This is a genomic window from Vibrio sp. 1557 (assembly GCF_033340175.1).
In the GTDB taxonomy this organism is placed as follows: Bacteria; Pseudomonadota; Gammaproteobacteria; order Enterobacterales; family Vibrionaceae; genus Vibrio; species Vibrio alginolyticus.
Genome location: NZ_JAWOVZ010000009.1, coordinates 115,343 through 167,064 on the forward strand (window position 1 = coordinate 115,343; position 51,722 = coordinate 167,064).

Sequence of the window (51,722 nt, forward strand, 5' to 3'; positions counted from 1 at the left end):
AAATGTTGCGCAGTTTGAGTGTTAAGTCTTCTATTTATGTTATTTTTTGGTGACTTTATAGTGAAAAATAACAACATTATTCTTGTTGTTGCATATTGATTTTTGCGCTCCTAGGTTGCATTATCCGCCCGTCAAAAAATACGCTGGTACGTAAAATGGATGCATGAAGCGACGTTTACGATTCTAGATTGCCCATAAACATTACTTAAAAAGCTAAGCACACTTTGACACTTAGCAGGCAATTTGGTGGATGGCTAGGACGCATAGACTGGCGCAACTCACTTTGAGGTACACATGACAGACTTAATCAATTTGATGAACGATCTCCTCTGGGGCTCGATTCTGGTTTATCTTCTTGTTGGTGTTGGTATTTACTTCACCGTTCGATTAGGGTTCATTCAGTTCCGCCATTTCGGCCACATGTTCTCTGTTCTTAAGAACAGCCGTAAAGCAGACAAAGCTGGTATTTCCTCTTTCCAAGCGCTTTGTACTAGTCTTGCTGCACGTGTTGGTACAGGTAACATGGCGGGCGTTGCAGTTGCATTGACTGCGGGTGGTCCTGGTGCGATCTTCTGGATGTGGCTGATTGCAATGCTTGGTATGGCAACATCGTTTGCTGAGAGCACACTGGCGCAGCTATACAAAACCAAAGATGATGATGGCAACTACCGTGGTGGTCCTGCCTACTACATGGAAAAAGGCCTGGGCATGCGTTGGATGGGCGTGTTGTTCTCAGTTTTCCTAATCATCGCTTTTGGTTTGGTATTCAACGCCGTACAAGCTAACTCAATTGCCAATGCAATGAGCAACGCATTTGGTTGGAATAACCTGTATGTCGGTATTGCCGTTGTTTTACTGTCTGCAATTGTTATTTTCGGTGGCATCAAGCGTATCGCAAGAGTTGCTGAGATGATCGTTCCGATCATGGCACTACTTTATCTAGCCCTAGCGCTGTTCATCATGTTCTCTAACCTAGAGAAATTACCTGATGTATTGATGCTTATCTTTAAGAGTGCATTTGGTCTGCAAGAAGCAGCAGCAGGTGGTCTTGGCTACGCAATTGCACAGGCAATGATTAACGGTATCAAGCGCGGTCTATTCTCGAATGAAGCAGGTATGGGTTCTGCACCTAACGCGGCAGCTTCAGCAACACCTTACCCACCACACCCAGCGTCTCAAGGTTACGTACAGATGCTAGGCGTGTTCATGGATACGATCGTTATCTGTTCTGCGACAGTGGCTATCATCCTGATGTCTGGTGAGTATGTCGGTCAAGCAACAGAAGTGACGGGTATCGAGCTAACTCAGCGTGCATTGAGCTCACAAGTTGGCGATTGGGGCGGCATCTTTGTTGCTGTGGCAATCTTCTTCTTTGCGTTTACTTCAATCATTGCAAACTACTCGTATGCTGAAACGAACTTAATCTTCCTAGAGCACAATCATAAAGCGGGCTTAAGCATTTTCCGCGTTATTGTTCTTGGTATGGTGATGTTTGGTGCACTAGCTTCGTTACCAGTCGTATGGTCGCTTGCTGACGTCTCTATGGGTCTGATGGCGATAGTCAACTTGGTGGCGATCATCTTGCTATCTGGCATCGTGATTAAACTGGCCAAAGATTACAACCGCCAGCTTGGTGAAGGAAAAGTGCCAACATTTGATGCGAATGACTTCCCGGAGCTGAAATCTCAGCTTGAAGAAGGCATTTGGTACAACGATAAAAAAGACTAAGTGAGCTATCACTCATAGTTGAAAGCTATTAGTACGATGTAAAAAGCCATGCAGACAATGCATGGCTTTTTTTGTACCCTATTAAAAACAAAATTAGAGAAGGGAAAGTCATGCTTATCGTAGTTTCTCCAGCGAAGACTCTTGATTACGAGTCTCCGTTAGCGACAGAAAAATTTACTCAACCTGAGTTGGTCGAATACTCAAAAGAGCTTATCGATGTTTGCCGCAAACTGACTCCTGCTGATGTTGCCTCTTTAATGAAAGTGAGCGACAAGATTGCCGATTTAAATGTGGGCCGATTCCAAGAGTGGAGTGAAACGTTTACCACGGAAAACTCACGACAAGCCATTCTTGCATTTAAAGGTGACGTTTACACAGGGCTAGACGCCGAAAGTTTATCTGAAGCGGACTTCGAATATGCTCAAGATCATCTGCGTATGCTATCGGGTCTTTATGGTTTACTAAAACCACTTGATTTGATGCAGCCATACCGCCTTGAAATGGGTACCAAGCTTGCAAACGACAAGGGTACGAACTTGTACCAGTTTTGGGGCAATGTTATTACGGACAAGCTTAACGAAGCGATTTCTGCTCAAGGCGATAATGTCCTTATCAACCTTGCATCAAATGAATACTTTAAAGCGGTTAAGCCAAAGAATTTAGATGCGCAAGTGATCACGCCAGTATTCAAAGATTGTAAGAATGGTCAATACAAGGTCATCAGTTTTTACGCGAAGAAAGCGCGCGGTATGATGGCGCGTTACATCATTGAAAACCGTGTTGAGAGCGTGGCAGACCTGACTAAGTTTGATACGGCGGGTTACTACTTTGTGGAAGATGAATCCACGCCAACAGAGTTAGTATTTAAACGCGAAGAGCAAAAATAAAGCTAATTGAGACGTAGTCTACGTTAATCTCTATCAGCACAAACGAAAAAGGGTTGGCATTGCCAACCCTTTGTTATTTTCTAGCTTGAGCTACTTGGCCCCAACAAGATTACTTCTTCTTAGCGGTTTTCTTTTTCGCTACTTTTTTCTTGTCGTCTTTTTTCTTTTTCTTCTTAAACACAGGCTTTTTGTGTTTAGGACGCATCTCTTTCACGAAACGCTCTTTGATGTCTTCTTTCACATAACGTGCAACGCGATCCATCATTGGTTGGTCGTGTGCTTCTACGATTGAGATAGCGTTACCTTTCTTACCTGCGCGAGCCGTACGGCCGATACGGTGAAGGTAAACATCAGCCGTGCGCGGCATGTCGTAGTTGATAACGTGTGATACATCCGGAAGATCGATACCACGCGCAGCAACGTCCGTCGCGAGCAGAACGTTCACAGTTCCATCGCGGAAGCGAGAAATCGCATTGTTACGACGATCTTGCGGCATTTCACCTTGAATCCAAGAACATGGAATCTGTGCGCTTTCAAGCTGCGCTCGTAGCTCAGCCAAACGCTCACGAGTCTTTAAAAAGACGATAGTGCGCTCAGCTTGCTGAGTAATAATGTGTTTTAGTAATTCCAGTTTGTGTTCAGCATCATCAGCTCGGTGGTACCACTGAGCAATTTTCTTACGCTCACGCAGCGGCGATTTTGCGTCGATCTCTGCTGGGTCATTCAACAGATCAGCGGTAAAGCCTTCTACGCCTTTCCCTTCTAACGTTGCTGAAAACAGAAGGGTTTGCTTACGCCAGCGACATTCGTTAGATAGGCGATCGACAGTAGGAGCAAAACCCATATCTAGCATACGGTCTGCTTCATCAAGGATTAACCATTCGATTGCACGACAATCAAAACGTTCTGCATCAATGTATTCTTTTAAACGGCCAGGTGTCGCAACCACAATGTCTTGCGTTGTTGCAAGGATGTCGGCGTGCTCTTGGTACTGAACACCACCAGTGATGGTGAAAATGTTGAGTTTGGTATTTTTTGCCAAAGCACGTGCTTGATCGGCAATTTGCATCGCCAGTTCGCGAGTAGGCGTTAGGATCAAAATACGCGCAGGCCCAGGCTTACGACGAGGGAAGTCTTGCAAGTATTGCAATGCTGGCAGGACGAAGGCGGCCGTTTTACCAGTTCCTGTTGGCGCTGACGCTAGAATGTCACGACCGTCCAACGCTTGTGGAATCGCTTCTGCCTGAATTTTTGTTGGGCGTTCGTAACCCATCTCTTCAATGGCTTCAAGTAGGTTTTGGTCTAGATCAAGTTCAGCAAAGGTTCTGATCACAATGAGTTCTCCACAAGCAAAGCTTGGTTAATGGTTCGCCACAACAGCATAGAATACAAAAAGGTCGCACATTATAAAGTGATTGGTGATAAGGATCACATGTTATTTCACATCTTAAGATAAAACTCGCGAGTTAACTGGATGAAATCATCACTATAGCCGTCATTTGAACGGATAATTAAATGTGACGTTTGAGAATCGCAAGGTCGTTTTGATAGTTCAAATAACAGTCGGTGTACTGGTTTCTTTTCTGATGGTTGCACACGACAGATCCGCGATAGATACCAACCTTGGTTTAATGCTAGCTCAATGAACTGCTCGCCTTCGGTGATTGGCAACACAAAACTAGCCCTCCCTTCGTCATCAAGCAAATGATAGCAACGCTGTAGCAATGTGTTATGGCCTAGCGTATCAGTGTGCCTCGCGGTTGCACGTTGACTGTGTTTCGATTGTTCGCCGCTGTTGAAGTAGGGCGGATTACAAATGATGCGTTGAAATGGATGTGTCGGCGTAAAGTGCAGTATGTCGGTGTGATGCACACTTACACGATCTGACCAAGGAGACTGGGCCATATTTTTTTGCGCGGCAGCAACGGCTGTTAATTCGATATCGACCGCGGTTATTTGAGCTTCTGTAAAGCGTTGAGCACACATCAGGGCAAGCAGGCCAGTGCCAGTGCCAATATCGAGAATTTTAGCGTCGTTAGGGCTTTGAATCCAAGCACCAAGCATTACCCCATCTGTGCTGACTGGCATACCACTCTCGCCGCCCTCAATACAAAATTGCTTAAAATTGAAGCCTTTAGTTTTCAGTTTTTTGTTCTTCATGATTGTTTTATATTTGCTCAATAATTAAGTGGATTGCTCTATTGTTTATTAATTGTATAGATTGTTGTTTTGTTGGTTATTAAATTGTATTGTTAATTGATCGAGATAAAGAACTGGTCTGTTATTTGGATCTGGTTATATCCACTGCTTTTAAGTTTGAAAACTAAATTAATATGGTGTTTTTTTCTTAAAGGTTGCCAAATGATGAGTCTTTCGTCATTATGCGGCGAAAATTTTATAGATTGAACCACGTGTACTTATTGACTTTAGGTATACAAAAAGTGGTCTAAGCATACACAACATTCATTAATTAAAAGACAAGGGTTATCTGTGAAGCAGACGTTAAAACTAACAGATATTATCGCAGTAGGCTTTATGCTATTTGCGTTCTTTTTAGGTGCGGGCAATATTATCTTTCCACCTCTAGCGGGTCAGTTAGCGGGTGAAAACTTAATGCCAGCTATGTTTGGTTTCTTGCTAACAGCGGTAGGTCTACCTCTTATTACTATCGTTGCTATTGCTGTTGCTGGGGGTTCTTGGGATCACTTGACGCAAGATCTTCCGAAAAAAGCGGCAGTTCTTATGGCTGCACTGATTTTCATCATCATTGGTCCTGCGTTTGCAGCGCCTCGTACTGGCCTAGTGGCTTACGAGATGGCGGTGAAACCTTTCTTCCTTGAGGCGTCACAAACGCATCTGACAGCGTTCTCAGTGATCTTCTTTATCGCAGCGATGATGTTCTCATGGTTCCAAGGCCGTTTGATCGATCTTATCGGTAAAGTACTGACACCAGCATTGTTTGTTGGTTTGATCATTCTTGCTGTCGCTGTCTTCCTTGATCCTCAGGGCGATATGATTGGCGCGCACGGTGAATACCTAACGCAGCCTCTGACCAAAGGCTTCTTAGAAGGCTACAACACAATGGATACGTTCGCGTCATTGATGTTTGGTATGCTGATGGTTGATGCACTGCGCGGCAAAGGCATTACTGAGCGCTCTGCAACTACTAAATATCTGATCTATGCAGGTTGTATTGCTGCTGCTGGTCTTGCGTTTGTTTACATCTCACTATTTTACTTAGGTGCGACGAGTGCAACTGTTGCTGCTGGTGCTGATAATGGTGGCCTAGTGCTTAGCCAATACGTTCAAGCGTTGTTTGGTCCATACGGTCAAATCGTTCTGTCTGTCATCGTATTGCTAGCGTGTCTGACAACCGCGATTGGCTTGATTTCTGCGTGTTCAGATTTCTTCAGCTCGAAAACACCACTGTCATACAAGCAATGGGTACTGATTAATGGTTCTGTTTGTGCATTGGTTGCAAACGTTGGTCTTGCGCAGCTGATTTCTCTGTCAGTGCCAGTATTGTTTGCGCTGTACCCTGTGGCGATTGCGTTGGTTGCACTAACATTTGTGCGCAGCAAACTGCCGAATCCACGCTTTGCTTACCGTGCAGTACTGCTTGTATCTCTGCTGTTTGCGTTGGTTGATGCGGCAAAAGTATCGGGTATTGATGTTTCTGCGTTTAACATGTTGCCACTATTCGAAGTCGGCATGGGTTGGGTGCTTCCAACATTTGCGGCTATCGTGTGCATGTTCTTCATCGCGAAACCTCGCCCAGAGCTAGCACAAGAAACCGCGTAATCACTTCGCGTTATCAAGATAATAAAAAGCCCGATGAATTACTTCATCGGGCTTTTTACTTTTTAATGATGACGTGTTTGCGCTATTAAAGCGTGTCGTGGAATTCCACAAGAACTTGTTCACACCATTTTTCGATGCGTTCATCACTCAGTTCGTACTGTGAGTCTTCATCTAACGCAAGTCCAACAAACTTGCTGCCATCTTCGATCAATGCTTTCGATGCTTCAAATTCGTAGCCTTCATTTGGCCAGTAACCGATAAAGGTTGCGCCTGTGGCTTGTAATTCATCGTGAAGTAAGCCCATCGCATCTAAATACCACTCTCCGTAACCTTCTTGGTCACCCAGACCAAACAGCGCTACAACTTTGCCTTTCAGTGGTGTGGTCGCGATGTCTTGCCAAATCGCGTTCCAATCTTCTTGAATTTCACCAAAATCCCAAGTTGAGATGCCAAGGAGTAATAAGTCGTAGTCCGCCATTAGTGATAACGGTGTCTCTTTCACATTGTGAATGTCGACAAGGTCTTCACCAATAAGGGTACGAATTTTCTCTGCTGCCATTTCTGTGTAGCAGGTCGTTGAGCCGTAAAAGAGTCCGATTTTCATTATATTCGTCGTTATTTGTGTTGCTGTTGTGGAAGATTCTAACCATAAATTGAGGAAGATTGCAGCGAATATCCTATGTGGGATGATTTTTTATGGTATTGGATTGGCAGGTGCTTTAATCTAAATACTGTAAATATAAACAGATAAGGAAGCATTCATGACGGCACAACAGCCTGTCAATCAACAAGATTTTTCGCTTGTTGAGCAATTCTTAGATGCGATGTGGATGGAGCGTGGTCTATCAGAGAACACGTTGGCTTCCTACCGAAACGATTTAATGAAGCTGCTCGTGTGGATGGAAAAACATCGATACCGTCTTGATTTTATCAGTTTGTCTGGCTTGCAAGAATATCAAAGCCACCTTGTAGATTTAGATTACAAACAGACGTCTCGTGCGCGTATGTTGTCGGCGATTCGCCGTTTATTCCAATACCTGCATCGTGAGAAGGTGCGCGCTGATGACCCGAGTGCGCTCTTGGTTAGTCCTAAACTGCCACAACGTTTACCCAAAGATATTAGTGAAGAGCAAGTGGACGCGTTGCTCGAGGCGCCAGACCCGAACGACCCTATAGAATTGCGCGATAAAGCGATGCTAGAGCTACTCTACGCGACAGGGTTGCGTGTGACAGAGCTCGTCAGTTTGACCATGGAAAATGTTAGCTTGCGCCAAGGGGTGGTGCGCGTGACTGGTAAAGGTGGTAAAGAACGCCTGGTTCCTATGGGGGAAAACGCGGTCGATTGGATCGAGACGTTCATTCAACAAGGGCGTCCTGCGTTACTTGGTGATACATCATCTGATATTGTTTTTCCTAGTAAACGCGCAAGACAGATGACTCGTCAGACGTTTTGGCACCGTATTAAGTACTATGCTTTGATAGCAGGGATTGATACTGATCAGCTGTCGCCGCACGTACTGCGTCATGCCTTTGCCACGCATTTATTGAACTATGGCGCAGATCTCAGGGTCGTACAGATGCTTTTAGGACATAGTGACTTATCGACCACGCAAATTTATACTCACGTGGCGACTGAACGATTGAAGCAGATCCACAGTCAACACCACCCAAGAGCATAACAATGGTTAGATTCATCCATGTCTTCTTGGAAAAACGATTTTACATTAAGGTGAATTTCATGAGCGTATTACGCCGACTAACTCTGCTGACTTTGCCATTTTTTGTTACCGCTTGTGGTGCAGAAGAAAGTCAGGCTCAAACGGAGACTCCTGCGCAACAAGTGGCGCCAGCTGCACAAAGCGGCTTTGATGAAGCAGCATTAAAAACTAAGTTCTCAAAGCTTGGTTTATCTATCGTTGATATTCAACCATCAGACGTCGCTGGCTTATTGGAAATTCAAACCAATGGCGGGATCCTGTTTGCTTCAAATGATGGTAGCCATTTTATCGCCGGTACGCTTTATGCCATTAATGATGATGGCAGTTACAAAGATGTCATAGCAGAGCGTCAAGCGCCGCTTAACGCCGAGAAAATTGTTCAGTTCTCCGATAGCATGATCGAATACAAAGCCGACGATGAAAAGTATGTTGTGACCGTATTCACTGATATCACCTGTGGTTACTGTGTGCGTCTGCATAGCCAAATGCAAGGCTATAATGATCTAGGTATTACAGTGCGTTACATGGCTTACCCTCGCCAAGGTGCAACTGGCCCTGTGGCAGAGCAAATGGCAACGATTTGGTGTGCTGAAGATCCGGCGTCGGCAATGCACAACGCGAAAGTGAATCGTACATTTGATAACCCTGCGAAAGACTTGAAACAGTGTAAAGAAACCATCCAGGCGCATTACAATCTAGGTCGCCAATTGGGTATTTCTGGTACGCCAGCAATCTTCTTACCGAATGGCGAAATGGTTGGTGGCTACCTACCACCTGCAGAGCTATTGAAACGTTTAAAGCAACTATAATCCATTAGGAGCAGAGCCGGCAAAGTTGTCGGCTCTTTTAAGCATGATAGAAATTCAACGACGTCCTGAACCTGATCTTTCCCTTCTTCCTGATTCCATTCCTCCGATTCTTAAACGTATCTACATCAACCGTGGGATAACGGATCTTTCACAATTAGAAACGTCGGCCCGTGGGTTGCATTCATATCAAAAACTCGGGGGGATTGAGCAAGCTGTCGATCTTTTGTTTCAGGCGATAAAAGAACAAAAACGCATCATCGTTGTCGGTGATTTTGACGCTGATGGCGCGACAAGCTCAGCATTATCAGTGCTCGCGCTACGTATGCTTGGTAGTCACAATGTGGATTACCTAGTGCCAAATCGTTTTGAAGACGGTTATGGGTTAAGCCCAGAAGTCGTTGACCAAGCCTTAGAGCTTGGCGCTGAGATGATCATGACGGTGGATAACGGCGTCTCATCAATCGAAGGCGTGCGTTACGCAAAAGAAAATGGCATTACTGTGCTTGTTACCGATCACCACTTGCCAGGACAAGTGTTGCCTGATGTGGATGCAATGGTGAACCCAAACCTTGAGAGCTGTAGCTTTCCATCTAAAGCGCTTGCGGGTGTAGGGGTCGCGTTTTATCTCATGATGGCACTATGCGTTCATATGCGAAAACACAATTGGTTTGCAGAACAGGGGATGCAAGAGCCCAAATTGATGGAACTGATTGACCTTGTTGCACTGGGTACCGTCGCCGACGTCGTTCCATTGGATGAAAACAACCGCATTCTTGTACACCAAGGCTTGCAACGTATTCGTGCTGGCAAAGCGCGTCCCGGCATCCAAGCATTAATTGAGGTCGCGAAGCGCGATGCGCGTCGTTTAGTTGCGTCTGACTTTGGCTTTGCTTTAGGTCCACGTATTAACGCTGCAGGTCGTCTTGATGACATGTCTTTCGGTGTTGAACTATTGATGTGTAACAACATCCACGCTGCTCGTCGCATGGCAAGTGAATTGGATGGCTTGAACCAAACTCGTAAAGAGATTGAAGAAGGCATGAAGCAAGAAGCGATGGCTTTCTGTGAGCGCCTTCAGTTTGGTGAAGGCAATGAGCTTCCTTATGGCTTAGCCTTATTCCAGCGTGATTGGCACCAAGGTGTGATTGGTATTTTGGCTTCGCGCATTAAAGAGAAGTTTCACCGTCCAGTCATTGCATTTGCTGATGGCGGAGAAGGGACGATTAAAGGCTCGTGTCGTTCTATTCCGGGGCTACACATGCGCGATGCGTTGGATTTCATCGACACACAAAACCCGGGTTTGATCATCAAGTTTGGTGGACACGCCATGGCAGCAGGCTTAACGATTAAAGAGCAGGATTTTGAGCGTTTCAGTCGTTTGTTTGATGAAGTGGTAAAAAAGGAACTCGATGAAGCGGCGCTAAAAGGCGTGATCATGTCAGATGGTGAACTTAAGCCGGAAGAGTTCTCTATGCATGTTGCTGAACAGCTGCGATCGGGTGGCCCTTTTGGACAAGCCTTCCCTGAACCAATCTTTGATGGTGAGTTTAAAGTACTGCATCAAAAGCTGGTGGGTGAGAAGCATCTTAAATTGATGTTAGAGCCGCTTTATAAAGGTCACCCTACCAATGTGATGATCGACGGCATTGCATTCAATGTTGATCTACGCCGATGGCCAGATGCATCGGTTAAAACAGTACGTCTCGCGTATAAGCTGGATGTGAATGAATTTCGTGGTAATCAATCATTGCAATTGATGATCGACCATATCGAAGCTAAGTAATACCTAGATTAACCTTTCTTATAGAGTACGGTTGCCCCTAAGTGGGCGTAAAATTTTATGACCGTGCTCTCTCTCACCGCAATCTGATTTCTCATCCGAAATTTTCCTGTATCTCGGTCACATTTTTCAGTAGAATTTCTCGGTTAAATTCTATTCTAAAATGTTGAGTAAACATGTTTGAAATCAATCCAATTAAAAACCGTCTGCAGGACGTGTCTCAGCGCACAAATGTCCTGAGGGGGTATCTTTGACTATGACGCGAAGAAAGAGCGTCTAGAAGAAGTCAACGCAGAACTTGAACAACCAGATGTATGGAACGAACCTGAGCGTGCGCAAGCACTGGGTAAAGAGCGTGCATCACTAGAAGCGGTTGTTGAAACCATTGATCAACTAGAGCAAGGTGTGGAAGATGTAGAAGGTCTTCTTGAGCTGGCTGTAGAAGAAGAAGATCAAGAAACATTTGACGAAATTGAACCAGAACTTGCTGAGTTGGAAGAGAAGTTAGAAAAGCTTGAATTCCGTCGTATGTTCTCTGGCGACCACGATAGCTCTGATTGTTACATCGATTTGCAAGCTGGCTCTGGTGGTACAGAAGCACAAGACTGGACTAACATGCTGCTGCGTATGTACCTACGTTGGGCAGAAGCGAAGGGCTTCAAAGCTGAAGTGATTGAAGTCTCTGAAGGTGAAGTCGCGGGTCTTAAGTCGGCAACAGTTCGCATCTCTGGTGAGTATGCGTACGGTTGGTTACGCACTGAAACGGGCGTTCATCGTCTTGTTCGTAAATCTCCGTTCGATTCAGGCGGTCGTCGCCATACGTCATTTGCTTCTGCGTTCATCTATCCAGAGATTGATGAAAACATCGACATCGACATTAATCCTTCCGACCTACGTATTGACGTTTACCGTGCGTCAGGCGCAGGTGGTCAGCACGTAAACACCACAGAATCTGCGGTACGTATTACGCACGTACCTACGAACACAGTGGTTCAGTGTCAGAATGACCGTTCTCAACATAAGAACAAAGATCAGGCAATGAAACAGCTTCGAGCGAAGCTATTTGAGCTTGAATTGCAAAAGCAAAATGCGGAAAAACAAGCTAATGAAGACGCTAAGTCTGACATTGGCTGGGGTAGCCAGATCCGTTCTTACGTATTGGATGACTCACGTATTAAGGACCTCCGTACGGGCATTGAGAACCGTAATACTCAAGCGGTTCTTGATGGCGATCTGGACAAATTTATTGAAGCTAGCCTGAAATCAGGTCTATAAAGCTTTTCACCGACAAAAACAGGATACATCGAAAATGACTGATGCTGTTCAAAACGAAACTGTACTAGAAGAAAATAAGCTGATTGCTGAACGCCGCGCTAAACTGGATGCAATCCGAAAGAGCTGCAAAGCGAACGGCCATCCAAACGACTTCCGTCGTGACGCACTAGCGGGCGACCTTCAGAAAGAGTTCGGTGAAAAGACGAAGGAAGAGCTAGAAGAGCTTAACCACGTAGTAGCAATCGCTGGCCGTATCATGGCTAAACGTGGTCCATTCTTGGTAATTCAAGAAACTTCTGGCCGTATCCAAGCTTATGCTGACAAAGCGGTTCAAAAAGTACTTAAAGAAAAATACCAAGGTCTAGATATCGGTGACATCATCGGTGTTAAAGGTGCACTTCATAAGTCTGGTAAGGGTGACCTATACGTGAACATGGAAGAGTACGAGTTGCTAACCAAAGCACTACGTCCACTTCCAGAAAAGTTCCACGGTCTAACTGACCAAGAGATGCGTTACCGCCAACGTTACGTTGACCTGATCGTTAACGAAGACTCTCGTCAAGCGTTCGTAGTACGTTCTAAAGTAATGTCTGCAATCCGCAACTTCATGATCTCTAAGCAGTTCATGGAAGTTGAAACGCCAATGATGCACGTTATCCCTGGCGGTGCGAGTGCGCGTCCATTCATCACGCACCACAACGCACTAGACATGCCAATGTACCTACGTATCGCGCCAGAGCTATACCTGAAGCGTCTAGTTGTTGGTGGTTTTGATCGCGTATTCGAAATCAACCGTAACTTCCGTAACGAAGGCCTTTCTCCACGCCACAACCCAGAATTCACAATGATGGAATTCTACATGGCGTACGCAGACTACAAAGATCTGATGGACCTAACTGAAGAACTACTAAGCTCAGTGGCGCAAGAAGTTCTAGGTTCAACGTCAATGCCTTACGGTGATGAAACGGTTGAGTTTGGTGGTACTTACACTCGTATGAGCATGTTCGAAGCAATCAAGCACTACAACCCAGACCACGCGCAAATCCAAGCGCTAACAGAAGAAGACCTACAAAACCGTGATCTAATGGTTTCTATCGCGAAATCTGTTCACGTTGAAGTAGAACCTTTCTGGACATGCGGTCAGCTTCTTGAAGAGATCTTTGGTGAAACAGCAGAACCTAAGCTAATGCAGCCTACGTTCATCACTGGTTACCCAGCAGATATTTCTCCGTTGGCTCGTCGTAGCGATGATAACCCGTTCTTTACAGACCGCTTTGAGTTCTTTATCGGTGGCCGTGAAGTAGCGAACGGTTTCTCAGAGCTTAACGATGCTGAAGACCAAGATGCACGCTTTAAAGCACAGGTTGAAGCGAAAGAGTCTGGTGACGACGAAGCAATGTTCTACGATGCAGACTACATCACTGCTCTAGAGCACGGCCTACCGCCAACAGCAGGCCAAGGTATCGGTATCGACCGTTTGGTTATGCTACTGACTAACACGCACACTATCCGTGACGTGATCTTATTCCCTGCAATGCGCCCGCAAGCGTAATTCGATAGGATGAGTAAAAAAACCACCTTCGGGTGGTTTTTTTTTGCCTTTTAGTTAAGGTAATTCAAGTTGTTGCACTTGCCTTTTAATGGGATATGCAAATAAACATTCGCCAAATCTCAATCTATTGCATAGTCTTAATACTGAGACAGACGTGAGGGGGCGGAGTCTCGATAATGTTACCCGCTCGCAAAGATAAGTTTGTGGCACAAAATTTCTATTAACAATGAAAAAGGGTTAGAGAATGGCTGGGCAGTTTAAGATGGATTCCATCCCGGGATCGCTTGTGGTAGTTGGCGGTACTTATGAGCCTTGGTTATCGGTACTGGAGCAAGTGGGCTGGAAGTGTCATCAAGTAGGTGACTTACGCAAAGCTAATACGCTGTTAGAAGATATTGGTCCATGTATCGGTATTGTTGATCTCAGCCATGACGAGTTCAGCTTGAATGGTTTGGCGAACTTAGTCAGCTCTCACAAACACGTACGTTGGTTAGCGTTTATTCGTGAATCTCAGCTTGGCACTGACACCATATGCCAGTTCATTGTTAACTTTTGTATCGATTTTTTCACAGCGCCGATCCCAGATGCACAGTTATTAAGCACAATAGGTCACCAGCTTGGCATGCTTAAATTGGAGAAAAAAGTTTGGCCTAGTTTTGGTAGCAGTTTAGATATGGGTTTGATCGGTGAATCTATCCCGATGAAACGTTTACGCGATCAAGTGAAGCGCATTGGTCCAACGGACGTCAGCATTCTGATTTCTGGGGAAAGTGGGACTGGTAAAGAGGCGGTTGCTAGGGCCATCCATAAAGTCTCTTCACGCTCTCATAAACCGTTTATGGCAATTAACTGTCGCGCACTCAATGAACAACGTTTCCAAGCTGAAGTATTTGGTATTAACGCCGATGAAGATATGGAAGCATGCCTGCTTGAACAAGCAGATGGTGGCACCGTGTTGTTTAATGACATTCTTACCATTTCAAAAGAGCAGCAAATGAATCTGCTGAGATTCTTGCAAGAAGGCACCATTGATACCAAAGATGGCGTAAAAGCGGTTAACGTGCGTATTCTTGCTGCTAACTCGTCGGATGTTGAAAAAGCTTTGATTGACGGTGACTTCAATGAAGAGCTTTACCATTACATCAACGTTCTGCGCATCAATGTCCCTAGCTTGAAAGAACGTGCGAGTGACATCGCATTGCTGGCTCGTTTCTACTTACAAGAGTTCTCAAAAGAGTACAACTCGCAAGCAAAAAGCTTTTCTGAGGATGCATTCAAGGCACTGACACGTTATTTCTGGCCTGGAAATGTGCGTGAGCTGATGAACCAAGTGAAGCGAGCGGTATTAATGTCCGACAGCGTAATGATTGAAGATCATCACTTAGATTTACCTCAACGTAATGACTCAAAGCGCAGCTTGAAATCAATCCGAGAGAAGAGTGAACGTGATGCGTTGCTGGTTGTTTTGGAATCTCATTCTGGTCAAGTTTCAAATGCGGCGAAAGAGCTCGGAGTTTCGCGTGCAACCATGTATCGACTACTTAATAAACATAACTTGATTTCCGAACAAGCCATGTAGTTGGCCTTTCCCTGTGTTAAATAGGCGAATAAATACAATAAAAGAGAGTGGCCACAGAGCCGCTCTTTTTATTTTTGTTTGGTTTGATTTATAAAATCCGCAAATTTATATATTCCTCAGGTGAATATGTTATACATAAAAGTATATGAAACTAAATTGCGGTGTATTGATTTGTTTTTAATCAAAAAGGCAAAAAATGTTTGATATATATTCATCAAAGCTTACAATTTAACCGTAACTCAATGAGTTATACCTTTCATAAACGGATTAATTTTTAGCTAGGAGGCGCAAGATGAAACATTACGTTGTTAACACCACTGCTTGCGCTGATCGTATGCCTATCGCTCCGATAACCCTTAAATCGGATGATACCAATACCACTGGCTCACAAGATAAAAATTAATCCGTAACCTATCATATTTATTACTAGGCTGCGGAAAAGTAGCGGCTTAGTATCAACAGAATATTTCTGTTCATTTTACGCATTATTTTTCCCAGTCGAATACATCGATAATCGGAGAAAATATTATGCGTCACTCTATTTACCTACAATTGGCCACTTTGCTATTGAAAGCAGACCTTAAACGCGAAGAAAAGCAATGGCAGCGCACCATACGCCGAACTGCTCATGATATTCCATGGACGAATGTTCATCTATTGAGAGATATTGGTTTAGATCGCGATGGTCGTTCTACACGTGCCAATGTTCCGGATGCAGTAAAAGTTGAACGTCGAGTTCGTCACCTTCGTCGAGTCTTAACGTCGCGAATAATGACGTAATCGTTAGCGTGTTGGGCTGACTGAGTTGCTAACGAGTCATTCAACACGCTTAACTTTTTATATGAAGTATGACTTCATTGGATAAACAGCTGATCTTCAAGATCAGCTGTTTTCGTTTGAAGGTGGTACTGTTAAGGGCAAGGATTCGAGTAAGTTGTACCTATTGCTTGAATTTCAGTAAGTAGTTCGTCGCTAAGTTGCAAATCAATACTGTCGATATTGGCTTTTAATTGGTCTAGGTTTGTTGCTCCGATAATGTTAGAAGCAACAAATGGACGCTGATTGACAAACGCGAGCGCCATTTGTGCAGGGTTTAGACCATGCTCTTGAGCTAAATTGACGTAAGCTTCGGTCGCTTTAACACCTTGCGGAGTGAAGTAGCGCGCAAAACGCTCCCACTTAGTGCATCGAGCGCCTTCAGGTTTTGCCCCGTTTAGGTATTTACCACTCAGGCAGCCAAATGCCAAAGGAGAGTAGGCAAGTAACTGAACGCCTTCGTAATGGCTGATTTCAGACAAGCCAACTTCGAAGCTGCGGTTCAATAAGTTATATGGGTTTTGAATGGAGACAATTCTTGGCAAATCGTGTTTTTCTGCCAAACGCAATAGCGACATCACACCCCACGGCGTCTCGTTAGATACGCCGATATAGCGCACTTTACCTGCATTCACTAATTCAGTAAGCGCTTCCAACGTTTCAATTAACGTGACTTCTTCTTGTTTGTCAGGGTATGGGTAGTTGAGTTGACCAAAGCAGTTGGTTTGACGCTGCGGCCAATGTAGTTGGTACAAATCGACATAATCGGTTTGTAGACGATTAAGGCTGTCATCAATTGCTGTATGGATGTGGCGACGATTAAGGCTCATGTTGTCTCTAATGTGAGGAACATTGCGAGGGCCAGCCACTTTTGTTGCCAGTACTACTTTCTCTCTTTTGCCGCTTTTTGCTAACCAATTACCGATGTATTGCTCGGTGAGCCCTTGTGTTTCCGAGTTTGGCGGTACAGGGTACATCTCTGCGGTATCGATGAAGTTCACCCCATGATCGAGGGCAAAGTCGAGCTGTTCAAAGGCGTCCTTTTCTGTGTTTTGCTCGCCAAACGTCATAGTGCCGAGGCAGATTTTACTAATCTCAAGTGATGAGTGCGGTAGTTTTGTGTATTGCATATCACGTCCTTGAAGAGTTACCGACTAAATAAGTGACTCCAATATAGGGGATTTTTAGCCGCAATCGCAAATGATTTACGTATAAAGGAAGAGCAAACTCGAAAGCTACAGTTGGCCTAACTACACTTAAATGATCGTGTGAAGGAGGTATGTTATGCAGAAGCATCAATTGGACATGTGGCTACATGGTCCACATAAAGATACTTATAAAACTCCCAAAGTATTTGTGATTGGGTGTTCTGATGTCTCTGACTATCTTTTAGCTGTGGAGTACAAGCATCAACTTGAGCCGATTAAAGACGGTGAAGACCCGATACATTTTGGCTCTCTAGACTTAGTAAAAGAAGAACTATTGAGGCTAGGGGTCGATAAAGCGTATTTAAGGCTGCGCAATGCGTATGACGAATGTGGCACTGACGAGGCAGCCTCGTACTGCGATATTGAGTTATCGCTCGTGACGCACTAAATAGCTGATATGGTTTTATTTTGGTTGAGTGTTAATGTAGTGCTTGAGTAAGATCTGTTCAGTAAACTGTGTTCTAAGGTAAAAGCCTCGGGGCAGAGTTTTCATCGGCTTACCATTTGAGTTGTATGCTTCGGTGAGCGCTTTTGCATTTGCGGCTTTAGGGCGAAGATGCAGCGCTTCTCCGTGTCTGGCGGAAATTTGATCAAATCTTCCCAAGACGATCATTTCCATTAACTCTTCCCAGTCATTTCGCAAAATCCGTTCTTCTTCTTCATCTGGTGACCAAATGAGTGGACTGCCCACACGTCTTTCAGCGAGTGGGATTTCTCGTTCTCCTTCTACGGGTACCCAAAGCACACGAGATAGCTTGTTTCGAACATGACTTGTTTCCCATGTAAGACCATGAACACCAGTGAGGGGAGCCACAGAAACAAAGGTTGTTTCTAAAGGTTTGCCAGAATAACTGATTGGAATACTTTTCAACTCGATCCCTAGTTTTGCGAAATCTTGTTGAGGTTTACTGCCAGCTGGAGCGCCCAAGTGCCATTCGAGTAATTGACCCACCCAACCTTTATCACGTTTTAAGTTTTCAGGAACAATCATATTCGCCTCGGCGGCCAACTCAGCAAAACTGAGTCCTGCCATATCATGCGCTCGTTCCAATAGCTCTGCTTCTGTTTGTGGTTCTGGTTTCATAGTTACAAGGTGGTATTACAAAAAATATAGTTTATCAAACTCCGACCAAATCTACTGTTTAAGATTTCACCGAGGCGGTGTAAGAACGATCAATTCATAACTTATCCACAGGTGGAGGAGGTATTGATAAGATCCTGACGGGGTCTGTATGAATAAACAGGGGTTAAAATGCATTTTTGGGGTTGATTTTGTTGTAATCATCTAAACGAATAGCAGGTAAGTGTGGATAAATAGCCTGTTGGTGGATCTTTGACCGATCTGAGTTTGGTGAAAAGATCATCAAGAAACTGAAGATCGAATTATCGTTATTTTTAAAAAGAAATACTTTTTTATCAATGTTTTATGTTTATTTTTTTGTTTCTTTATTTGTTTTGCTTTTGATGGGATTGAACTGAATTACTCATTTGAATTGAATTCTTCACAAAGTTATTCACAGAAAAGGTGAATAAATGTGGGCAATGTCTCACTCTTGTGTTGATAAGGTATGGTTTGATTAAAAGATATCCAAAAATGCTGAAAAGGTAATAAATCTTGCTCATATCACATCAGTAAGTTTGCTAGTAATGGGGATATGTGGAAAAATCACGGTAATAAAAAATTTATTCATAGAGGTTAGCCAGTGATAGATGGCGATGGTTACCGACTTAATGTTGGTATTGTGATATGTAATAACCATGGTCAGGTCTTCTGGGCTAAACGATACGGGCAACACTCATGGCAATTTCCACAAGGTGGGATTGACGAAGGTGAAACCCCTGAACAAGCCATGTTCAGGGAGTTATACGAAGAAGTCGGTTTAACGAAAAAAGACGTTAAGATCATTGCAACAAGTCGTCATTGGTTAAGATATAAGCTACCAAAGCGATTGGTGCGTTGGGACTCCAAGCCTGTTTGTATCGGCCAAAAACAGAAATGGTTTCTGCTGAGATTAGAATGCGATGAGTCTCGCATTAATATGCAACGCGGAAAATCCCCTGAATTTGATGGTTGGCGCTGGGTAAGTTACTGGTATCCAGTTAGGCAAGTTGTTTCTTTCAAGCGAGATGTTTATCGACGAGCGATGAAAGAATTTGCATCCTTAGCCATGCCTTTTCGAGAGAGAAAAGCGAAAGGGAAAAGAAAAAAGCAACGTAGAGGATAATCATGCTCAGTCAGCTAAGGGAAATAGTTGAGAAAGTCTCCAGGGTCGATGATGTGCATCTGGCACTCGATATATTGGTGAAAGAGACTTGTGCTGCCCTTAGTACTGAGTGCTGTACTATCTATCTTGCTAATGAAGAAATGCAGCGCCTTGAGTTAATGGCAACTCAAGGCCTTATTTTTGAAGGTGATAGTATTCATATCAACTTCAATGAAGGCTTGGTTGGGTTGGTAAAACGAAGCGCTGAACCCCTTAACCTTGCCGAAGCCTCAAAACACCCCGAGTTCAAATTCTTTCCTCAACTCGGCGAACAGATTTACCACTCTTTTTTAGCTACTCCAATCATTCATCGTAAACAAGTTTTAGGTGTGTTGGTGATCCAACAAAAAACACCGCGCTTGTTTAGTGAAATGGAAGAATCGTTTCTTGTTACCTTATCCGCTCAGTTAGCGGTGCTCATTGCACATGCGCAGAATCTTGGGCACTGGCAGTTAGCATCTAAACCCACGGTATTAAAAGGTTTGCCTGCGTCTACTGGTGTAGCGATTGGAGAGTTTTGGTTCGACAATACCCAGCCGAGTTTATCGGATGTTTTCCCTTCGTCCACGTTAGATAAGGAACGCGAGCACGAGACATTACTGGTGGCCATAGAGCGAGCGTTAAATGACTTTCGCCGTATGCGGAAAAAGCTGGACAGTGAAATCAACAAAGATGCGCTGGCGATCTTCGATCTGTTTACTCACTTACTGAATGATCCGATGCTTCGCGGTGATTTGAAGAAGCAGATTGAAAAAGGAGATAGGGCAGACTGGGCGTTACGCCAAGTTGTAGAGTCATACTCGAATCGATTTGCAAGAATGTCGGATGTATACATGCGTGAAAGAGCGCAAGATATCCGAGAGTTAGGGCAAAGGCTGCTCTATTTTCTGCACAACAGTGAGCAAGAAAATTCTGCAATTGATCGTCCCATTATTTTGGTGGCGAACGAACTCACTGCCACCTTGCTCGCTTCTGTACCTAAAGAGTTTTTGTTAGCCGTCGTATCATTAGAGGGAGGCGCAAACTCTCACGCTGCCATTTTATCTCGAGCTCTTGGGGTCCCTGCAGTCATGGGCGCCAACATTAATCCGGATGTGGTGAATGGCAAACTCGGGATAGTCGACGGCTATACGGGTGAGATCTTCTTAGAGCCAAACCGCCAGTTGTTGCGAGAGTATCGCAGCTTAGTAAGCGAAGAGTCTGAACTGTTTGCCATGGTAAACAAGGACCTCGCACTCCCTGCGGTTACGCAAGATAATCACCATATCGAAATTATGCTGAATGCGGGACTCAGTGCAGACAGTAATATTGCCATCAACACAGGTGTTGATGGTGTTGGGTTGTACCGAACTGAGATTGCATTTTTACTTCAGCATCACTTTCCTTCGGAAGATGAGCAGTATCATCAATACCAAGCAATACTTAACAGCTATCCGAATCAACGAGTAGTGATGCGTACTTTGGATATTGGTGGTGACAAACCTTTGCCGTATTTGCCCATCGAAGAAGATAATCCGTTTCTAGGCTGGCGTGGCATTCGTTTTACATTGGATCATCCAGACATTTTCTTGATCCAGCTGCGTGCAATGTTAAGAGCGAGTGCAGAAAGCGGAAACTTAAGTATCTTATTGCCAATGGTGTCAGGGGTAAAAGAGCTAGACGATGCCATTAGCTTGATTAATCAAGCTCACAGCGAAGCCGTTTTGCTTGATGATAGAATTCAATTCCCACAAATTGGGGTCATGATTGAAGTACCATCGATGGTGTATCTGTTGCCAACGATTGCTCACCGTGTTGATTTTGTTTCTGTCGGGACAAACGATTTAACTCAGTATTTATTAGCGGTAGATAGGAACAATTCGCGCGTAGCGGATGTCTATGAATCTATGCATCCTGCGGTACTGTTAGCGCTTAAGCAAATCCATGAGGTGTGTGATAAATATCAGGTGCCCGTGTGTATTTGTGGTGAGCTAGCGGGTGATCCATTTGGCGCTCTTCTCTTACTTGGGTTAGGGTATACCAGTTTGAGTATGAACACCTCCAATGTGGCTAAGGTGAAATATTTGATTCGTCATAGCCAACAAGAAGAATTAGAAAAATTAGCGGAGCAAGCAATGACAAAGTCCTATGGGGAGGACATTCATCAAATGATGCATGACTTCTTCATTCAACAGGGCTTTGCGGGCTTTATCCGTGCAGGTAAAAAGTAGGAAATCGTGACCGTCTCTTTATTTTTGTTATTGTTGGCGCTAGGCGCCTTTGTGGGTGTGATGGCGGGGTTACTCGGTATCGGTGGTGGTTTGATTGTTGTTCCTGCCTTGTTGTATTTGCTTCCTCTTGCTGGGATCTCTCCAGAAATGAGTATGCACATGGCCTTAGCCACTTCGTTAGCGAGTATTATTGTCACGTCTGGCTCATCGGCGATGAATCACCTTAAGCTCGGCAATGTCGATATGTTTGTCGTAAAATGGTTGATGCCTGGTGTGGTCATTGGTGGCTTTGTTGGTGCCAATATTGCTGAGTGGATCCCTACACACTATTTGCCGAAAGTGTTTGGTGTCATTGTTCTTTGCCTGTCAGTACAAATGTTTCGTTCCATTAAAGTTACGAGCAGTAAACCTATGCCGAGCAGCCCTGTGACTGTAGTTTACGGCACGGGAATTGGTGTCGTATCAAGCCTTGCTGGTATTGGTGGTGGCTCACTGTCGGTACCATTTTTAAATAAACATGGGATAGAGATGCGTAAAGCGGTGGGCTCATCCTCCGTTTGTGGTTGCGTGATTGCTATTTCTGGTATGATCGGCTTCATCTTACATGGCTATAAAGTGGAAGGCTTACCTTCATACAGTATTGGCTATGTTTATCTTCCCGCTTTATTAGCGATTGCTATGGCCTCGATGCTCACAACAAAAGTGGGTGCGAAGCTGGCAACTAACCTTCCAACTGCGGTATTAAAAAAGATATTCGCGGTGTTCTTAATGTTTGTTGCAGCGACCATGCTGCTCTAAGTTTGTACCCAAGTCATTCTCGCTGAACCAAGCATCTAGAGGTTACTTGGGTATATTTATTTTGTTGTGATAAGAAGAGAATGATTTATGTCTCAGGGATATATTGAATTTCCCAATATTGATCCGGTTTTAATCTCTATTGGTCCTGTTTCGGTTCGTTGGTACGGTTTGATGTACCTTGTGGGCTTTATGTTTGCTCTATGGTTAGCGAACCGACGCGCGGATAAGCCTGGAAGTGGTTGGACACGAGAGCAGGTTTCTGATTTGTTGTTCGCAGGCTTCCTTGGCGTGGTGATTGGTGGCCGTGTAGGCTACGTGCTTTTCTACAATTTTGAGCTCTTCCTGGCTGACCCTTTGTATCTATTTAAAGTGTGGACCGGTGGTATGTCTTTCCACGGGGGCTTACTGGGTGTGATTACTGCGATGTTCTGGTATGCACACAAAAACGGGCGAACTTTCTTCGGTGTTGCTGACTTTATCGCGCCGCTTGTGCCATTTGGTTTGGGTATGGGGCGTTTAGGTAACTTCATGAACAGCGAGTTGTGGGGCCGAGTAACGGATGTGCCTTGGGCGATCGTTTTCCCAAATGGCGGTCCACTGCCACGTCATCCATCACAGCTTTATGAAATGGCGCTTGAAGGTATCGTCCTTTTCTTCATTTTGAATTGGTTCATCAAGAAACCTCGTCCTTTAGGTTCTGTTTCAGGACTCTTTCTTGCGGGTTACGGAACCTTCCGTTTCCTAGTAGAATACGTGCGCGAACCAGACGCTCATTTGGGGTTATTCGGTGGCTTTATTTCCATGGGACAGATTTTATCCCTGCCAATGGTGGTTATCGGTGTCCTCATGATGGTTTGGGCATACAAACGTGGTCATTACAAAGACGAATTACCACAAAAGACGAAGTAAGGTATTGGTGTGAAACAGTATTTAGATTTGTGTCAACGCATCGTTGACCAAGGTGTTTGGGTTGAAAATGAGCGTACAGGCAAGCGCTGCCTGACCGTAATCAACGCGGATTTAACCTACGATGTTGCGAACAATCAATTTCCGTTGGTCACCACACGTAAAAGTTTTTGGAAAGCGGCCGTTGCAGAGCTATTAGGGTATATTCGTGGTTACGATAATGCGGAAGATTTTCGTAAGCTGGGCACGAAAACCTGGGATGCCAATGCCAACCTAAATGATGCCTGGTTGAATAACCCATACCGTAAAGGTGAAGACGACATGGGCCGTGTCTATGGGGTTCAAGGGCGCGCCTGGGCGAAACCTGATGGTGGTCATGTTGACCAGCTACGTAAGATAGTGGATGACTTAACGCGTGGCGTTGATGACCGCGGTGAAATCTTGAACTTCTACAACCCGGGTGAGTTCCACATGGGGTGCTTGCGTCCTTGTATGTACAGTCACCATTTTTCATTGCTGGATGATACGCTTTACCTGAATAGTACTCAGCGTTCGTGTGATGTACCGCTTGGCTTAAACTTCAATATGGTTCAAGTTTACGTGTTCTTGGTGATTATGGCGCAAATTACGGGCAAGAAACCTGGTCAGGCATTTCATAAGATTGTGAATGCTCACATTTATGAAGATCAGCTTGAACTGATGCGCGATGTTCAGTTGAAACGTGAGCCATTAAAAGCGCCGACGTTCCATATCAACCCAGAGATTAAATCTCTAGAAGATTTGGAAACATGGGTCACACTGGATGACTTTTGGGTTGAAGGGTACGAGCATCACGATCCTATTCGTTACCCATTCTCAGTGTAACGAGTATCGTTCTTCAAGATATAGAAAAAGCTCCGAATGGAGCTTTTTTCTTTTTTGTACTTAGAAGGTATTATTTTAGTGCACTGACAATATAACGGTGAATTGGGTTGGTCTGCATCGGTGTGGACAGTGCCGGGCTAATAAACTTAGGTTGAGTGAATATTTCTTTACTCACTAATGAACGGATAAGCTCAAAGTACTTCAGCTCTGTTTTCCCGCACAACAATAGTGAAAAGTCATCGCCCAATCTATCATAGGCATTGAGCACCTCTCGGAATCCTCTAAGATACAAGTAATCCTTCGTTAAACCTCCACCTCGATAGACTCGGGCAGTCGTTGTAAATGCTTGAAGATCAGAAGCTTTATACTGTTCTTTTAATAGCATGAACGTATGGCGGAAATCGCGATCCTTGATCATCGACTCTACTGCCAGAACTCGTAAGGCTAAGGTTCTTAGGCGCTTGATACTGAAATGTCCTGACAGATACTCACATAATATAGCCAGCCCTTCTTGAGTGTTGGTATTGGCAGGACAACCTAAGCTCAGGACTTTTAGCGGTTGTTGACGACCGTTAAGCGTAGTTAGGAGATGTACTCCCATTTCATGATGTGCAAGAGCCTCCAGCTCATCAGTGGTGATGTACGCCGCGTGGTTAATTTTGACTCTAGATCCTGAAACTAGTGCGTTTGCTAACATCCCGTCCAACACCTGTATTTCACATTCATACCCATTGCGTTGAGCAAAATTTTGCATGAAACGTGCTATTGCACGGCTATCGTGCTGAGGTTCTTTTTCTTCTTCTGTAGGAAGGTGCAATATGAAATGGGCGTTGGCAATATCTTTGGCGCTCGGTTCCCCATAATAGCGTAAGGAGTTATAAAGAAACTCTTGCGTACCTATGGTATTCACTTGATCCAGTTTATCTGCATAAGACTGAATTACATCCGCGTACAGCCTCTGCAGTTGGGTGTCTTGAATGTTTTCTAGAGGTAGCTCATATAGACGTCGCTTTGCGCTGTGGGTATCTACGTTAGTAATTGAATATTGAAAATTAGGCTCTTGAGAATATTTGTTTTTAATGAAACGTTCTCTTTCTTGAGCATAATTAAGAGGATTCACGCTACTGAGGATATCAATATCAGCAACCAGTTGGGTTAGGTTTTCGTCTATTGCGAGTAGCTGATCAGAAATAGCGTCATTAAGCTGCGTCATGTTGTCGACTCCAAATGAGATAGCTCAGCATAAGCATGCTGATGTGGCTCAAATTATCACCGGACAATCGATTTGAACAGTTTAATTATCATAAAAAAGGCTCCACGATGTGGAGCCTAAACAATAAGCGATGGTATGTCGTTGTTGTTACGTTGTTAGGGCTAGAATTGCACCTGGTAGAATAACGAATACTGACATTAGGTAACCACCAACAACTGCTTTATTCTTAATAGCCATTTCAGAAATCATCTCAGCGCCTTTAACCGGAATCTCACGTAGGAATGGAATTCCAAAGATAAACAGCGTCGCCATGATGTTAAATACTAAGTGGACTAGAGCGATTTGTAGTGCGAATACTGCGAACTCTCCAGATACCGCTGTCGCTGCTAGTAGTGCCGTAATACAAGTACCAATGTTAGCACCCAGAGTGAAAGGGTAGATATCTCGTACTTTCAACACGCCAGTACCAACCAACGGAACCATTAAACTTGTCGTGGTTGAGGAAGATTGTACTAGAACGGTCACGATTGAGCCTGATACGATGCCGTGAATAGGACCACGACCGATGGCGTTTTTCAAAATTTCACGTGCGCGACCAACCATTAGGCTCTTCATCAATTTACCCATCACTGTGATTGCAATGAAGATAGTCGCAATACCCAAAGCAATAAGCATGACGCCGCCAACAGTATCACCGAAGGTAGAAAGTGGCTCTTTAATTGCGCCTACGACTGGCTTTGTAATTGGTTTAATAAAGTTGAAGCCTTTAATGCTCATATCACCAGTAGCAAGCAGTGGAGAAACAAGCCAGTGAGAAACTTTCTCTAAAATGCCGAACATCATTTCCAACGGAAGGAAAATAGCGACAGCAAGCAAGTTGAAGAAGTCATGAATGGTTGCACTTGCAAATGCACGTTTGAACTCTTCTTTACAGCGCACGTGGCCAAGAGACACAAGCGTATTGGTCACTGTGGTACCAATGTTAGCACCCATCACCATAGGGATAGCGGTTTCTACAGGTAAGCCACCTGCAACCAAGCCTACAATAATAGACGTTACAGTACTTGAAGACTGAATTAAGGCTGTTGCCACCAAGCCGATCATTAGACCTGCAACTGGGTGTGCGGCAAATTCAAATAGCACCTTAGCTTGATCGCCAGTTGCCCATTTAAAGCCACTACCAACCATAGATACTGCTAGAAGAAGCAGATATAACATGAATGCCAAGTTAGCCCAGCGTAACCAACGAGCTGTGCTCGAAATTGGTGCCACTGTTGAAGTAGCTTGGTTCATCATAATTTTCTCCGTTGACCTTTCAGTTCATTTTTCGGTCTGTAGTTGAATCTGCGGGCGATGTTAGAGAACAAATATTTCAGTAATATTACAGATTTCTTGCTGTGAGAGATTTTTATTGTTCTTTTTGATAATGGCGTAAAAGAGGAAGAAAATTAATTTTTAACTTGTTGATTTTAATGGTTAAATTTTGATTTAGTTTTGTTTGGTTTTTGCGTTTTTTTTGTAGAGAAAATGCGCCTCAGTTCAACTTTTATGACAGTGTTGACTTTATACTTTCGGTAAAACTTATGCTTTTGTAAGGTATTGTATGGTTTTGTCGAGTTTATTGTTTGTCTCTGTCACATTTGGTATAAAAAGTATCACTTTCTTTTCGGGACTCGATCATGTCACATCTAAACTACAACCATCTCTATTATTTCTGGATGGTGTGCAAACAGGGCTCTGTAACTAAGGCGGCTGACGCGCTCTTCCTGACACCGCAAACCGTGACAGGACAGATTAAAGCGCTTGAAGAGCGCATGAAAGGAAAGTTAACCAAGCGCAATGGTCGTACAGTTGAGCCCACTGAGTTAGGTCAGCTTGTGTTTAAGTACGCCGACCGGATGTTCGGTTTGAGCTATGAGATGTTAGATATCGTCAATTACAGCCAGCACTCGAACATTCTATTTGAAGTTGGTGTAGCCGATGCATTATCTAAACGCTTGGTCAGTAAAGTACTGATGACGACCGTCCCGGAAGATAACAGTATTCATTTACGCTGTTATGAATCGACCCACGAACTGCTACTTGAACGCCTTTCTCAGCACAAGCTAGATATGATCCTTTCGGATTGTCCCGTTGATTCTACTCAAAGTCCTGGCCTTTATAGCAAAAAGTTAGGTGAAAGTAGCATGAGCTTTTTTGCTTCTTCTGAAATTGAAAATGTGCGATTCCCTGAGATCTTGGAACAAAAAAAACTTCTGATTCCCGCGAGCCGAACGGCTATGGGGCGTAAAGTTATTCAATGGTTTGATCGTCAAGGTCTTCAACCCAATGTGCTGGGGGAGTTTGATGATGTTGCGTTGATGAAAGCTTTTGCTCGGTACCACGATGATGTGATTTTCTTGGCACCGACCGTATACATGTCGGAGATTGAAGACGACCGAAATTTACAGCTAATTGGCCATGTCGATGGGCTAAAAGAAGAGTACTACGTGATTTTTGCGGAACGAATGATCCAACACCCCGCGGTAAAAAATGTTTGTGATGCTGATTTCAGTCAAATGTTTGAGTAAACCCGTATCGTTGCGTAAATAAATAGATTACTATCAATAAAAATATAATTCTAAATAATATCTAAGTAAGCAAGATACTTGTTTTAGTGAGCAAAACTATTAATTATTGATGGCGCACCAATTAAAATCCTTGGTGGATAATATTGGTGTATCACTAACAACTAAATTAGAGGTTCTAATAATGAAGACTCTGGAAGTGTATCTTGATTTTCTTAGATATATAAATCAGTGCAACACAACAAGCTGGCCAGGGTTGGAATAAGTAAGTTGTAGCTAGAGGTCCAACACATGAATCTACAAGAAATGGAGCAGAACTCCGCAAAAGCCGTCGTGTTGCTCAAAGCGATGGCAAACGAGAGACGCCTACAAATCCTTTGTATGCTGCATAACCAAGAGCTGTCCGTGGGAGAGCTGTGTGCAAAGTTAGAGCTAAGCCAGTCGGCATTATCTCAGCATCTTGCTTGGCTTCGCCGTGATGAGTTAGTCACGACAAGGAAAGAAGCACAAACGGTGTACTACACATTAAATAGTGATGAAGTGAAAGCGTTAATAAAAACACTGCATAGTCTTTATTGTGCTGAGAGTGCTCAACATTAATTAAATAGTCCTAATATACTGCTCATCTTAGAGTGTGAATCTAACTTGTTGGAATATTTGAGAGTGGCGTTAAACTTTTGATGATAGGGTACTACTCATCGACCAATTTGCTTTGTTCTCAAGTGTTTTATTAGTGCTTTCTAGTTTGAGCGTTATATGGGTAATGAATAAGCTGATGTCTTTAAATGGGACATTCAGAAAAAGAAAAGCTGGCATTGCCAGCTTTTTTTATTAAGAAAATTTTGTAGATATAAAAAAACCGACACAAGGTCGGTTTTTTCTTCACTGTAAAATCAGGACTCTATTAAAGAGCTTTGATTTGTGCAGCGAAACGAGACTTATGGCGAGCTGCTTTATTCTTGTGAATAAGGCCTTTAGTTGCCATGCGGTCTAGGATAGGTGTAACTACAGCGAATGCAGCAGTTGCAGCTTCTTTGTCGCCTGCTTCGATAGCAGCAACAGTTTTCTTCATGTAAGTACGCATCATTGAGCGACGGCTAGCATTGTGCTGACGACGTTTCTCAGCTTGGATAGCGCGCTTCTTAGCAGATTTACTATTTGCCAAGGGTCTAACTCCCAAAAACTTAGTTCTGTGACAATTTAAGGGCGAGGAATATCCCTCATTTGCGCTTAAATGTCAAATGATTTGTGCAAAAACCGATCTAAGCCAAAACAAATTTTGGTAAGAGAGGTTATCGCGGTTAAGATGGCGGGGATTCTAACAGCATTTTTATACCAATGCTAATAATTATCCGCGAAAGGCACACTTATTCCTTACAACCCGCGGATAGATTTTTGACGTCTATTTGCAGCACCTGTCAGAGAAACAGTATAGGGTTAGCTGTCTTATGGTGATATTCCGAGGTTACAGTGAGTAAACGACTACTCAAGTCTGGCATGATCGTCAGTGCTATGACATTTATTTCCCGCGTTCTTGGCCTAGTTCGTGATGTTGTAGTGGCAAATTTAATGGGGGCAGGAGCAAGCGCAGACGTTTTTTTCTTCGCCAATAAAATTCCTAATTTTTTACGACGTTTGTTTGCTGAAGGTGCTTTTTCCCAAGCGTTTGTACCTGTTTTAACGGAAAGCCATGCTCAAGGCGACATGGATAAAACTCGGGAGCTCATTGCTCGTGCAGCGGGCACATTGGGGGTGATAGTCTCAATTGTTACCATCTTAGGTGTTCTAGGTTCCGGTGTGGTGACTGCACTGTTTGGTTTTGGTTGGTTCCTAGACTGGATGCATGGTGGTCCCGCGGCTGAGAAGTTCGAACTTGCTAGCGTGATGCTCAAGATTACCTTTCCTTATTTATGGTTCATCACTTTTGTTGCCCTATCGGGAGCCATTCTCAATACACTAGGTAAGTTTGCGGTTTCTTCGTTTACTCCCGTCTTCCTCAACGTAATGATCATTTTGGCAGCATGGTTTATCTCGCCGCAGATGTCACAGCCAGAGATTGGTCTTGCCATCGGTGTTTTCCTTGGTGGTTTGGTTCAGTTCTTATTTCAAATCCCTTTCCTTATTAAAGCGGGGGTTATGGTTAAGCCGAAATGGGGCTGGCGCGATCCGGGCGTGGTGAAGATCCGAACCTTAATGATTCCTGCTTTGTTCGGTGTGTCGGTAAGCCAAATCAACTTGTTGTTTGATACTTTTATTGCCAGCTTTCTGCAAACCGGTTCGATCAGTTGGTTGTACTATTCAGATCGCTTGTTGGAATTCCCGTTAGGTCTGTTTGGTATTGCTATTGCAACGGTGATTTTACCAGCATTATCACGCAAACATGTTGACGCACAAAATGAAGGATTCGCACAAACCATGGACTGGGGGGTGCGCATGGTGATCTTACTTGGCCTTCCTGCAATGCTTGGTTTGATGGTACTGGCAAAACCTATGTTGATGGTGTTATTCATGCGAGGTGAGTTTTCGCCACAAGACGTACATCAAGCATCATTGTCACTCTTTGCTTACGCTTCAGGCTTGTTGAACTTTATGCTGATTAAAGTGCTCGCTCCGGGTTATTACTCGCGTCAAGACACTAAAACGCCAGTGAAATACGGCATCATTGCGATGGTGACCAACATGGTATTTAATGCAATTTTTGCGTACTTCTATGGCTACGTTGGCTTGGCTATCGCGACGGCACTATCGGCATTTGTGAATATGGCACTGCTGTATCGTGGCCTGCACATCGCAGAGGTATACCAAATCACTAAGCGAACCGTCTTCTTTATTATACGTTTAGCTATTGCTGGCGCGGCGATGGTGGCGGCAATCTTATGGCAACTGGAAGATATGTCAGTATGGCTGGGCTGGAGCTTTGCTCACCGAAGCGCGGTGCTAGGGATGTTGATCGGTTTAGGAGCCGTGGTTTACCTAATGGTTCTATTTTTAACTGGTGCGCGTTTAAAAGACCTAAAAGCTGGGACAGACTGAGGGTGATTAGTATATAATCCGTCAGTTTCACACAGTGTAAAGTAAAACAGAGGCAGAAAGCAGTATCCAATGGAACTGATTAGAGGCATTCACAATATCAACCCGCGACATCATGGTTGTGTGCTGACTATTGGCAATTTCGATGGTGTCCATAAAGGCCATCAACAAGTATTGCAGCAAGTGTCTGAGCAAGCGGACAGGCTATCCTTGCCTTCTGTTGTGATGACCTTTGAACCTCAGCCGATGGAGCTGTTTGCCAAAGACAAGGCACCTGCAAGGTTGACGCGATTACGCGATAAGTTCGTGCAATTGAGTAAGCTCGATATTGACCGCTTACTGTGTGTCAATTTCAATCGCCATTTTGCAAGTTTAACCGCGGAAGAGTTTATCCGTGACTTGTTGGTCGAGCGTTTGGGTGTTAAGTTTCTTGTCGTTGGTGATGATTTCTGCTTTGGCAAAGGCCGTACAGGTAACTTTGCAATGCTGCAGGAAGCAGGGGAAAAATACGGCTTTGATGTCGTAAGTACCCAGAGCTTTTGTTTACAACAATTACGTGTCAGCAGTACGGCTATCCGGCAAGCGCTGGCGCGTGACGATTTGCATTCCGCGCAACAGATGCTGGGAAGAAACTACAGCATCAGCGGTCGTGTTTCTCACGGAAGAAAGCTAGGTCGAACCATTGGGTTCCCTACTGCAAATATTCCTTTGAAACGCTGTGTTTCTCCGGTTTCCGGAGTCTATGTTGTTCAAGCGCTTGGCTTAGGAAATAAGCCAGTTGGTGGTGTTGCTAATATTGGTCAAAGACCAACCGTCAATGGTGTTCGCCAACAGTTAGAAGTGCACTTATTCGACTTTCATGCCAATTTATATGGCAAGCAACTAGAAGTGGAACTTTTGCATAAACTTCGAGATGAGCAAAAGTTTGAGTCGTTTGAAGCACTTAAACAACAAATCGAATTGGATGCTGAAGCAGCAAGGGTGTGGCTGCGTCAGCTTAAGCGTTGAGCGGTTTATTCCACCGTCCAACATAATGTCTAATTTTCGCCCAATATAACGGAATTAAGAATCGATGAGTGAGTATAAAGATACCCTGAACTTACCTGAAACAGGGTTTCCAATGCGCGGCAACCTGGCCAATCGTGAGCCAGAAATGCTTAAGCGTTGGTACAAAGAAGATCTTTACGGTGAAATCCGTAAAGCTAAGAAAGGCAAAAAGTCATTCGTATTGCACGATGGCCCTCCTTACGCAAATGGTGACATTCATATTGGTCACGCACTAAACAAGATTCTTAAAGACATTATTATTAAATCCAAAACACTTTCAGGTTTTGACGCACCTTACATCCCAGGCTGGGACTGCCACGGTCTACCAATCGAATTAATGGTAGAGAAGAAAGTAGGTAAGCCAGGCCAAAAAGTGACAGCAGCGGAATTCCGCGAGAAATGTCGTGAATACGCAGCAGGTCAGGTTGAAGGTCAGAAAGAGAGCTTCAAACGCCTTGGTATCATGGGTGAGTGGGACAAGCCATACCGCACTATGGATTTCGCAACTGAAGCGAACATTATTCGTGCTCTTGGTAAGATCGCAAGCAATGGTCACCTGCTAAAAGGTTTCAAACCTGTTCACTGGTGTACAGACTGTGGTTCTGCTCTTGCTGAAGCGGAAGTAGAATACAAAGATAAAGTATCGCCATCTATCGACGTTCGTTTTAAAGCGGCTGACGAAGCGGCACTGCTATCTAAATTTGAACTGACAGAAGGTCATGAAGGTCACGGTGACGTATCTATCGTTATCTGGACAACAACACCTTGGACACTGCCTGCAAACCGCGCAGTATGTCTACGTGATGATCTAGAGTACGTGCTTATCCAAACAGAAGGCGACAACGCTGAGCGTATCATCGTTGCTGCTGAGCTAGCGAAAGACGTAATGGACCGTGCGGGTATCGAGCACTTCCACAACCTTGGCTTTGCTAAAGGTGCGGACCTAGAGCTTTCTCAATTCCAACACCCATTCTACGATTTCACTGTACCGGCGATCCTTGGTGATCACGTTACGACTGATTCAGGTACTGGTGTTGTTCACACTGCTCCTGGTCACGGTCAAGAAGACTTCGCGGTTGGTAACAAGTACAACCTAGAAGTAGCAAACCCAGTTGGCTCAAACGGTGTTTACCTACCAGATACAGAGCTATTTGCTGGTCAGCACGTATTTAAAGCGAACGATGCAGTAGTAGAAGTACTAAAAGAAAAAGGTGCACTACTACACCACCACGCTTACGAGCACAGCTACCCACACTGTTGGCGTCATAAGACCCCAATCATCTTCCGTGCTACACCTCAATGGTTCGTTTCTATGGACCAAGCTGGCCTACGTGCTAAAGCATTAGAGTCAATCAAGAATGTAGAGTGGATGCCTGAGTGGGGTCAAAGCCGCATCGAAGGTATGATCGAAGGTCGCCCTGAGTGGTGTATCTCTCGTCAACGTACTTGGGGTGTGCCAATTGCTCTGTTTGTTCATAAAGAAACAGCAGAACTTCATCCAAACACGCTAGAGCTGATCGAGAAAGTCGCTAAGCTGGTTGAAGAGAAAGGCATCCAAGCATGGTGGGATGTAGATGCCGCTGAACTACTAGGTGCTGACGCTGACCAATACGAAAAAGTGCTAGATACGCTAGACGTATGGTTCGATTCAGGTGTCACTCACTTCTCTGTTGTTGATGCTCGTGAAGAGTACAACGGCAACAGTGCAGACCTATACCTAGAAGGTTCTGACCAACACCGCGGTTGGTTCCAATCTTCTTTAATTTCATCTATTGCGATGAAAGACGAAGCACCTTACAAACAAGTACTGACACACGGTTTCGTGGTTGACGGTCAGGGTCGTAAGATGTCTAAATCTATCGGTAACGTGGTTGCGCCAAAAGACGTAACCAACAAGCTAGGTGCTGACATTCTTCGTCTATGGGTTGCTTCTACAGACTACACTGGTGAAGTTGCGGTTTCTGATGAAATCCTAAAACGCAGCGCAGATGCGTACCGTCGTATCCGTAACACAGCGCGTTTCTTCCTAGCTAACTTGAGCGGCTTCAACCCTGAAACAGACATCGTTCCTGTTGAAGAGATGGTTGCGCTAGATCGCTGGGCGGTTGGTCGTGCACTAGCAGCACAAGAAGAGATTGTTAAAGCATACGAAGAGTACAACACACACGGTGTGACTCAGCGTCTAATGCAATTCTGTTCAATCGAAATGGGCTCTTTCTACTTAGACGTAATTAAAGACCGTCAGTACACAGCAAAACGTGGCGGCAACGCTCAACGTAGCTGTCAGACTGCACTTTACTACATCGTAGAAGCGCTAGTTCGTTGGATGGCGCCAATCATGTCGTTCACTGCAGATGAAATCTGGAACGAAATGCCAGGTCAACGCGACAAGTTCGTATTCACTGGTGAGTGGTTCGACGGTCTATTCGGTCTTGCTGAAGGTGAAGAGCTGAACAACGAATTCTGGTCTGAGATCCAAGCGGTTCGTGGTGCGGTAAACAAACTTCTAGAAGATGCGCGTAAAGAGAAAACCATTGGTGGTGCACTACAAGCTGAAGTGACTCTATTTGCTGATGACGCACTAGCGGCGAAGATCAACAAACTTGAAGATGAACTGCGCTTTGTTCTACTAACCTCTGCGGCGAAAGTTAAGCCTCTAGGTGAGAAGACGGATGCAGCACAAGCCACAGATATCGAAGGCTTATTTGTTGAAGTAGCAGCAGCTGAAGGCGAGAAGTGTGATCGTTGTTGGCACCACACGCCAGACGTAGGCACAATTGAAGGTCACGAGAAAATCTGTGGTCGTTGTGTGTCTAACGTAGACGGCGAAGGTGAAGTACGTAAATTCGCGTAATTGCCTAGAACGACTGAACTTTTTTTTAAATTAACAGCCCCAGTATTTACTGGGGCTGTTTGTAGGTAAAGTAATGAGTGAAAAAGCACTGACGTTAAAGCAATCTGGAGTTCGCTGGCTGTGGTTAGCAATTCTGGTATTTATTGCAGATATTGGCATCAAATTGGTGGTGATGGACAACATGGGCTACGGATGGGCAAACCGAATTGAGGTGTTGCCATTCTTCAACCTACTTTACGTTCATAACTACGGTGCCGCTTTCAGCTTCTTGAGCGATCAAGCTGGTTGGCAGCGCTGGTTATTTACAGGTATCGCGTTTGTTGTTACGGGTCTTTTGACCTACTGGATGAGTAAGCTTCCAGCAAAAGAAAAATGGAACAACATTGCTTATGCACTGATTATTGGTGGTGCAGTGGGCAACGTGTTTGACCGCGTCGTTCATGGCTTTGTTGTTGATTACCTAGACTTCTTCTGGGGTAACTACCACTGGCCAGCATTCAACCTTGCTGACATGGCGATCTGTATTGGTGCGGCAATGATTATTCTGGATGGCTTCCGTAAAAAAGACGCTGACAAGTAATCTTTTGCGGTATATCGAATAACCCTAAGCGTCGTCCGTTGATTCGAGCGACGCTTTTTATTATGTTGGAGCGCCAATCAGCATATCAATGTATAAAAAGACCAAGCTGACAGCGTAATAACCCAAGAACAAGGAAGCATTAACGTGACAACAATAACCAATGAATCGGTAGTAACCCTTCACTTTACGATTAAAATGAAAGACGGATCGGTTGCAGATAGTACTCATAACATGGGTAAACCAGCGAAATTTGTTATGGGTGATGGCAGCTTGAGTGAAAACTTTGAGCAGTGCTTGATAGGCCTCGAAACAGGCGCACAAAAAGCGATTGAGCTAAAGGCAGAAGACGCGTTTGGTATGCCAAACCCTGATCATATTCACTATATGGATCGCACTAAATTTGTAGGTGATGCAGAAGTGGAAGTTGGTACAATCATGGCCTTCAGTGGCCCTGATGGCATGGAAATCCCGGGCATTATTACAGAGATTGCAGGCGATTCAGTCACTGTGGACTTCAACCATCCTCTAGCGGGACAAGACGTGACTTTCGAAGTTGAAATTTTGTCAGTAGAATAGCGAACCCAATAAAGATAATTTCCATGAGCAATGAAATGAAAATCCTATTAGCTAACCCACGCGGCTTTTGTGCTGGTGTAGACCGTGCGATTAGCATCGTAGAGCGTGCGCTAGAGATGTATCAGCCACCGATTTATGTGCGTCATGAAGTGGTGCATAACCGTTTTGTGGTTGAAGGGCTAAAACAACGTGGTGCTATCTTCGTTGAAGAGCTGCATGAAGTGCCAGACAACAACATTGTGATTTTTTCTGCTCATGGTGTATCGCAGGCGGTTCGTCAGGAAGCCAAGCTGCGTGATTTGACCGTATTTGACGCAACGTGTCCTTTAGTAACTAAGGTGCATATGGAAGTGGCGCGTGCGAGCCGTCGTAATATGGAAGTGGTTCTGATTGGTCACGCAGGTCACCCTGAAGTCGAAGGTACGATGGGGCAATACGCCAGTGAAACCGGTGGTATGTACTTGGTTGAAACTCCAGCCGATGTTGAGAAACTGAAGGCGATTGTGAAAGATCCATCCGATCTTCATTACGTAAGCCAAACGACGCTTTCTGTCGATGAAACTGCCGATGTTATCGAAGAGCTACGCCGCGTGTTCCCAGATATCCAAGGTCCACGTAAAGACGATATCTGTTATGCGACACAAAACCGCCAAGATGCCGTACGTGAATTAGCTGGTGACGTAGATGTGATGGTTGTGGTGGGTTCTAAAAACTCATCAAACTCTACACGTCTTAAAGAGCTAGCTGAAAAGCTAGGGACACCTGGCTACTTAACCGACTGTCCGGAAGATATCAAACCTGAGTGGTTCGAAGGCAAAACAAAGGTCGGCGTGACTGCGGGAGCATCTGCTCCGGAAGAGCTCGTTAATCAGATTCTAGAGCGAATCAAAGAACTCGTTGGTGCCGAAGCGGTTGATGAAGTACTTGGCCGTGAAGAGAATATGTTCTTTGAAGTACCTAAAGAATTGCAAATCAAGCAAGTGGATTAGTCTCCATTTATCGAATATTCAAAAGGCGACCTTTGGGTCGCCTTTTTTACATCTCTCTTAACTCATTTAGGTAATCACGAATTTGGTCTTTTCCTAAACCATCGATAATCATATCAGACATCTTCGTGATTCTTCGCTCAAGCGATTGAGCAACCTTTTCGCAATGTGCGTACATGTCTTCATCAGAACCATAGGTCGGAAAAGCATCAACTTGCCAGTTTACTCGAACGCCCCCCGCAAGCCACTGAGGAGCGGTTTCTTGATGTAAAGAATCACAGAGAATAATAACGATGTCGGGAAGAAACTGAGTTCGCTCCTCCCATGAATGTGTGTGGATATGCGGAATGGGGAGTTGGTGGTCATCTAAATATTTTTGCACCACTGGGTGCACCTTGCCTGTGGGATGTGAGCCTCCACTGGTGACACTAAAATCCGCTGACAGGATATTGGTTGCGATTGACTCCGCGAGGACGCTTCGTCCAGCGTTGTGCTTACATATGAATAAAACTTTATACATCATCGCCTCGTCTTTTCAGAGCGTCCTATTTATACGCTAGCGGAAACTCAGCGATGATGTGTGAAGTTTTTGTGTTAGTGGCTAATGCCGAGCATCTCTTTGAGCACCTTTAAGTAGCGGCGGCTTACTGGTATCTCAAAGCCTGTTTTGGTGATGATTTCCGCTAACCCATTTTCCAGTAACTTGATTTCGCTAATCGCTTTAATACTGACTAAGTATTGACGATGGCAGCGGACTAGAGGGGTTTTCTCTTCCAACGTTTTTAATGTCAGTTGGGTGCTCGCGGTTTGGCTGGTGGAGCGTACATGCACGCCGCTGATATCACTGTAAGCACATTCCACCGTGTCGGTGGCCATGATAACGATGCGGTTGTGTCCGATGCACGGTATCTGATCCAACGTGTCAGGTGTAATAGCAGACAGTTGTTGCGTTAGGGCGGATTGGCTAATGACTTTGTTTAGTCGTTTTACCGTTTTAGTTAGCCGGCATGGGTCGACAGGTTTGAGCAAGTAATCAAAGGCATTGTCTTCAAATGCTTGAATCGCATACTGATCATAAGCCGTGACAAAAACCACATAAGGCATGGTTTCTGGATCAAGCATCCCAAGTAGTTCAATCCCCGTGACTTGAGGCATTTGGATATCGAGAAACACCACATCAGGCTTAAGTTCATTGATTTTTTTTAGGCCGAGGATTGCGTTTGAGGCATCGCCCACGACCTCAACTTGGCCTGTTTCATCCAGTAACTCTGCTAGCTCTTCACGAGCAAACTGTTCATCATCAATGACGAGTGCGGTTAACATCCAACATTACCTTTATTGCTTCAGCGTGCTTTTATGATTTTGGGGGAATGATAAAGCTCATTTTAGTAAATTGATGTGGCTCGCACGTAATTTTTAGCGCTGCATCACGTCCAAATTGATTAGTGAGACGCTTGTCCACAATTTCTAAACCTAGCCCTGAGTGGTTTTCTTTTGGCGCCTCAAAACTGCCTGCGTTGTCTTCGACGGTAATCAAGTGACCTTGTGGGTGTGCTTCGCTGTATATATGAACTTTACCACCTTCAAGCATGTTTGAAATGCCATGCTTAATGGCATTCTCAACCAAAGGCTGGAGTGTAAAGCTTGGTAATTTGATGTCCAGCAATTCAGGTTGAATATCGATTTCAACCTCTAAGCGGTCCGTAAAACGCGCTTTTTCGATGCTCAAGTACGAGTTCACATGTGCAAGCTCTTCCTTTAACGTCACGGTATTAATGTTCTGCTTTAAATTGCTGCGGAAGAAGTGCGATAGATTTTGGATTAGCTCGCGCGCTTTGTCAGGGTCACGACGAGTAATCGCACTAATAGTATTGAGGGCATTAAACAAAAAGTGTGGATTCACCTGAGCGTGAAGCAATTTTATTTCTGCTTGGGCGAGTAAGGCTTGTTGTTGTTGGTAATCGCCATAAAGGATTTGGCTAGATAGAAGCTGGGCTATTCCTTCCGCCATCGACATGTTGGCCGTCGAGAACAATTTACGCTTCGGTTCATACAGCTTTATGGTACCAATGACCTCTTTCCCTGCACGCAGTGGGATGATCAGCGCAGATCCGAGCTTGCAATCTTTTGCAATGGAGCATTGGTATGGACGCTCCGCACCATCAAGATAAATGATGTCGTTTTTCTCCATGGAGTCTAATGTGCTTTGCGATGAAATCGGCGTGTTCGGTTTATGGTGATCATCGCCAATGCCCACAAACGCCAAGATCTTTTCTTGGTCAGTAATCGCGACAGCGCCCACTTTGGTTTCTTCGTAAATAATACGTGCGATTTTCTCTGCGTTTTCGGTGTTGAAGCCGTTGCTTAGAATTCCCACTGAGCGATCAGCAATGGTGAGCGCTCGACGCGAAAACGTCGCAGAAAACTTTTCAAAGATTGCTTTTCTGTCTTGCAGGATACTCATGAACAACGCCGCACCAAATGAGTTCGCGATGATCATAGGCGCTGCAATAGCGGACACCAGTTCATAGGCTTGATCAAAAGGTTTCGCGACGGCGAGCAGCAAAATCATTTGCACCACTTCTGCAACAAACGTGACGCTGAATACGACGCTTGGATTAAACAGCAATGCGCCTTTATTTCGCTTGATAAGGTAAACGTGGAGCAAGCCACCAATTACGCCCTCGGCGGTGGTTGAAATTGCGCAGGCTAGGTCAGTAAAGCCACCAAGAGAGTATCGATGGATGCCACCAGTAAATCCGACGGCGAAACCTACAACAGGTCCACCAAACAGCCCGCCCATAACTGCGCCGATCGCACGAGTATTGGCAATAGCATCGTTGATGTGCAGACCGAAATAGGTGCCGAGAATACAAAAGCCAGAGAAGAGTACGTAACAAATTAGGCGGTGGCTTAAGCGCGAAGAAATACTCAGCAAAGGTAAGATGATTGGCGTTTTACTTAGCATGTAAGCCAAAACTAAGTACACACACATCTGTTGTAAAAGGGAGATGACCAGTTCCATAGTGAACCTAACCTAGAATCAATGTTGTTATTGTATACCTAAGTAACCTCAAGATGCTTGGCTCAGATAGATAAGAACAGCTAAGTAAATGATGCTGCGCTGTGCTTTCTGAACCTTAAAGTGACTTGGGTATAAAACAAAAAGAGCCTGCAATTGGCAGGCTCCTATCTTAGTCACTCAGATGTGACGAGTATTACGCTGTTTCTGATACGGCTTGTGGTTTCTCTTCGTCAGCCAGTTCAGTTTCACCTTTACCCTTAGAGGTTTTGATAACGTAACCTGTCACAGCTAGGGCAAACACAATACCTACGATAGTTGAAAGTTGCATTGGCAGACCAAAACCTAGCGAGCTGTTGTTTAAGATGAACGTGACACATACCGTGGTCATGAAGATAGCTGGGATAGTGGTAATCCAGTGCAGCTTGTTGTGACGCAGTAGGTAAGCGGACGCAGTCCAAAGCATCATTACCGCTGTTGTTTGGTTTGCAAAACCGAAGTAGCGCCAGATAATGCCGAAGTCTACTTGAGTTAAGATACCGCCGATAACGAACAGTGGAAGTGCCATCAGTAGACGGTTACGTAGCGTTTTTTGTTCCATGTTGAAGTATTCAGCAAGGATCAAGCGGCTTGAACGGAACGCTGTATCGCCAGACGTAATTGGTAGGATAACCACACCCAGGAACGCAAGGATACCACCGAACACACCTAGCAGACCAAATGATGCGCTGTATACCACGTTACCAGGGCCACCGTTTTTCACAGCTTCTGATAGAGCGTCTAGAGAGCCGAAGAAAGACAGAGCGATAGCACACCAAATTAGCGCGATAACACCTTCACCAATCATTGCACCGTAGAATACGAAGCGACCGTTTTTCTCATTTTCCATACAACGCGCCATCAGTGGAGACTGAGTTGCGTGGAAGCCAGAGATAGCGCCACATGCGATAGTGATGAACAATGCAGGCCATAACGGCATGTCATTTGGGTTGAGGTTAGAGAACATGTCCGAAACTTGGAAGTCACCCATTACTGTGTGTTCGCTAGAGAAAGCAACGGCTGTCATTAGACCAACAGACATAAAGATAAGTAGGGCGCCAAACAGTGGGTAGAAACGACCAATGATTTTATCGACAGGAACAATCGTCGCAATGATGTAGTAAGCAAAAATAGCAATAACCATTGTAGTCATGCTTACGCTCAAGCTTGTTTGATCATTGATGAGGTTAGTAATCATGCCAGCAGGGGCTGAAACGAACACTACGCCAACTAGAAGCAATAGGACAATGGCAAAAATATTCATAAAGTGTTTTGCGCCATTACCTAGGTAGCGACCTGTAATGGTAGGTACAGATGCACCGCCGTTACGCACTGAAAGCATGCCTGAGAAGTAATCGTGTACTGCACCAGCAAAAATACAACCGACTACAATCCAAAGCATCGCCGCAGGACCGTATAGTGCCCCCATGATCGGGCCAAAAATTGGACCAACACCTGCGATGTTAAGTAGTTGAACTAGGTAAACTTTCTTTGTTGACATTGGAACGAAGTCAACACCGTCCGATTTGGTGTGAGCTGGCGTTTGGCGTTTTTCATTGATGCCGAAAATCTTCTCGACGAAAGCGCCGTAGATGAAGTATCCGCCGATTAGGGCTGCGACACAGGTTAGAAACCACATCATAGCAATTGTCCTTGGTCTTAGTTGGGTAGGGTAATTTTTTAATCTCAGGATGCATGTTATGCGTCACTTGTGTTAAATGCATTCGGTTAGTAGATGAGTGGTCGAATAGAGCACTGAGTGGTCGATATGCTGCTTGAGCGGTTTTTAAAAATGGCGAAAGGTTGATGACAGTCTTGAGCGGCTGATTTGAGTCATCAGTGGTTAAATCTGCAAGCTCAGCGGCAAGCGCCAATAATTAGTGGTAAGCTTATTTTTGAAAACAATTACTTAAGGAAGAACCATGAAAAAGGTAACGGTAGGTCTGGCACTGGCTTTACTTGCAGGATGCACAGCAACGACAGCAGATCTTGCCAAGTCGGGAGATTGGCATCAGATCGGATATCAAGATGGCATAACCGGACACACATCGCGCACGATGAGCGAGCTTCGTGAGTTGGGTAGTGTTAAGCAAAGTGACTACGACCAAGGTTATTTAGAAGGTTTACGTGAGTACTGTAATCCTGCTTTTGCGTATCAAATGGGGTTATCTGGTCAGTATTACGAAGGGGTTTGTGAAGGTACTGAGCAAGCGCAAAAATTCCGCATGGAATGGCAACGTGGTTGGAATGAATACTCAAATTAATAGTCAATAAAGCCGTTGTTACACTGTCTGCATCACATAAATGTGGCAAAATCCTCCTTATTAAACTATGTTCATATTGCTTGATAGTGAGCACAGAAAAAAAGGAATCACATTATGTCAACGCAAATGGCTGGTGGCTGGAGTCCATTTCATGAACTCACAGCAGAGAATAAAGAAGTATTTGCTAAAGGTATCGAGGGGTTTGTCGGTGTCAAATACTCCCCTTTGGTTGTGGCTACTCAAGTCGTAGCCGGACAAAACTATGCGTTTTTCTGTAATGCAGAAGTTGTCTACCCTGGAGCACAACCATACCCAGCAATGGTTCATATGTTCAGTGACCTTGAAGGTAAAGTCGGTATTACTCACATTGAACGATTGAACTACTAAATTAAGCCATAAAAGGCGCCTGACTTTTAAATAAGTGAGGCGCTTTATTGATTAAGATTGATTAGTTTGCGCGATCACGACTTTTCTTAAATATCCTTGCTTGGCGTTCAGTTGCTCAGTCGCGCTTTCTCTATCCAGCCCGGTTAAAATCATCAAAATCGCTAACTTGGCGTCGTAGTCCGTTTCTTTGAGCGCCGTTTTAGCCTCTTGGTTAGTACAATCTGTTGCTTGCATAACAATACGAGCCGCTCTTGCAACTAGCTTTGCATTCGTCGCTTTCACATCTACCATTAAGTTCTGATAACTTTTGCCTAGGCGAATCATGCTTGCGGTAGTGAGCATGTTCAGTACGAGTTTTTGTGCTGTCCCTGATTTTAAGCGAGTGGATCCCGTTAACGCTTCAGGTCCAACAACGGGGCTAATCGCAATATCAGCAATATCTGCAATCGGAGAGTCAGGGTTACAAGATAGTGCTACAGTGGTGGCACCAAGCTCGTTCGCATACTCTAAGCCACCAATCACGTAAGGTGTTCGTCCACTTGCCGCAATACCAACGACGACATCGCGTTGTGTTAGCGTATTCTCTTTAAGATCTTGCTCGCCTAATGTAGGGTCGTCCTCCGCCCCTTCTTTTGCACGGAACATTGCCTCTTTTCCACCGGCAATAATACCAACGACCATCTCTGGATCTGTGCCAAAAGTTGGTGGGCATTCTGAAGCGTCCAAAACGCCAAGTCGACCACTGGTACCCGCACCGATGTAAAACAACCGACCTCCGACCTTAAATGCTTCCGTGATCTTATCAACGGCTTCAGCGATCTCAGGCAACACTTTTTCAACGGCAAGAGGAACGAGTTTGTCCTGTTGGTTGATGCGTTGAACAATATCGAGAGAAGGCAGCAAGTCGATGTCCATGGTGTCTGGGTTTCGCCCTTCAGATACCAGATGGGATAAAGCTGCGATAAGTGCATCGTTCGTCATAATGAATTAAGCCTTTTTGTTTAGGATATATTGCCCTTAATTTTTTGAATAGAGTACACCCAGTGAAGCGAGACGACTTGCCCCCGTAACTTCCGGTAAGTTGCTAGGGAGGCCGTGAATATGGCGCTGCGCAAGCCAAGCAAACGCCATTGCTTCCATGTAATCGCCATCAACACCTTTTTCTGCCGTTGTCGCAACGCTCCATTGTGGCAATAACTTAGCTAGTCGCTGCATCAAAAGCGGGTTTCTTGCTCCACCGCCACAGACTAATAGTTGAGGTGTGATGCCATGAGAAAACTTGTCGACTTCGTTGGCAATGGTAATTGCAGAATACTCGCAAAGTGTACGTTGTACGTCTTCGATTGGTAAATTGTGATGGGCCAGTTGTTGATGCAGCCAGTCAATATTGAACAGTTCTCGCCCGGTACTTTTAGGGGCAGGCATGGCGAGGTAAGCTTCTTTGAGTAATTGAGTCAACAAAGTAGCGTTTACCGTTCCTTTAAGTGCAAATTGTGCATCTTCGTCGAAGCTTTGCCCAGTATGCAGCGCACACCATGCGTCCATCAACATATTGCCCGGGCCTGTGTCATAGCCAATGACTGGTTGTTCTGGATGCAGTACCGAGATATTGGCAATGCCTCCAATGTTAAGCACCACAATTGTGGAATCCTGCATCGCAAAAATGCTTTTATGGAAAGCAGGGACGAGTGGGGCACCTTGTCCACCTAGCGCCATGTCTTTACGACGAAAATCCGCTACCGTATCAATGCCTGTCTTGACTGCGATAATGTTTGCATCGCCCAATTGAGTGGTAAACGGCAAGTTTCCGGTAGGCTGATGGAACACTGTTTGACCGTGATTACCAATCGCACGAATTTGCTCTGCGACGTAGCCAGACTTATTGAGTAGCTGTAACACAGCATCTGCAAATAGGTGGCCGAGCTGGTGGTCAAGTTCACCTATGGTTTTTAAATTTGTTGCTTGACCGGTACAAACAGATAACAGCATGTCTTTTAGCGCTGCGGGCATTGGGTAGTCGTCGTGCGCAATCAGACGAACATGCTCATCGCTTATTTCAACTAGAGCGGTATCAACGCCATCCATACTCGTTCCAGACATCACACCAATGTACAGTTCGTTAAATTTCATAGCCGATCTCGTCAATTCTTCATTCACTTATTGTAAAGCAAATCTGAAGCGAATAACCTCATCGAATACGAGATATTCAGCCGATTTTGAGGAGAAAACATGGGACCGTTATGGGTTGACGTTGCGGGGTATGAACTGACCGCTGAAGACAAAGAAATCTTGGAGCATCCTACGGTTGGTGGCTTAATTCTATTTGCTCGCAACTATCATGATAGCGAACAGCTTCAAGTACTTACTCAATCCATCCGAAAGGCGGCTAAGCGCCCGTTTTTGATCGGTGTGGATCAAGAAGGCGGCCGAGTGCAGCGCTTTCGTGAAGGTTTCTCATTAATTCCTGCTGCTGATGAGTACGCTAAACATCAAAATGGTGAAGAGCTTGCTCGTATGGGCGGTTGGTTAATGGCAGCAGAGCTGATTGCCCATGATATTGATTTAAGCTTTGCCCCGGTACTTGACCAAGGCCATCAATGTAAAGCGATCGGTAACCGCGCATTCGGTGAAGATGCCGACACCATTCTTCGCTATAGCACTGCATATATGCAGGGAATGAAGAGTGTTGGCATGGCAACGACAGGCAAGCACTTCCCTGGACATGGTGGCGTGATTGCAGACTCACATCTAGAAACACCATACGACGAGCGCAGTGATATTTTTGAACAAGATATGGCGATCTTCAAAGCGCAAATTGATGCCGGTATTTTAGATGCCATGATGCCTGCTCACGTGATTTTCCCACATTATGATGCTCAACCAGCCAGCGGTTCTGAATACTGGTTAAAACAGGTCCTGCGTCAGCAATTGGGTTTTAAAGGTTTGGTTTTTTCGGATGATTTGACCATGGAAGGCGCTGCGATTATGGGCAGCCCAGCCGAGCGAGGTGCTCAAGCATTGAGAGCTGGTTGCGATATGTTGTTAATGTGTAATAAACGAGAAGCGCACGTTGAGGTATTAGACAACTTACCGGTTTCAACCGTGCCACTCGCGGATGGATTACTGAAAAAACAGTCATTTTCTCCAAGCGAACTTAAGCTATCTCAAGAGTGGAAAGCGGCGAGTGAAGCGATGAAACGCTTGACTAGCTAAACCTCTTGTAAAAGATTCAAAACAGCGATGAGAAGCCAAAGTTAATTATGCTTTGGCTTTTTATTTGACTGTAAATTTTAATTTACACTAAATGTTTTTTATTATGTACGCTTGTTTTTCTTTTTTAGCCTGTTATCTTGTCGTTAAAGCTTAGTTGTCTCACCAACGGTTTGGTTGGGTGTAAAAATAAATATACAGGTTAGAGTTATGCAGAAAAGTGAGTTGAGCAATATTAATATTATCGAAGAACAGGTTCTTATTACTCCGGAGGAACTAAAAACCAAGCTTCCTTTGAGTGAAAAAGCACGTCGCTTTATTCAAGAGTCTCGTCAAACTATCGCTAATATTATTCACAAGAAGGATCACCGCCTGCTTGTTGTATGCGGTCCATGTTCTATCCACGACGTGGAAGCGGCGAAGGATTACGCAAAGCGACTTAAAGCACTCTCTGAACAACTAAGTGACCAACTGTATATTGTTATGCGTGTTTACTTTGAGAAGCCGCGCACCACGGTCGGCTGGAAAGGCCTGATCAATGACCCACACCTAGACGGCAGTTTCGATATTGAACACGGTCTGCATGTTGGACGCGAACTTCTGGTGGAGTTGGCAGAAATGGAAATCCCGCTCGCGACTGAGGCTCTAGACCCAATTAGCCCACAATACCTGGCGGATACTTTTAGCTGGGCTGCAATCGGCGCACGTACGACGGAGTCACAAACTCACCGTGAAATGGCAAGCGGCCTGTCTATGCCAATCGGTTTTAAGAATGGCACCGATGGCAGTTTGGCAACCGCAATTAACGCGATGCAAGCTGCGTCCTCTAGCCACCGTTTTATGGGAATTAACCGTGAGGGACAAGTCGCACTGTTGACCACCCAGGGCAATGCTAATGGACATGTGATCTTACGTGGCGGCAAGCAAACTAACTACGATTCGGTATCCGTCACTGAGTGTGAGCAGGAGATGGCGAAATCTGGTCTTGATGCTTCATTAATGGTGGATTGCAGTCACGCCAACTCACGTAAAGATTACCGTCGCCAGCCATTAGTCGCGGAGGATGTGATTCATCAAATCCGTGAAGGCAATAAATCTATTATCGGTCTTATGATTGAAAGCCATATCAATGAAGGAAATCAATCTTCTGACTTAGCTCTTGAAGAGATGAAATACGGTGTATCTATCACTGACGCATGTATCAATTGGGATTCAACTGAGGCACTATTACGTCATGCACATGAAGAGCTAGTGCCTTTCTTAGAAAATCGTCTAAAGGCTAATTAATACAGGATTTAAGGAACATCAATGGCAGTTGAACTTAACGCATTACGCGATCAGATTGATGCAGTCGACAAGCAAATGTTGGAGCTATTGGCTCAGCGTTTAGCGCTCGTAGAGAAAGTTGGGGAAGTAAAAAGCGAACATGGTTTGCCAATTTATGCTCCAGACCGCGAAGCGGCGATGTTAGCTTCTCGTCGCGCTGAAGCTGAAAAAATGGGAATTCCTCCACAGCTTATTGAAGATATTCTGCGTCGAACAATGCGTGAGTCTTATGCCAGCGAGAAAGATTCCGGTTTTAAGTGTTTGAACCCTGATTTACGCTCAGTTGTTATTATTGGTGGTAATGGTCAATTGGGTGGCCTGTTTGGGCGTATGTTCAAATTGTCGGGCTACCAGGTCAAAGTTCTCGGTAGTAAAGACTGGGATCATGCGGATGAGATTCTAGACAACGCGGGTTTAGTCGTGGTCACGGTGCCGATTCATCTAACGGAAGGGGTGATCGAAAAACTGGGGAACTTGCCGCAAGACTGTATTCTGTGTGACCTGACTTCTATCAAATCGAAGCCTCTGCAAGCAATGTTGAATGTGCATCAAGGTCCTGTGGTTGGTTTGCACCCAATGTTTGGCCCAGATGTTCCGAGCCTTGCCAAGCAGGTTATTGTGTACTGTGATGGCCGTGGTCACGAGCATTACCAATGGCTATTGCAACAGTTTGGGATTTGGGGCGTAAGCTTGTGCCAAATCGATGCACAAGAGCACGATCATGGCATGACGTTGATTCAGGCGCTGCGCCACTTCACGTCGTTTGCTTACGGTATGCACCTTAGCAAAGAGAATCCGAACATCGATCAGTTGTTGAAGTTAAGCTCGCCAATCTACCGCCTTGAATTGGCGATGGTGGGACGACTGTTTGGTCAGGATCCGAACTTGTACGGTGATATCATTTTCTCTTCTCAAGAGAATATCGATATGATCAAGCGATTCCATCAGCGTTTAGGTGATGCAGTAGCGATTCTGGATAGCAGAGACAAAGCGCGATTCATCGAAAGCTTTAAGCAGGTGAGTGATTGGTTTGGTACTTATTCTCAACAATTTATGAATGAGAGCCAAAACTTACTCAAACAGGCGAATGATAATATTCATCGCGGCTAATCACGGGTCATTTAGCCGTGCAGAGTCCGAAACAAAAAGAGCAGCGTAAGCTGCTCTTTTTCGTGTTGATGGACAAATCAGTTCGTCGCAGTATTACTCGTATCTTCACTTGATACTGTGTTGATACTGGTATCGCGATAGGGTGAATTGGTTAAATTGACTTGTAGGCGTACAACGTTATCAATCAATTGAACCAAAGGTCCCCATTTCACTTTTTTCTCTTTTTCAAAGACGTCATTGAAGTTTTCTGGCGTCCACTCCATTAAGTATTGAGGGTTGAGTGCTCGTCCGAGGAAGCGTACTTCATAGTGCAAGTGTGGCCCTGTGGAGTTGCCAGAGTTACCGCATTGAGCAATGATGTCGCCTTTACTAACAAACTGACCGCTTTTCACTTTGAAGCGTTGTAGATGAGCAAAGGAGCTCATAAAGCCAAATGAGTGACGAATGGTGACATAGTTACCATAACCACGATTGCTCGGGCGAACGGTTTCCACCACACCGTCAGCCGGTGCCAGGATCTCTTCTCCTCTTTTACAAGTCAGATCGATACCAGTATGAACATGCCTCTTACCTGAAATCGGATTAATACGACTGCCGTAAGAAGAAGAAATACGTTGGTATGTGACTGGGCTGTCATTTGGTATCAAACGGAACATCGTCGCGCGAACAGCAGAATCGATAGCGGCTGCGTCAATTCGCTCCTCTAACCCCATGCTGTTCTCATCGATCATCAACTCTTCGTCTGCGAGACCTAAAACCGATTCAACGTCGAATACCCGTTTGCCCAATAGCTGAATTTGATTGTTTTTGTCCGTCAAAGACTGGGAAAGCGAATGATTGGTATCAAGCTGTTCTTCGTAAAGAGCCGTCACTTCGGCCTTTTCACTTTCCAGTTTGGCGATGATTTGTGTTAGTTCGTCTTTATTGTGCATCTGCTGCTGATTAAGGTACCACGCGCCACCAACGACGGCGGGTAATGCCAATACTGAAGCAAATACTGCTAGGACCGAACTGCGGCCCAAATAGAACTGCTGATCGCCGCCTTTCGTCGGGATCTGCATGATGATTTTTTTAGACATAGTTATTGTTACTTAAATAGGCGTTCATTTATTTTTCTCCTAAAAACCAGAGAGGTGCTCTAACTCTCGATTCAGAAGGTCGTTATTGCCTACATTCAATTCTATAAATCGTTTTAGTTGGCTAATGCTTTCGATGTCTACCTTAGCGATCTTCAACCTAATCTCACACTTAGAGACATTCACAATTTGCGCTTTTAACGTAATCACTTGTTCGGATTGATCAAATGAAAAAGTCACATGGACCGGAAGGGTTGGATCCAAAGCCTCAGTCTCTTCCACTTTCATGAGTAAACCATGCAAGGAAAGATCTTGAATCCTAGCTTCAATTGCCAAGTCACGTTGTTCTATCTTAGCTGGAGCTTGATGGAGAATACGTGAAAAGCGTCGTCTCTCTGTCATATGAATATTCTCGTCAGGTCGTCAAACAGAATTGAATAGTATATCAATACGAACAAAAAATGTTCGATTGTTGTTTGAAAAGTGTCGAGGTCGCTACAGAGTGACGTAAGTGCTATGTCATGTTCTTAACGAACGAGACGGGCTAATGAGCTCTTTTTATAACAAAGAAAACAAAGGCCGCTATGATAGCGGCCTTTGTACAAATTACAATCAAACTTTGTGGGTTGCGATTACTTCGCAATACGCTTGTATTTGATACGGTGTGGTTCTGCGGCTTCAGGACCCAATGTTTTCTTCAACCAATCCATGTACTCTGTGTAGTTACCTTCGTAGAAGTTAACTTGGCCTTCGTCACGGTAGTCAATGATGTGGGTAGCGATACGGTCAAGGAACCAACGGTCGTGCGAGATAACCATTGCACAACCAGGGAACTCTAGTAACGCTTCTTCTAGAGCACGCAGTGTTTCAACGTCAAGGTCGTTGGTTGGTTCGTCGAGTAGCAACACGTTACCGCCCGCTTTAAGCAGCTTCGCAAGGTGGACACGGTTACGCTCACCACCCGATAGTTCACCAATAATCTTTTGTTGGTCACTGCCTTTAAAGTTAAAGCGTGAACAGTATGCGCGAGCTGGGATTTCGAAGTTGTTGATCTTAATGATATCAGCACCTTCAGAGATCTCTTGGAATACGGTTTTAGAATCGTCCATGCTGTCACGGAACTGATCGACAGATGCTAGTTTTACTGTATCGCCCATCTCAATTGTGCCCGAGTCTGGTTGTTCAGTACCACTTAACATCTTGAATAGCGTCGATTTACCTGCGCCGTTCGCACCGATGATACCAACAATCGCACCTTTAGGGATGCTGAATGACAGGTCATCAATCAGAACACGACCGTCAAATGACTTGGTCAGGTTCTTCACTTCAATAACCTTATCACCTAGACGCTCACCAGGTGGGATAAACAGTTCGTTGGTTTCATTACGTTTTTGGTGATCAGAGCTTTGTAGCTCTTCAAAGCGAGCCATACGTGCTTTTGACTTCGCTTGACGACCTTTAGGGTTTTTACGTACCCACTCAAGCTCTTTCTCGATAGTCTTTTGGCGAGCACTCTCTTGGGAGGCTTCTTGTTGTAGACGAGCGTCTTTTTGCTCCAGCCATGAGGTGTAGTTGCCTTCCCATGGGATACCTTCACCACGGTCCAGTTCTAAGATCCAGCCCGCAGCGTTATCTAGGAAGTAACGGTCGTGGGTGATGGCTACTACGGTACCTGTGTAATCCACTAAGAAGCGCTCTAGCCAAGCAACTGATTCTGCATCTAGGTGGTTGGTAGGTTCATCAAGCAATAGCATGTCTGGCTTAGAAAGTAGCAAGCGACAAATAGCCACACGGCGGCGTTCACCACCTGATAGGTGCGCAATTTTTTGGTCCCATTCAGGTAAACGAAGTGCGTTTGCCGCACGCTCAAGCGCATTTTCTAGGTTGTGGCCATCTTTCGCTTGGATAAGGGCTTCTAGCTCGCCTTGCTCTTTTGCAAGTGCGTCGAAGTCTGCATCTGGTTCAGCGTATGCTGCGTAGACTGCGTCCAAACGTTTCAGAGCGTCAGCAACGTCAGCAACCGCTTCTTCAACAACTTCACGAACGGTTTTTGATTCGTCTAATACTGGTTCCTGAGGTAGGTAACCTACGTTTAGACCAGGTTGTGGACGCGCTTCACCGTCGATATCCGTGTCGATACCTGCCATGATACGTAGCAGTGTGGATTTACCTGCACCGTTCAGACCTAAAACACCGATTTTCGCACCAGGGAAGAAGCTCAGAGAGATGTCTTTAAGAAT

General features: G+C 44.8%; 46 protein-coding genes. 29 read left to right on the forward strand and 17 right to left on the reverse strand.

Annotated features, from left to right (window positions below):
* The first annotated feature begins 294 nt into the window (after positions 1-294).
* Both R7070_RS13070 and yaaA read left to right on the forward strand, forming a co-directional pair.
* Complete coding sequence (locus R7070_RS13070) at positions 295-1,728, forward strand: alanine/glycine:cation symporter family protein (RefSeq protein ID WP_005381800.1); 1,434 nt, start codon at positions 295-297, stop codon at positions 1,726-1,728.
* Positions 1,729-1,838: 110 nt separating this feature from the next.
* Positions 1,839-2,615 carry a peroxide stress protein YaaA gene (gene yaaA, locus R7070_RS13075; RefSeq protein WP_005382848.1) on the forward strand — a complete coding sequence of 259 codons (777 nt, stop codon included), beginning with the start codon at positions 1,839-1,841 and terminating at the stop codon, positions 2,613-2,615.
* Between the two features lie 109 nt (positions 2,616-2,724).
* On the opposite strand, the gene srmB is transcribed toward yaaA, so the two are convergent.
* Together srmB and R7070_RS13085 are read right to left on the reverse strand one after the other, a co-directional pair.
* Complete coding sequence (gene srmB / locus R7070_RS13080) at positions 2,725-3,948, reverse strand: ATP-dependent RNA helicase SrmB (RefSeq protein WP_005381797.1); 1,224 nt, start codon at positions 3,946-3,948, stop codon at positions 2,725-2,727.
* Between the two features lie 107 nt (positions 3,949-4,055).
* Positions 4,056-4,775 (reverse strand): tRNA1(Val) (adenine(37)-N6)-methyltransferase, encoded by a 720-nt coding sequence (locus tag R7070_RS13085; protein WP_171345745.1) that lies wholly within the window; start codon positions 4,773-4,775, stop codon positions 4,056-4,058.
* 330 nt (positions 4,776-5,105) lie between these two features.
* Here R7070_RS13085 and brnQ point away from each other — a divergent pair, with 330 nt between their 5' ends.
* Entirely contained in the window at positions 5,106-6,416 is a 1,311-nt protein-coding gene (gene brnQ, locus R7070_RS13090; protein WP_005381792.1) for a branched-chain amino acid transport system II carrier protein, read from the forward strand.
* Between the two features lie 85 nt (positions 6,417-6,501).
* On the opposite strand, the gene fldB is transcribed toward brnQ, so the two are convergent.
* Positions 6,502-7,020 carry a flavodoxin FldB gene (gene fldB, locus R7070_RS13095; RefSeq protein WP_005381790.1) on the reverse strand — a complete coding sequence of 173 codons (519 nt, stop codon included), beginning with the start codon at positions 7,018-7,020 and terminating at the stop codon, positions 6,502-6,504.
* 157 nt (positions 7,021-7,177) lie between these two features.
* On the opposite strand from fldB, the gene xerD reads away from it, so the two are divergent.
* The 7 genes from xerD (at position 7,178) to R7070_RS13130 (ending at position 15,909) form a co-directional block, all read left to right on the forward strand.
* Positions 7,178-8,095, forward strand: coding sequence for a site-specific tyrosine recombinase XerD (gene xerD, locus R7070_RS13100; RefSeq protein WP_005381788.1), 918 nt, complete (start codon positions 7,178-7,180; stop codon positions 8,093-8,095).
* A 59-nt stretch (positions 8,096-8,154) separates the two neighbouring features.
* Complete coding sequence (dsbC, locus tag R7070_RS13105; protein ID WP_256900284.1) at positions 8,155-8,943, forward strand: bifunctional protein-disulfide isomerase/oxidoreductase DsbC; 789 nt, start codon at positions 8,155-8,157, stop codon at positions 8,941-8,943.
* A 43-nt stretch (positions 8,944-8,986) separates the two neighbouring features.
* Positions 8,987-10,726: a single-stranded-DNA-specific exonuclease RecJ gene (recJ, locus tag R7070_RS13110; protein ID WP_017821504.1), complete on the forward strand. Its 1,740-nt coding sequence runs from the start codon at positions 8,987-8,989 to the stop codon at positions 10,724-10,726.
* Between the two features lie 173 nt (positions 10,727-10,899).
* Positions 10,900-11,998 (forward strand): peptide chain release factor 2 gene (prfB, locus tag R7070_RS13115; RefSeq protein WP_100068604.1). Its coding sequence is split into 2 segments (ribosomal slippage): positions 10,900-10,974 and positions 10,976-11,998, totalling 1,098 coding nucleotides; the frame shifts between segments, so codons are not numbered across the junction.
* Positions 11,999-12,032: 34 nt separating this feature from the next.
* Entirely contained in the window at positions 12,033-13,550 is a 1,518-nt protein-coding gene (gene lysS / locus R7070_RS13120) for a lysine--tRNA ligase (RefSeq protein WP_005382861.1), read from the forward strand.
* A 244-nt stretch (positions 13,551-13,794) separates the two neighbouring features.
* Entirely contained in the window at positions 13,795-15,129 is a 1,335-nt protein-coding gene (vpsR, locus tag R7070_RS13125; RefSeq protein WP_005385970.1) for a cyclic-di-GMP-binding transcriptional regulator VpsR, read from the forward strand.
* Positions 15,130-15,657: 528 nt separating this feature from the next.
* Positions 15,658-15,909 carry a hypothetical protein gene (locus tag R7070_RS13130; protein WP_005381776.1) on the forward strand — a complete coding sequence of 84 codons (252 nt, stop codon included), beginning with the start codon at positions 15,658-15,660 and terminating at the stop codon, positions 15,907-15,909.
* 131 nt (positions 15,910-16,040) lie between these two features.
* Here the strand turns inward: R7070_RS13130 and R7070_RS13135 are convergent, their stop codons facing one another.
* Positions 16,041-17,075, reverse strand: a complete 1,035-nt coding sequence (locus tag R7070_RS13135; RefSeq protein WP_005381774.1) for an NADP(H)-dependent aldo-keto reductase — start codon at positions 17,073-17,075, stop codon at positions 16,041-16,043.
* Positions 17,076-17,229: 154 nt separating this feature from the next.
* Here R7070_RS13135 and R7070_RS13140 point away from each other — a divergent pair, with 154 nt between their 5' ends.
* Complete coding sequence (locus R7070_RS13140; protein ID WP_149192035.1) at positions 17,230-17,541, forward strand: DUF6482 family protein; 312 nt, start codon at positions 17,230-17,232, stop codon at positions 17,539-17,541.
* A 15-nt stretch (positions 17,542-17,556) separates the two neighbouring features.
* Here the strand turns inward: R7070_RS13140 and mutH are convergent, their stop codons facing one another.
* Positions 17,557-18,237, reverse strand: a complete 681-nt coding sequence (gene mutH / locus R7070_RS13145) for a DNA mismatch repair endonuclease MutH (RefSeq protein WP_149192036.1) — start codon at positions 18,235-18,237, stop codon at positions 17,557-17,559.
* 619 nt (positions 18,238-18,856) lie between these two features.
* On the opposite strand from mutH, the gene rppH reads away from it, so the two are divergent.
* The 5 genes from rppH (at position 18,857) to R7070_RS13170 (ending at position 24,195) form a co-directional block, all read left to right on the forward strand.
* Positions 18,857-19,378: an RNA pyrophosphohydrolase gene (gene rppH / locus R7070_RS13150; RefSeq protein WP_005381953.1), complete on the forward strand. Its 522-nt coding sequence runs from the start codon at positions 18,857-18,859 to the stop codon at positions 19,376-19,378.
* A 2-nt stretch (positions 19,379-19,380) separates the two neighbouring features.
* Positions 19,381-21,627, forward strand: coding sequence for a phosphoenolpyruvate--protein phosphotransferase (gene ptsP, locus R7070_RS13155; RefSeq protein ID WP_005385966.1), 2,247 nt, complete (start codon positions 19,381-19,383; stop codon positions 21,625-21,627).
* Positions 21,628-21,633: 6 nt separating this feature from the next.
* A complete protein-coding gene (locus R7070_RS13160) occupies positions 21,634-22,425 on the forward strand; it encodes a sulfite exporter TauE/SafE family protein (RefSeq protein WP_005385965.1) in 792 nt (263 codons plus the stop codon).
* Positions 22,426-22,512: 87 nt separating this feature from the next.
* Complete coding sequence (gene lgt, locus R7070_RS13165) at positions 22,513-23,334, forward strand: prolipoprotein diacylglyceryl transferase (protein WP_005381948.1); 822 nt, start codon at positions 22,513-22,515, stop codon at positions 23,332-23,334.
* Positions 23,335-23,343: 9 nt separating this feature from the next.
* Positions 23,344-24,195 (forward strand): thymidylate synthase, encoded by an 852-nt coding sequence (locus R7070_RS13170; RefSeq protein ID WP_025768429.1) that lies wholly within the window; start codon positions 23,344-23,346, stop codon positions 24,193-24,195.
* 70 nt (positions 24,196-24,265) lie between these two features.
* Here R7070_RS13170 and R7070_RS13175 read toward each other — a convergent pair whose 3' ends face one another.
* Together R7070_RS13175 and R7070_RS13180 are read right to left on the reverse strand one after the other, a co-directional pair.
* Positions 24,266-25,408 carry a flavohemoglobin expression-modulating QEGLA motif protein gene (locus R7070_RS13175; RefSeq protein ID WP_025768430.1) on the reverse strand — a complete coding sequence of 381 codons (1,143 nt, stop codon included), beginning with the start codon at positions 25,406-25,408 and terminating at the stop codon, positions 24,266-24,268.
* A 147-nt stretch (positions 25,409-25,555) separates the two neighbouring features.
* A complete protein-coding gene (locus R7070_RS13180) occupies positions 25,556-26,701 on the reverse strand; it encodes a Na/Pi symporter (RefSeq protein ID WP_165439072.1) in 1,146 nt (381 codons plus the stop codon).
* 386 nt (positions 26,702-27,087) lie between these two features.
* Here R7070_RS13180 and nhaR point away from each other — a divergent pair, with 386 nt between their 5' ends.
* Positions 27,088-27,978: a transcriptional activator NhaR gene (gene nhaR, locus R7070_RS13185; RefSeq protein ID WP_005381942.1), complete on the forward strand. Its 891-nt coding sequence runs from the start codon at positions 27,088-27,090 to the stop codon at positions 27,976-27,978.
* A 288-nt stretch (positions 27,979-28,266) separates the two neighbouring features.
* Complete coding sequence (locus R7070_RS13190; RefSeq protein ID WP_256900282.1) at positions 28,267-28,575, forward strand: ArsR/SmtB family transcription factor; 309 nt, start codon at positions 28,267-28,269, stop codon at positions 28,573-28,575.
* 304 nt (positions 28,576-28,879) lie between these two features.
* Here R7070_RS13190 and rpsT read toward each other — a convergent pair whose 3' ends face one another.
* Entirely contained in the window at positions 28,880-29,140 is a 261-nt protein-coding gene (gene rpsT, locus R7070_RS13195; protein ID WP_005381938.1) for a 30S ribosomal protein S20, read from the reverse strand.
* Positions 29,141-29,445: 305 nt separating this feature from the next.
* On the opposite strand from rpsT, the gene murJ reads away from it, so the two are divergent.
* The 6 genes from murJ (at position 29,446) to ispH (ending at position 37,051) form a co-directional block, all read left to right on the forward strand.
* A complete protein-coding gene (gene murJ / locus R7070_RS13200; protein ID WP_085569642.1) occupies positions 29,446-31,008 on the forward strand; it encodes a murein biosynthesis integral membrane protein MurJ in 1,563 nt (520 codons plus the stop codon).
* Between the two features lie 69 nt (positions 31,009-31,077).
* Entirely contained in the window at positions 31,078-32,013 is a 936-nt protein-coding gene (gene ribF, locus R7070_RS13205; protein WP_005381933.1) for a bifunctional riboflavin kinase/FAD synthetase, read from the forward strand.
* A 64-nt stretch (positions 32,014-32,077) separates the two neighbouring features.
* Complete coding sequence (gene ileS / locus R7070_RS13210) at positions 32,078-34,906, forward strand: isoleucine--tRNA ligase (protein ID WP_017821497.1); 2,829 nt, start codon at positions 32,078-32,080, stop codon at positions 34,904-34,906.
* A 73-nt stretch (positions 34,907-34,979) separates the two neighbouring features.
* Positions 34,980-35,486: a signal peptidase II gene (lspA, locus tag R7070_RS13215; RefSeq protein WP_005385948.1), complete on the forward strand. Its 507-nt coding sequence runs from the start codon at positions 34,980-34,982 to the stop codon at positions 35,484-35,486.
* 144 nt (positions 35,487-35,630) lie between these two features.
* Entirely contained in the window at positions 35,631-36,062 is a 432-nt protein-coding gene (gene fkpB, locus R7070_RS13220) for an FKBP-type peptidyl-prolyl cis-trans isomerase (protein ID WP_005381922.1), read from the forward strand.
* A 23-nt stretch (positions 36,063-36,085) separates the two neighbouring features.
* Complete coding sequence (gene ispH / locus R7070_RS13225) at positions 36,086-37,051, forward strand: 4-hydroxy-3-methylbut-2-enyl diphosphate reductase (protein WP_017636164.1); 966 nt, start codon at positions 36,086-36,088, stop codon at positions 37,049-37,051.
* A gap of 46 nt (positions 37,052-37,097) precedes the next feature.
* Here ispH and R7070_RS13230 read toward each other — a convergent pair whose 3' ends face one another.
* The 4 genes from R7070_RS13230 to R7070_RS13245 all read right to left on the reverse strand — a co-directional run bounded on the left by R7070_RS13230 (position 37,098) and on the right by R7070_RS13245 (position 41,751).
* Entirely contained in the window at positions 37,098-37,571 is a 474-nt protein-coding gene (locus tag R7070_RS13230) for a low molecular weight phosphatase family protein (protein ID WP_064377040.1), read from the reverse strand.
* Between the two features lie 71 nt (positions 37,572-37,642).
* Positions 37,643-38,371: a two-component system response regulator BtsR gene (gene btsR / locus R7070_RS13235; RefSeq protein WP_005381917.1), complete on the reverse strand. Its 729-nt coding sequence runs from the start codon at positions 38,369-38,371 to the stop codon at positions 37,643-37,645.
* Positions 38,372-38,402: 31 nt separating this feature from the next.
* The gene (locus tag R7070_RS13240; protein ID WP_170893690.1) at positions 38,403-40,073 is read right to left on the reverse strand and encodes a sensor histidine kinase; all 1,671 of its coding nucleotides are present in this window, start codon (positions 40,071-40,073) and stop codon (positions 38,403-38,405) included.
* Between the two features lie 193 nt (positions 40,074-40,266).
* On the reverse strand, positions 40,267-41,751 hold the full coding sequence (locus R7070_RS13245) for a carbon starvation protein A (RefSeq protein ID WP_005381914.1): 1,485 nt from the start codon (positions 41,749-41,751) through the stop codon (positions 40,267-40,269).
* A gap of 280 nt (positions 41,752-42,031) precedes the next feature.
* Between R7070_RS13245 and R7070_RS13250 the strand changes: the two genes are divergently transcribed.
* Both R7070_RS13250 and R7070_RS13255 read left to right on the forward strand, forming a co-directional pair.
* Positions 42,032-42,373 carry a DUF2799 domain-containing protein gene (locus R7070_RS13250; RefSeq protein WP_005381912.1) on the forward strand — a complete coding sequence of 114 codons (342 nt, stop codon included), beginning with the start codon at positions 42,032-42,034 and terminating at the stop codon, positions 42,371-42,373.
* 114 nt (positions 42,374-42,487) lie between these two features.
* Complete coding sequence (locus tag R7070_RS13255; protein ID WP_005381911.1) at positions 42,488-42,760, forward strand: hypothetical protein; 273 nt, start codon at positions 42,488-42,490, stop codon at positions 42,758-42,760.
* A 51-nt stretch (positions 42,761-42,811) separates the two neighbouring features.
* Here the strand turns inward: R7070_RS13255 and murQ are convergent, their stop codons facing one another.
* The gene (gene murQ, locus R7070_RS13260) at positions 42,812-43,741 is read right to left on the reverse strand and encodes an N-acetylmuramic acid 6-phosphate etherase (RefSeq protein ID WP_005381910.1); all 930 of its coding nucleotides are present in this window, start codon (positions 43,739-43,741) and stop codon (positions 42,812-42,814) included.
* A gap of 36 nt (positions 43,742-43,777) precedes the next feature.
* Positions 43,778-44,890: an anhydro-N-acetylmuramic acid kinase gene (locus tag R7070_RS13265; protein WP_033906112.1), complete on the reverse strand. Its 1,113-nt coding sequence runs from the start codon at positions 44,888-44,890 to the stop codon at positions 43,778-43,780.
* Positions 44,891-44,989: 99 nt separating this feature from the next.
* On the opposite strand from R7070_RS13265, the gene nagZ reads away from it, so the two are divergent.
* The 3 genes from nagZ (at position 44,990) to tyrA (ending at position 48,406) form a co-directional block, all read left to right on the forward strand.
* Positions 44,990-45,973, forward strand: coding sequence for a beta-N-acetylhexosaminidase (gene nagZ, locus R7070_RS13270; protein ID WP_256900279.1), 984 nt, complete (start codon positions 44,990-44,992; stop codon positions 45,971-45,973).
* A gap of 207 nt (positions 45,974-46,180) precedes the next feature.
* Positions 46,181-47,257, forward strand: coding sequence for a 3-deoxy-7-phosphoheptulonate synthase (locus tag R7070_RS13275; protein ID WP_005381904.1), 1,077 nt, complete (start codon positions 46,181-46,183; stop codon positions 47,255-47,257).
* 21 nt (positions 47,258-47,278) lie between these two features.
* Positions 47,279-48,406 carry a bifunctional chorismate mutase/prephenate dehydrogenase gene (tyrA, locus tag R7070_RS13280; protein ID WP_256900278.1) on the forward strand — a complete coding sequence of 376 codons (1,128 nt, stop codon included), beginning with the start codon at positions 47,279-47,281 and terminating at the stop codon, positions 48,404-48,406.
* A 77-nt stretch (positions 48,407-48,483) separates the two neighbouring features.
* Here the strand turns inward: tyrA and R7070_RS13285 are convergent, their stop codons facing one another.
* From R7070_RS13285 to ettA, 3 genes are all read right to left on the reverse strand, one after another.
* The gene (locus R7070_RS13285) at positions 48,484-49,485 is read right to left on the reverse strand and encodes a M23 family metallopeptidase (protein WP_256900277.1); all 1,002 of its coding nucleotides are present in this window, start codon (positions 49,483-49,485) and stop codon (positions 48,484-48,486) included.
* 39 nt (positions 49,486-49,524) lie between these two features.
* Positions 49,525-49,884, reverse strand: coding sequence for a PilZ domain-containing protein (locus R7070_RS13290; RefSeq protein WP_031781006.1), 360 nt, complete (start codon positions 49,882-49,884; stop codon positions 49,525-49,527).
* A 230-nt stretch (positions 49,885-50,114) separates the two neighbouring features.
* Positions 50,115-51,722, reverse strand: a 1,608-nt coding sequence (gene ettA / locus R7070_RS13295; protein ID WP_318141228.1) for an energy-dependent translational throttle protein EttA, incomplete at its 5' end; no start/stop codon positions are given.

Coding starts and splice junctions, on each gene's coding strand:
- mutH (WP_149192036.1), bottom strand. CDS start 18,237: ATGAAACCAGAACCACAAACAGAAGCAGAGCTATTGGAACGAGCGCAT.
- R7070_RS13190 (WP_256900282.1), top strand. CDS start 28,267: ATGAATCTACAAGAAATGGAGCAGAACTCCGCAAAAGCCGTCGTGTTG.
- R7070_RS13245 (WP_005381914.1), bottom strand. CDS start 41,751: ATGATGTGGTTTCTAACCTGTGTCGCAGCCCTAATCGGCGGATACTTC.
- R7070_RS13290 (WP_031781006.1), bottom strand. CDS start 49,884: ATGACAGAGAGACGACGCTTTTCACGTATTCTCCATCAAGCTCCAGCT.
- ileS (WP_017821497.1), top strand. CDS start 32,078: ATGAGTGAGTATAAAGATACCCTGAACTTACCTGAAACAGGGTTTCCA.
- R7070_RS13135 (WP_005381774.1), bottom strand. CDS start 17,075: ATGCAATACACAAAACTACCGCACTCATCACTTGAGATTAGTAAAATC.
- R7070_RS13265 (WP_033906112.1), bottom strand. CDS start 44,890: ATGAAATTTAACGAACTGTACATTGGTGTGATGTCTGGAACGAGTATG.
- murQ (WP_005381910.1), bottom strand. CDS start 43,741: ATGACGAACGATGCACTTATCGCAGCTTTATCCCATCTGGTATCTGAA.
- nagZ (WP_256900279.1), top strand. CDS start 44,990: ATGGGACCGTTATGGGTTGACGTTGCGGGGTATGAACTGACCGCTGAA.
- lspA (WP_005385948.1), top strand. CDS start 34,980: ATGAGTGAAAAAGCACTGACGTTAAAGCAATCTGGAGTTCGCTGGCTG.
- R7070_RS13230 (WP_064377040.1), bottom strand. CDS start 37,571: ATGATGTATAAAGTTTTATTCATATGTAAGCACAACGCTGGACGAAGC.
- nhaR (WP_005381942.1), top strand. CDS start 27,088: ATGTCACATCTAAACTACAACCATCTCTATTATTTCTGGATGGTGTGC.
- R7070_RS13255 (WP_005381911.1), top strand. CDS start 42,488: ATGTCAACGCAAATGGCTGGTGGCTGGAGTCCATTTCATGAACTCACA.
- fldB (WP_005381790.1), bottom strand. CDS start 7,020: ATGAAAATCGGACTCTTTTACGGCTCAACGACCTGCTACACAGAAATG.
- lysS (WP_005382861.1), top strand. CDS start 12,033: ATGACTGATGCTGTTCAAAACGAAACTGTACTAGAAGAAAATAAGCTG.
- dsbC (WP_256900284.1), top strand. CDS start 8,155: ATGAGCGTATTACGCCGACTAACTCTGCTGACTTTGCCATTTTTTGTT.
- R7070_RS13070 (WP_005381800.1), top strand. CDS start 295: ATGACAGACTTAATCAATTTGATGAACGATCTCCTCTGGGGCTCGATT.
- ispH (WP_017636164.1), top strand. CDS start 36,086: ATGAGCAATGAAATGAAAATCCTATTAGCTAACCCACGCGGCTTTTGT.
- R7070_RS13175 (WP_025768430.1), bottom strand. CDS start 25,408: ATGACGCAGCTTAATGACGCTATTTCTGATCAGCTACTCGCAATAGAC.
- R7070_RS13140 (WP_149192035.1), top strand. CDS start 17,230: ATGCAGAAGCATCAATTGGACATGTGGCTACATGGTCCACATAAAGAT.
- ribF (WP_005381933.1), top strand. CDS start 31,078: ATGGAACTGATTAGAGGCATTCACAATATCAACCCGCGACATCATGGT.
- ptsP (WP_005385966.1), top strand. CDS start 19,381: ATGCTCAGTCAGCTAAGGGAAATAGTTGAGAAAGTCTCCAGGGTCGAT.
- xerD (WP_005381788.1), top strand. CDS start 7,178: ATGACGGCACAACAGCCTGTCAATCAACAAGATTTTTCGCTTGTTGAG.
- R7070_RS13085 (WP_171345745.1), bottom strand. CDS start 4,775: ATGAAGAACAAAAAACTGAAAACTAAAGGCTTCAATTTTAAGCAATTT.
- tyrA (WP_256900278.1), top strand. CDS start 47,279: ATGGCAGTTGAACTTAACGCATTACGCGATCAGATTGATGCAGTCGAC.
- R7070_RS13250 (WP_005381912.1), top strand. CDS start 42,032: ATGAAAAAGGTAACGGTAGGTCTGGCACTGGCTTTACTTGCAGGATGC.
- lgt (WP_005381948.1), top strand. CDS start 22,513: ATGTCTCAGGGATATATTGAATTTCCCAATATTGATCCGGTTTTAATC.
- R7070_RS13130 (WP_005381776.1), top strand. CDS start 15,658: ATGCGTCACTCTATTTACCTACAATTGGCCACTTTGCTATTGAAAGCA.
- yaaA (WP_005382848.1), top strand. CDS start 1,839: ATGCTTATCGTAGTTTCTCCAGCGAAGACTCTTGATTACGAGTCTCCG.
- R7070_RS13180 (WP_165439072.1), bottom strand. CDS start 26,701: ATGAACCAAGCTACTTCAACAGTGGCACCAATTTCGAGCACAGCTCGT.
- R7070_RS13240 (WP_170893690.1), bottom strand. CDS start 40,073: ATGGAACTGGTCATCTCCCTTTTACAACAGATGTGTGTGTACTTAGTT.
- R7070_RS13285 (WP_256900277.1), bottom strand. CDS start 49,485: ATGTCTAAAAAAATCATCATGCAGATCCCGACGAAAGGCGGCGATCAG.
- R7070_RS13275 (WP_005381904.1), top strand. CDS start 46,181: ATGCAGAAAAGTGAGTTGAGCAATATTAATATTATCGAAGAACAGGTT.
- vpsR (WP_005385970.1), top strand. CDS start 13,795: ATGGCTGGGCAGTTTAAGATGGATTCCATCCCGGGATCGCTTGTGGTA.
- btsR (WP_005381917.1), bottom strand. CDS start 38,371: ATGTTAACCGCACTCGTCATTGATGATGAACAGTTTGCTCGTGAAGAG.
- recJ (WP_017821504.1), top strand. CDS start 8,987: ATGATAGAAATTCAACGACGTCCTGAACCTGATCTTTCCCTTCTTCCT.